General features: G+C 73.2%; 43 protein-coding genes and 1 pseudogene. 24 read left to right on the top strand and 20 right to left on the bottom strand.

The window, feature by feature from the left end; all coding sequences use genetic code 11:
* Positions 1 to 35 precede the first annotated feature (35 nt).
* Positions 36 to 1838: a sulfatase gene (locus tag RZ50_RS20125; protein WP_254802885.1), complete on the top strand. Its 1803-nt coding sequence runs from the start codon at positions 36 to 38 to the stop codon at positions 1836 to 1838.
* Positions 1839 to 1883: 45 nt separating this feature from the next.
* Here RZ50_RS20125 and aroC read toward each other — a convergent pair whose 3' ends face one another.
* Together aroC and aroA are read right to left on the bottom strand one after the other, a co-directional pair.
* Positions 1884 to 3068, bottom strand: coding sequence for a chorismate synthase (aroC, locus tag RZ50_RS20120; RefSeq protein ID WP_196950688.1), 1185 nt, complete (start codon positions 3066 to 3068; stop codon positions 1884 to 1886).
* The gene (gene aroA, locus RZ50_RS20115) at positions 3065 to 4324 is read right to left on the bottom strand and encodes a 3-phosphoshikimate 1-carboxyvinyltransferase (protein WP_196950687.1); all 1260 of its coding nucleotides are present in this window, start codon (positions 4322 to 4324) and stop codon (positions 3065 to 3067) included. Before aroA ends, aroC begins: the two co-directional genes overlap by 4 nt.
* Before the next feature lie 235 nt (positions 4325 to 4559).
* Between aroA and RZ50_RS20110 the strand changes: the two genes are divergently transcribed.
* From RZ50_RS20110 to RZ50_RS20085, 6 genes are all read left to right on the top strand, one after another.
* Positions 4560 to 4811 carry a hypothetical protein gene (locus RZ50_RS20110; protein WP_196950686.1) on the top strand — a complete coding sequence of 84 codons (252 nt, stop codon included), beginning with the start codon at positions 4560 to 4562 and terminating at the stop codon, positions 4809 to 4811.
* A gap of 113 nt (positions 4812 to 4924) precedes the next feature.
* A complete protein-coding gene (locus tag RZ50_RS20105) occupies positions 4925 to 6424 on the top strand; it encodes a multicopper oxidase family protein (RefSeq protein WP_196950685.1) in 1500 nt (499 codons plus the stop codon).
* 146 nt (positions 6425 to 6570) lie between these two features.
* Positions 6571 to 7185, top strand: a complete 615-nt coding sequence (gene wrbA, locus RZ50_RS20100) for an NAD(P)H:quinone oxidoreductase (RefSeq protein ID WP_196950684.1) — start codon at positions 6571 to 6573, stop codon at positions 7183 to 7185.
* 7 nt (positions 7186 to 7192) lie between these two features.
* Positions 7193 to 8200 (top strand): DUF6081 family protein, encoded by a 1008-nt coding sequence (locus RZ50_RS20095; protein WP_196950683.1) that lies wholly within the window; start codon positions 7193 to 7195, stop codon positions 8198 to 8200.
* A gap of 254 nt (positions 8201 to 8454) precedes the next feature.
* Positions 8455 to 9672, top strand: coding sequence for a 3-hydroxybenzoate 6-monooxygenase (locus RZ50_RS20090; RefSeq protein WP_196950682.1), 1218 nt, complete (start codon positions 8455 to 8457; stop codon positions 9670 to 9672).
* 89 nt (positions 9673 to 9761) lie between these two features.
* Positions 9762 to 10817: a ketoacyl-ACP synthase III family protein gene (locus RZ50_RS20085; protein WP_196950681.1), complete on the top strand. Its 1056-nt coding sequence runs from the start codon at positions 9762 to 9764 to the stop codon at positions 10815 to 10817.
* 67 nt (positions 10818 to 10884) lie between these two features.
* On the opposite strand, the gene RZ50_RS20080 is transcribed toward RZ50_RS20085, so the two are convergent.
* Complete coding sequence (locus tag RZ50_RS20080) at positions 10885 to 11829, bottom strand: oxidoreductase (protein ID WP_196950680.1); 945 nt, start codon at positions 11827 to 11829, stop codon at positions 10885 to 10887.
* 49 nt (positions 11830 to 11878) lie between these two features.
* Positions 11879 to 13273: an MFS transporter gene (locus RZ50_RS20075; RefSeq protein WP_254802884.1), complete on the bottom strand. Its 1395-nt coding sequence runs from the start codon at positions 13271 to 13273 to the stop codon at positions 11879 to 11881.
* Between the two features lie 266 nt (positions 13274 to 13539).
* On the opposite strand from RZ50_RS20075, the gene RZ50_RS20070 reads away from it, so the two are divergent.
* The 5 genes from RZ50_RS20070 to RZ50_RS20050 all read left to right on the top strand — a co-directional run bounded on the left by RZ50_RS20070 (position 13540) and on the right by RZ50_RS20050 (position 18246).
* The gene (locus RZ50_RS20070; protein ID WP_196950678.1) at positions 13540 to 14271 is read left to right on the top strand and encodes a DsbA family protein; all 732 of its coding nucleotides are present in this window, start codon (positions 13540 to 13542) and stop codon (positions 14269 to 14271) included.
* A gap of 75 nt (positions 14272 to 14346) precedes the next feature.
* The gene (locus RZ50_RS20065) at positions 14347 to 15444 is read left to right on the top strand and encodes a phenazine antibiotic biosynthesis protein (protein WP_196950677.1); all 1098 of its coding nucleotides are present in this window, start codon (positions 14347 to 14349) and stop codon (positions 15442 to 15444) included.
* A complete protein-coding gene (locus tag RZ50_RS20060) occupies positions 15444 to 16829 on the top strand; it encodes an aldehyde dehydrogenase family protein (protein ID WP_196950676.1) in 1386 nt (461 codons plus the stop codon). The genes RZ50_RS20065 and RZ50_RS20060 overlap by 1 nt, the downstream gene beginning before the upstream one ends.
* 20 nt (positions 16830 to 16849) lie before the next feature.
* Positions 16850 to 17881, top strand: a complete 1032-nt coding sequence (locus RZ50_RS20055) for a beta-ketoacyl-ACP synthase III (RefSeq protein WP_196950675.1) — start codon at positions 16850 to 16852, stop codon at positions 17879 to 17881.
* 107 nt (positions 17882 to 17988) lie between these two features.
* Entirely contained in the window at positions 17989 to 18246 is a 258-nt protein-coding gene (locus RZ50_RS20050) for an acyl carrier protein (protein ID WP_196950674.1), read from the top strand.
* 217 nt (positions 18247 to 18463) lie between these two features.
* Here RZ50_RS20050 and RZ50_RS20045 read toward each other — a convergent pair whose 3' ends face one another.
* On the bottom strand, positions 18464 to 19156 hold the full coding sequence (locus RZ50_RS20045; protein ID WP_196950673.1) for an SDR family NAD(P)-dependent oxidoreductase: 693 nt from the start codon (positions 19154 to 19156) through the stop codon (positions 18464 to 18466).
* A 246-nt stretch (positions 19157 to 19402) separates the two neighbouring features.
* Here RZ50_RS20045 and RZ50_RS20040 point away from each other — a divergent pair, with 246 nt between their 5' ends.
* A complete protein-coding gene (locus RZ50_RS20040; protein WP_196950672.1) occupies positions 19403 to 19849 on the top strand; it encodes an AtaL-like protein in 447 nt (148 codons plus the stop codon).
* Between the two features lie 89 nt (positions 19850 to 19938).
* On the opposite strand, the gene RZ50_RS20035 is transcribed toward RZ50_RS20040, so the two are convergent.
* The 5 genes from RZ50_RS20035 to RZ50_RS20015 form a co-directional block, all read right to left on the bottom strand.
* A complete protein-coding gene (locus RZ50_RS20035; RefSeq protein ID WP_196950692.1) occupies positions 19939 to 20298 on the bottom strand; it encodes a hypothetical protein in 360 nt (119 codons plus the stop codon).
* A 14-nt stretch (positions 20299 to 20312) separates the two neighbouring features.
* Complete coding sequence (locus RZ50_RS20030; RefSeq protein WP_196950671.1) at positions 20313 to 22211, bottom strand: anthranilate synthase family protein; 1899 nt, start codon at positions 22209 to 22211, stop codon at positions 20313 to 20315.
* A complete protein-coding gene (locus tag RZ50_RS20025; RefSeq protein WP_196950670.1) occupies positions 22211 to 22891 on the bottom strand; it encodes an isochorismatase family protein in 681 nt (226 codons plus the stop codon). The genes RZ50_RS20030 and RZ50_RS20025 overlap by 1 nt, the downstream gene beginning before the upstream one ends.
* Before the next feature lie 64 nt (positions 22892 to 22955).
* Entirely contained in the window at positions 22956 to 23726 is a 771-nt protein-coding gene (locus RZ50_RS20020) for a 2,3-dihydro-2,3-dihydroxybenzoate dehydrogenase (RefSeq protein ID WP_196950669.1), read from the bottom strand.
* Between the two features lie 41 nt (positions 23727 to 23767).
* Positions 23768 to 24937, bottom strand: a complete 1170-nt coding sequence (locus RZ50_RS20015) for a 3-deoxy-7-phosphoheptulonate synthase (RefSeq protein WP_308271926.1) — start codon at positions 24935 to 24937, stop codon at positions 23768 to 23770.
* Between the two features lie 335 nt (positions 24938 to 25272).
* Between RZ50_RS20015 and RZ50_RS20010 the strand changes: the two genes are divergently transcribed.
* Positions 25273 to 26178 carry a transaldolase family protein gene (locus RZ50_RS20010; RefSeq protein WP_196950667.1) on the top strand — a complete coding sequence of 302 codons (906 nt, stop codon included), beginning with the start codon at positions 25273 to 25275 and terminating at the stop codon, positions 26176 to 26178.
* Positions 26179 to 26218: 40 nt separating this feature from the next.
* On the opposite strand, the gene pabB is transcribed toward RZ50_RS20010, so the two are convergent.
* Both pabB and RZ50_RS20000 read right to left on the bottom strand, forming a co-directional pair.
* Positions 26219 to 28342: an aminodeoxychorismate synthase component I gene (pabB, locus tag RZ50_RS20005; protein WP_196950666.1), complete on the bottom strand. Its 2124-nt coding sequence runs from the start codon at positions 28340 to 28342 to the stop codon at positions 26219 to 26221.
* 50 nt (positions 28343 to 28392) lie between these two features.
* Positions 28393 to 29172 (bottom strand): methyltransferase domain-containing protein, encoded by a 780-nt coding sequence (locus RZ50_RS20000; RefSeq protein WP_254802883.1) that lies wholly within the window; start codon positions 29170 to 29172, stop codon positions 28393 to 28395.
* Between the two features lie 311 nt (positions 29173 to 29483).
* Here RZ50_RS20000 and RZ50_RS19995 point away from each other — a divergent pair, with 311 nt between their 5' ends.
* Positions 29484 to 31391, top strand: coding sequence for a helix-turn-helix domain-containing protein (locus RZ50_RS19995; protein ID WP_196950664.1), 1908 nt, complete (start codon positions 29484 to 29486; stop codon positions 31389 to 31391).
* Between the two features lie 397 nt (positions 31392 to 31788).
* On the opposite strand, the pseudogene RZ50_RS19990 reads toward RZ50_RS19995, so the two are convergent.
* Positions 31789 to 32616: pseudogene (locus tag RZ50_RS19990) on the bottom strand (transposase); the annotation flags it as partial.
* A gap of 549 nt (positions 32617 to 33165) precedes the next feature.
* Between RZ50_RS19990 and RZ50_RS19985 the strand changes: the two are divergent.
* Positions 33166 to 33921 (top strand): SDR family NAD(P)-dependent oxidoreductase, encoded by a 756-nt coding sequence (locus tag RZ50_RS19985; protein ID WP_196950663.1) that lies wholly within the window; start codon positions 33166 to 33168, stop codon positions 33919 to 33921.
* A 99-nt stretch (positions 33922 to 34020) separates the two neighbouring features.
* Positions 34021 to 34899 (top strand): ABC transporter substrate-binding protein, encoded by an 879-nt coding sequence (locus RZ50_RS19980; protein ID WP_196950662.1) that lies wholly within the window; start codon positions 34021 to 34023, stop codon positions 34897 to 34899.
* A gap of 7 nt (positions 34900 to 34906) precedes the next feature.
* Here RZ50_RS19980 and RZ50_RS19975 read toward each other — a convergent pair whose 3' ends face one another.
* The gene (locus RZ50_RS19975) at positions 34907 to 35311 is read right to left on the bottom strand and encodes a nuclear transport factor 2 family protein (RefSeq protein WP_196950661.1); all 405 of its coding nucleotides are present in this window, start codon (positions 35309 to 35311) and stop codon (positions 34907 to 34909) included.
* 453 nt (positions 35312 to 35764) lie between these two features.
* Between RZ50_RS19975 and RZ50_RS19970 the strand changes: the two genes are divergently transcribed.
* A complete protein-coding gene (locus RZ50_RS19970) occupies positions 35765 to 36346 on the top strand; it encodes a hypothetical protein (RefSeq protein WP_196948358.1) in 582 nt (193 codons plus the stop codon).
* Positions 36347 to 36368: 22 nt separating this feature from the next.
* Here the strand turns inward: RZ50_RS19970 and RZ50_RS19965 are convergent, their stop codons facing one another.
* The gene (locus tag RZ50_RS19965; protein ID WP_196948357.1) at positions 36369 to 37430 is read right to left on the bottom strand and encodes an alpha/beta fold hydrolase; all 1062 of its coding nucleotides are present in this window, start codon (positions 37428 to 37430) and stop codon (positions 36369 to 36371) included.
* A gap of 338 nt (positions 37431 to 37768) precedes the next feature.
* On the opposite strand from RZ50_RS19965, the gene RZ50_RS19960 reads away from it, so the two are divergent.
* On the top strand, positions 37769 to 38851 hold the full coding sequence (locus RZ50_RS19960) for an alpha/beta fold hydrolase (protein WP_305853055.1): 1083 nt from the start codon (positions 37769 to 37771) through the stop codon (positions 38849 to 38851).
* A 3-nt stretch (positions 38852 to 38854) separates the two neighbouring features.
* On the opposite strand, the gene RZ50_RS19955 is transcribed toward RZ50_RS19960, so the two are convergent.
* Genes RZ50_RS19955 through RZ50_RS19935 form a run of 5 tightly spaced genes read right to left on the bottom strand, consistent with a single transcriptional unit; the run spans position 38855 to position 45395 of the window.
* Positions 38855 to 40159: an FAD-binding oxidoreductase gene (locus tag RZ50_RS19955; protein ID WP_196948356.1), complete on the bottom strand. Its 1305-nt coding sequence runs from the start codon at positions 40157 to 40159 to the stop codon at positions 38855 to 38857.
* Positions 40159 to 40935, bottom strand: a complete 777-nt coding sequence (locus tag RZ50_RS19950) for an ABC transporter ATP-binding protein (protein WP_196948355.1) — start codon at positions 40933 to 40935, stop codon at positions 40159 to 40161. The genes RZ50_RS19955 and RZ50_RS19950 overlap by 1 nt, the downstream gene beginning before the upstream one ends.
* On the bottom strand, positions 40932 to 42779 hold the full coding sequence (locus RZ50_RS19945) for a dipeptide/oligopeptide/nickel ABC transporter permease/ATP-binding protein (RefSeq protein ID WP_196948354.1): 1848 nt from the start codon (positions 42777 to 42779) through the stop codon (positions 40932 to 40934). The genes RZ50_RS19950 and RZ50_RS19945 overlap by 4 nt, the downstream gene beginning before the upstream one ends.
* 49 nt (positions 42780 to 42828) lie before the next feature.
* Positions 42829 to 43797, bottom strand: coding sequence for an ABC transporter permease (locus RZ50_RS19940; RefSeq protein ID WP_196948353.1), 969 nt, complete (start codon positions 43795 to 43797; stop codon positions 42829 to 42831).
* Between the two features lie 14 nt (positions 43798 to 43811).
* Positions 43812 to 45395: an ABC transporter substrate-binding protein gene (locus RZ50_RS19935; RefSeq protein ID WP_196948352.1), complete on the bottom strand. Its 1584-nt coding sequence runs from the start codon at positions 45393 to 45395 to the stop codon at positions 43812 to 43814.
* A 210-nt stretch (positions 45396 to 45605) separates the two neighbouring features.
* On the opposite strand from RZ50_RS19935, the gene RZ50_RS19930 reads away from it, so the two are divergent.
* The 5 genes from RZ50_RS19930 to RZ50_RS19910 form a co-directional block, all read left to right on the top strand.
* Positions 45606 to 47315 carry a DUF885 family protein gene (locus RZ50_RS19930; RefSeq protein ID WP_196948351.1) on the top strand — a complete coding sequence of 570 codons (1710 nt, stop codon included), beginning with the start codon at positions 45606 to 45608 and terminating at the stop codon, positions 47313 to 47315.
* 292 nt (positions 47316 to 47607) lie between these two features.
* Positions 47608 to 47955, top strand: a complete 348-nt coding sequence (locus tag RZ50_RS19925) for a DUF5132 domain-containing protein (protein ID WP_196948350.1) — start codon at positions 47608 to 47610, stop codon at positions 47953 to 47955.
* Between the two features lie 230 nt (positions 47956 to 48185).
* Positions 48186 to 50444, top strand: coding sequence for an ATP-binding cassette domain-containing protein (locus RZ50_RS19920; protein ID WP_308271922.1), 2259 nt, complete (start codon positions 48186 to 48188; stop codon positions 50442 to 50444).
* A 447-nt stretch (positions 50445 to 50891) separates the two neighbouring features.
* Positions 50892 to 51236 carry a DUF5132 domain-containing protein gene (locus RZ50_RS19915; protein WP_217680673.1) on the top strand — a complete coding sequence of 115 codons (345 nt, stop codon included), beginning with the start codon at positions 50892 to 50894 and terminating at the stop codon, positions 51234 to 51236.
* A 466-nt stretch (positions 51237 to 51702) separates the two neighbouring features.
* The coding region (locus tag RZ50_RS19910; protein WP_217680672.1) for a non-ribosomal peptide synthetase at positions 51703 to 57671 on the top strand (5969 nt) is incomplete at its 3' end.

Genomic DNA, 57671 nt, shown 5'->3' with positions numbered 1-57671 from the left:
CGGCACGAGCACGGAGGCACCCCATCAAAGCGATCATGGTGATGTTCGACAGCCTGAACCGACGGTTCCTGCCGCCCTACGGCGGTCCGGAGTGGGTGCACGCGCCGAACTTCTCCCGGCTGGCGGAGCGGACCGCGACCTTCGACACCTGCTACGCCGGGTCGATGCCCTGCATGCCCGCCCGCCGCGAACTGCACACCGGGCGCTACAACTTCCTGCACCGCAGCTGGGGGCCGCTGGAGCCGTTCGACGACTCCGTACCGCAGATGCTCGGGGAGGCCGGGGTGTACACCCACCTCTCCACCGATCACCAGCACTACTGGGAGGACGGCGGTGCCACCTACCACCACCGCTTCCGCACCTTCGAGTTCTTCCGCGGCCAGGAGGGCGACCCCTGGAAGGGCCAGGTCGCCGACCCGGAGATCCCCGAGAACCTCAAGCTGCTGCGCACCGAACTCTTCCGCCAGGACCGGGTGAACCGGCAGCACCTCACCGACGAGGCCGACCACCCCCAGACCCGCACCTTCGACGCGGGACTGGAGTTCATCGCCACCAACCACGCCGAGGACAACTGGTTCCTCCAGATCGAGACCTTCGACCCGCACGAGCCGTTCTACAGCTACGCGCGCCACAAGGAGCACTACCCGCACGACTACGACGGCCCGCACTTCGACTGGCCGGACTACAAGAAGGTCCAGGAGACCGAGGAGCAGGTCGAGCACGGCCGCCTGGAGTACGCGGCCCTGCTGTCCATGTGCGACGCCTCGCTCGGGCGCGTCCTGGACGCCATGGACGAGCACCGGTTGTGGGACGACACCATGCTGATCGTCTGCACCGACCACGGCCTGCTGCTCGGCGAGCGCGGCTGGTGGGGCAAGAACGTCCAGCCCTGGTACGACGAGACGATCCACACCCCGCTGTTCGTCTGGGACCCGCGCAGCCGGGTGCGCGGCGAGCGGCGCGGCTCCCTCGTCCAGACCATCGACTTCGGCCCCACCCTGCTGGAGTACTTCGGAGTCGACCGCACGCCCGACATGCTGGGCCGGCCGCTGCGCGAGGCCGTCGCCACCGACGCGCCCGTGCGCGAGGCAGGCCTGTTCGGCTCCTTCGGCGGCCACGTCAGCGTCACCGACGGGCGCCACGTCTACATGCGGGCCTCTGCGGAGCCCGCCAACCGGCCGCTGTCCGAGCACACCCTGATGCCCACCCACATGCGCGGCCGCTTCCGGCCCGAGGAACTGCGCGGGGCCGAACTCGCCTCGCCGTTCACCTTCACCAAGGGCGTCCCGGTGCTCAAGGTGCCGGGCTTCACGTTCTACAGCCCGTACGCCTTCGGCACCCTCCTCTTCGACCTGGAGACCGACCCGGACCAGCGGAACCCCCTCGTCGACGACGAACTGGAGCTGCGCATGGCGCAGTTGCTGGTCGACCAGCTGCGCGCGGCCGACGCCCCGGAGGAGCAGTACGTCCGCCTCGGCCTGCCCCTGGACGGGAAGGTGACCGAGGAGCACCTGCTCGCCCGCCGCCAGCAGCCCCAGGCCCTGGCCGCCCTGGAGCCGCCCGCCCTGCCCGCCGACTACGCGGACCACCCGCTCGGAGCGAACACCCCTCTGCGTGAGCTGTTCGCCGACCCGCAGGCCGGTCAGGTCCTGCGGCGCCACCTGGGCGACCAGTTGATGACCGGGGCCATCGGTGCCATCCTCGGCGCTCTCTCACCGGTTCAGATGTCCGCCGTCGCCCTCGGACTGATGCCCCGGCACCGGCTCGACGCCATCGCCGCCGAACTCGGCGCGCTGCACGCGGCCGGCACGGCGGGACCTGCCGGAGCCGACGCCTAGAGGCTGGCGAGCCCGGGCCGTCGTCCGGCCCGGGCTCGCCGTCGCTCAGCGGATCGCCAGGGCGGCGAGGTAGGACCGCACGTTGCGGCGGGTCTCGGCCACGCTGTCGCCGCCGAACTTCTCCGCCACCGCGTCGGCCAGTACCAGGGCGACCATCGCCTCCGCGACGATGCCGGCCGCCGGTACGGCGCACACGTCGGAGCGCTGGTGGTGGGCCTGTGCCGACTCGCCCGTGGTGACGTCCACGGTCCGCAGCGCCCGGGGCACCGTGGCGATCGGCTTCATCGCCGCCCGCACGCGCAGCGGTTCGCCCGTGGACAGGCCGCCCTCGGTGCCGCCGGCGCGGCCGGTGGTGCGCCGGATGCCCCCGGGGGTGGTGACGATCTCGTCGTGGGCCTGCGAGCCGGGCACCCGGGCCAGTTCGAAGCCGTCGCCGACCTCGACGCCCTTGATCGCCTGGATGCCCATCAGCGCGGCGGCCAGCCGGGCGTCGAGCCGGCGGTCCCAGTGGACGTGGGAGCCGAGCCCCACCGGCACGCCGTAGGCGAGGACCTCGACCACGCCGCCGAGGGTGTCGCCGTCCTGGTGGGCCCGGTCGATCTCGGCGACCATCGCCTTCGAGGCGTCCGCGTCCAGGCAGCGCACCGGGTCGGCGTCCAGCCGCTCGACGTCCCCGGGGGTCGGGTACACCCCGTACGGGGCCCTGGCCGCGGCGAGTTCGACCACGTGGGAGACGATCTCGATCCCGGCCGTCTCCTTCAGGTAGGAACGCGCCACCGCGCCCAGTGCGACCCGCGCGGCCGTCTCCCGGGCCGAGGCACGCTCCAGCACCGGCCGGGCCTCGTCGAAGCCGTACTTCTGCATGCCGGCGAGGTCGGCGTGGCCGGGCCGGGGGCGGGTCAGGGGCGCGTTGCGGGCGAGCCCGGCCAGCACCTCCCCGTCCACCGGGTCGGCGGCCATCACCTGCTCCCACTTGGGCCACTCGGTGTTGCCGACCAGCACGGCCACCGGCGAACCCAGCGTCAGGCCGTGCCGGACCCCGCCGAGGAAGGTGACCTCGTCCTGTTCGAACTTCATCCGCGCCCCGCGGCCGTGGCCGAGACGGCGCCGTGCCAGCGCCTCGGCCACGACCTCGGTGGTGATCGGCACGCCGGCGGGCAGGCCCTCCAGCGTCGCGACGAGTGCGGGGCCGTGGGACTCTCCCGCGGTCAGCCAGCGCAACCTGCTCAACGGTGCTCCTCAAGGCCAGTGGGGTTGTACGGGGTCGGAAAGAGCCTGGTCAGCTCGGTGTGGAAGCCGGGGAAGGTCTTGGAGACGCAGCCGGGGTCGTCGAGGTCGATGCCGGGGGCGCGCAGGCCGAGGACGGAGAAGGCCATGGCGATGCGGTGGTCGCGGCGGCAGGCGATCCGGGCCGGCCGGGTGGGGCCGGGGACGACGGTGATGCGGTCGTGGCCGACCTCCGTGGTGACGCCCAGCGCCCGCAGGTTCTCGTCGACCGCGGCGATGCGGTCGGACTCCTTCAGCCGCGCGTGGGCGATGCCCCGGATCGTGATGGGCGCGTCGGCGAGCGGGGCGATCGCGGCGAGGGTCATGAAGGTGTCCGAGATGTCGCCCATGTCGACGTCGAAGCCGCCGCGCAGCGTCGGGCCGCCGATGACGGTCGTCCCCTCGGTGGTCGTGCGGACCGTCGCGCCGGCCTCGCGCAGGACGTCGACGAAGCGGAGGTCGCCCTGGAGGCTGCCGAGGCCCAGGCCGGGGACGGTGATCTCGCGGCCGGTGACCGCGGCGGCCGCGAAGAAGTAGGAGGCGGTGGAGGCGTCCGGTTCCACGGCGAGGTCGGTCGCCGTGCAGGGCGCCGGGTCCACCGAGATGTGGCCGCCGGACTCGTCGGTGCGGGCCCCGAAGCGGGTCATCAGGGCGAGCGTCATGTCGATGTACGGGCGGCTGACCAGTTCCTCGGCCCGGACCCGCAGCGGGGCCCGCATCAGGGGCGCGGACATCAGCAGGCCGGACAGGAACTGGCTGGACAGCCCGGAGGGGAGGGGGAGTTCACCGCCCGCGAGGCCCTCGGCGTCGACCGTCAGGGGGAGCGCGGCGCCGGAGTCGGTGGTGATCCGGGCGCCGAGCCGGGTGAGCGCCGCCGTGAGCGGCGACAGCGGCCGGGCGCGGAGCTGGTCGGTGCCGTCGAAGACGTACCGCCCGGTGCCGGCGGCGGCGAACGGGGGGAGGAAGCGGGCGGCCGTGCCGGCGTCCGCGCACCAGACCCGGCCGCCGCCGTGCGGCCCCCGCCCGAGGCCGGTCACCGTCCAGCTCGCGTCGTCGGGCGCGGTCGTGACCCGGACGCCGAGCGCGGTGAGCGCGTCGCGGAAGGCGACGGTGTCGTCGCTGACCAGCGGCGCGGACAGCCGGCTGGTGCCGCGCGCGGCGGCGGCGAGGACGAGGGCCCGGTTGGTGATGCTCTTCGATCCCGGGATGCGTGCCTTCATCGGAGTCCTCTCGTACGGCGCCGCGGACGGCGAGCCGGGGCCGGCCCGGGTTCCGCCAGGCTCGCCACCGGGAGGCGGCGGCGACAACGAGATCCCGGCCACTGTGTCAGTTCGGCCCGACGGCGGTGCGGGCCGGTGACGGAGTGCTGGTGACCTGACACAGACGGGCCCGGTCCGCCGACCCGGCCCCCGTGTGCTGCCTAGCGTCGTCGGATCCCGACGGAAGGAGTCGATCGTGCCGCCCCATGCGTCCTTCAGCCACGCCCATCACGACCTCGTCGAGCCCTCGCCGGACCACCGTGGAATCCGGCGGGCCGACAGCACGGTGCTCGCCCACGTCCCCCGCTCCAGCCCGGAGGTGATGGAGAGCATCGCCGTCGCCCTGCTGTCGCTGACCGTGCCCGGAGTGTGCCTGCGGGCCGGCAGCGAAATCCGGCCGGAGCTCTGGGACGGACCGTACGGATCCAGCGAGCCGGGCGGGAGCTGACAGAGTAGGCCGGTTGATCGGCCGGATTTCCCCGGCTGCGTCTTTGATGTGCCACACGCAGCCAGATGTGAATCTCCTGGGGGGAAATCGTGATAGCACGACGTTCTTTTCTCGTGTCCGGTGTCGCCGTCTCCGGCGGTCTCGGGCTGGCGGGGCTCGGGATCTCGGCCCTGGAGCCCGCGGCCGCCGGCGCGGTCGAGGGCGGTCCGGACTCCATGGGCGCCATGGGCTCCGGGGCGCCCATGACCGGTGCGACGGCGGCGCCGGACCTCGACCCGGGCGGCATCGCCAAGTTCGCGGTCCCGATGCCGCTCGCGCCGGTGCTGGCCCCGTACGCGGTCTCGGGCACGACCAGCTACTACCGGATGACCATGAAGGAGGTCGCCGCGGCGGTCCTGCCCGGCATGCCGGCGACCACCGTGCGGACCTACAACGGCCAGTTCCCCGGCCCGCTCATCAGAGCCAGATCAGGCCAGAGGGTGGTCGTCGAACAGACCAACGCCCTCGGCCAGCCCGTCTCCGTGCACCTGCACGGGGCGCACGTCCCCGAGTCCAGCGACGGCGGGCCGATGGACCTGATCATGCCGGGCGGGAAGAAGACGTACACCTACCCGAACCAGCAGTCGCACGCCAACCTGTGGTTCCACGACCACGCCCACCACCAGGAGTCCGAGCACGTCTACCGCGGACTGTCCGGCTACTACCTCCTCACCGACGACACCGAGCAGCAACTGCCGCTGCCGTCGGGGCAGTACGACGTGTCGATCGCGCTGCGCGAGGCGCGCTTCGACCAGGCGGGGCAGTTCGTGTACGCCATGGACGACTGGGCCAACCGCAACGTCGTCCTGGCCAACGGCAAGCCCTGGCCGTACTTCCAGGTCGCGGCCCGCAAGTACCGGCTGCGGATCTTCAACCAGAGCAACGGGCGCTTCTTCGACCTGAAGCTGTCCGACGGCTCGGAGTTCACGATCATCGGCGGCGACGGCGGCCTGCTCGCCGCGCCCTGTCAGGCGACGGTGGTGCGGCTGTCGCCCGGCGAACGGGCCGACATCGTCGTCGACTTCTCGCGCTACCCGGTGGGCAGCCAGGTGGTGCTGGAGAACGGCATGCCGCCCGGCCCGGTCGAGCACGTCGGCAAGGTCATGCGCTTCGACGTCACCCGCACCGCCACCGACGGCAGTTCGGTGCCGAGCACCCTGCGCACCCTGCCGGCCCTGCCACCCGCCACCGTGAGCCGCAGCTTCACGCTGAGCATGGACGAGGACGGCCGGCCCGACGCGGGGGCCTACATCAACGGCCTGACGTACGACCACGACCGCATCGACACCGACATCGCCTACGGCGACACCGAGGTGTGGACGGTCACCAACACCAACAAGCTCGCCCCGCACAACTTCCACATCCACCTGGTGATGTTCCGCGTCCTGGAGCGCAACGGGCAGCCGGTCACCGAGGGCTTCGAGACGGGGCTCAAGGACACCGTGAGCATCCTGGCCGGCGAGACGGTGAAGATCCAGGCCACCTTCACCGGGTACCGCGGCACCTACCTCTACCACTGCCATCTCTTCGACCACGCGTCGATGGGGATGATGGCCAATTTCCGGGTCTCCTGAGGGCCCGGCGCGGGCCCACGGGCCCGCATCTGACGAAGTCACGGCCCATCTGACGAAGTATTCCGGCCGCGATTGCCGCCATTCCGGTGACTGCGGAAATCTTTTCCCCGGTCACCGGTTCCAAAAACACGAAAGGGACGCTCGAAATGACGAACGTCGCAGTCATCTACTACTCCTCCACCGGCCACGTCCACACCCTGGCCGCGGCCGCCGCCGAGGCGGCGCAGAAGGCCGGTGCCGAGGTGCGTCTGCGCAAGGTGGCCGAGCTGGCTCCGCAGGCCGCCATCGACTCCAACCCGGCCTGGGCCGCCCACCACGCGGAGGTCAAGGACAACGAGGCCGCCTCGCTGGACGACCTGGACTGGGCCGACGTGATCCTCTTCGGCACGCCGACCCGCTTCGGCCTGCCGGCCGCGCAGCTCAAGCAGTTCATCGACACCGCCGGCGGCCTGTGGGCGCAGGGCAAGCTGGCGAACAAGGTGGTCTCCTCGTTCACCTCCACCTCGCAGACCCACGGCGGCCAGGAGAGCACCCTGCTCGCGCTGAACAACACCTTCTACCACTGGGGCGCGATCATCGTCGCTCCCGGCTACACCGACCCGGTCCAGTTCCACGTCAAGACCGGCAACCCGTACGGCACCGGCCACGTCTCCTACGACAACGCGACCGCCGACGAGGCCACCCTGGCCTCGATCGAGCACCAGACCCGCCGCGCCGTGGAGATCGCCGGGGCGCTCAAGCGCGGGCTCGCGACGGCCTGATCCCGACATGCCGCGTTCCGCAACGCGCAGCGACCCGGCCGCCGTCGAGGGCGGCGGCCGGGTCGTCTGGGACGACTTCCGAGACGGTTTCGACCACGGCGGGGAAGGCTCCCGGTGGACCCTCACCCCGGGCGGCGACACCCTGCCGGACGGCGACGGCATCGTCACCACGTCGGAGGCCGGACTGCGGGTGGTGCCCACCGGCGTCAACCTGCGCACCGGTGAGCCGGCCTTCGCCGCCACCACCGGCCGGGAGAGCGAGGGCGGCGGCGGTGCGGCCGACCACCTGAAGTTCTTCGCACTGGCCCGGCACACCTCGAAGGCCGGGATCCTCGGCTTCGACGCCGAGCCGGGCCGGGTCCTCACGATCGACGTGACGATGTCCGTCCGCACCTTCGGTGTCGAGCGGCACCCGTTCGGCGCCGCGGTGGCCGACCCGCGCGGGGACCTCCGGCTCGCGGCGGGCACCATGAACACGGTCGACCCGGAGACGCTGATGGTCTTCGACTTCTTCGTCACCGACGACCGGGTGTACGCCTTCTACGAGCGGCTGCCCCGGCCCGGCGCCGACTACGCCGCCTTCTCCTACGCCCTGCCGGTGGCCCGCCGGAGCACGGTCGACCAGGTGCACAACCTGGCGGTCGGGTACGACAGGTCGGCGGGCACGGTGGAGTGGCAGGTGGACGGCCGCACCGTCCTGACCGTCGACCGGATCGGCCTCCGGCCTGCGGACCGGAAGCACCTGATCCTGGATCTGGGCGGCCGCGAGGAACTCGTCGAGCCGCGCCAACTCGCGGGCGGCTTCGGCACGTTCACCCTGCTGGACGCCGGGATGCCGGGCACCGGGGGCGGTCTGGTCCAGGTCAGCGACGACCTCCGCTACTACGACCCAGCCCAGGGCGAACCCGTCCCGCAGCGGTTCGCCGACCCGGCGAGCCTCCCGCGGCACCGCCTGTGGGGCCAGGGCGCGCAGCTCGACGTCCGCGAGCTGGGCGTGACCTCGGCCCGGCGCTGAGAGCCGGGCGCCGAGAGCGCCGACAACCGCCCCGGGGCCCCACACCCGAGGCGACGACCAGCGGCTCCGGCTGGACGATCCATCCCCGTGTCGTCCGGCCGGAGCCGCTTCACCCCCTTCAAGAGCCCCCCTCCCGAGGGGGGCTCTTTCCCTTTTCCGGTCAGCTGACGAAGTCACCACCCTTTCATTGCCGCCGACCACGGCACGGCGACACATTTGTTGAATCTCCCGACAACAGGAAAGGGAAATCGGAAATGCCGAAGACAGCAATCGCCGGCGGCGGAATAGGCGGCCTGGCGACCGCGCTGAGCCTCGCCAAGCGCGGGCACGACGTGGTGGTGCTGGAGCGCCGCGACTGCTTCACCGAGATCGGTGCCGGCATCCAGCTCGGGCCGAACGCCTTCCAGGCGCTGGACCAGCTCGGCGTCGGCGACGCGGTCCGGGAGCGCGCCGTGCACATCGACGAACTCCGCTTCATGGACGGCACGACCGACGAGAAGGTCGTCTCGATGCCGCTCACCGGCGCCTACCGGGCCCGCTTCGGCAACCCGTACGCCGTGGTGCACCGCATCGACCTGTACGAGCCGCTGCTGGCCGCCTGCCGCGCCGAGCCCTCCGTGGAACTGCGCGTGGACTGCTCCGTGGAGGGCTACGAGCAGGACGCCGACGGCGTGACCGTCCAGCTGGCCAACGGCGAACGCGTCCGCGCCGACGCGCTGATCGGCGCCGACGGCATCAACTCCTTCGTCCGCAAGCAGCTCGTGGGCGACGGCTACCCGAAGGTGTCCGGGCACACCATCTACCGCTCGGTCATCCCCATGGAGGAGGTGCCCGAGGAGCTGCGCTGGAACACCGTGACGCTGTGGGCGGGGCCCAAGTGGCACTTCGTCCACTACCCGATCGGCAGCGGGGAGTTCCTCAACCTGGCCGCCACCCGCGACGACGGCGCCACCGAGGCGGTGCTCGGCCTGCCGGTGGAGCGCGCGCACGTCCTGAACGAGTTCCCGGGCCTCGGCAGCACCGCCCGGCGCCTGCTGGAGCTGGGCCGGGACTGGAAGTCCTGGGTGCTGTGCGACCGTGACCCGGTGGAGGGCTGGACGGACGGCCGGGTCGTCCTGGTCGGCGACGCCGCCCACCCCATGCTCCAGTACGCCGCCCAGGGCGCCTGCCAGGCCGTGGAGGACGCCGTGGTGCTCGGCGAGCTGATCGGCACCGAGCCGGCCGACTTCGCCCAGCGCTTCGAGAAGTTCAACGCCGAGCGACGCGAGCGTACCGCCGCCATCCAGCTGCTGGCGCGCGAGATGGGGCGCCGGCTGTACCACCCCGCGGGCGAGGCGGCCGAGGCCCGCAACGCCATGCTGCGGGCGCTGTCCGAGGAGGACCTCTACGAGAAGGTCCAGTGGCTGCACGGCGGCGAGGTCGGCACCGACCGCGCCCCCTGGCCCGTCCCGGTGATCCGGCCCACGGCCTGACCCGCGGTTCCCCCGGTCCCATCCGCCATCGAGGCATTCCGGCACGCCTCCGTGAGAGGCGTGCCCCCTGTGAGAGGAGTACGTCCACCATGCGCCACGACAACCTGTACATCGCCGGGGTGGGGGCCTGGTACCCCAAGCCGGTGTCCGTCGACGAGGCCATCGAGGCCGGCCTGTACGACGAGGCCACCCAGCGGCGCTCCGGCCAGCTCGCCGCGACCGTCGCCGGCGACGACGACACCCAGCCGGAGATGGCGGTGCGCGCCGGCGCCCTGGCGCTTCGCCACTCCGGCCTGGACGCCGGGGAGTTCGGGCTGCTGCTGCACGCCACGGGCGCCTTCTGCGGCCTGGACGGCTGGAACGTCGCCTCGTACCTCCAGCACCACGTGCTGGCCGGCAACGGGCTGTCCCTGGAGGTCAAGCAGCACTCCAACGGCGCGATGGCGGCGATCGAGCTGGCCGCCGCCTTCCTCGCCGCGCGCCCCGAGCGGCAGGCCGCGATGATCACCGCCTCGGACCGCTTCGTGATGCCGGTGTGGAACCGCTGGCGCACCTACCCGGGCCTGGTGTTCGGCGACGGCGCGAGCGCCGCGGTGCTCTCCCGCACCGGCGGCTTCGCCCGGATCGCCTCCGTCGTCACGGAGAGCCGGCCCGACCTGGAGCGCGCCCAGCGCGCCGGGCTGTCGTTCATGGCGTTCCCCGACACCACCGACACCGAGGCGTACCCGATCAACCTCATCCAGCGGATGCAGACCTTCGCCGACGAGGAGCACGGCGGTCGGATCTCCGAGGTCTTCAAGCTGATGAACCAGGCGCTGATCCGCTCGGTGGAGACCGCCGCCGAGGAGGCCGGGGTGCGGCCCGCCGACATCGACCACCTGGTCTTCCCGAACTTCGGCCGCACGATGCTGCGCCAGGAGGTGCTCACGCCGCTCCAGCTGGACGCCGCGAGGACGCCGTACGAGTTCGCCCGGGAGACCGGCCACGTCGGCGCCACCGACCAGTTCGGCGGCCTGGAGCACCTGATGCGCGCGGGCCGGCTGGAGGCGGGCCAGCGGGTGCTGCTGTGCGGCATCGGGCTCGGCTTCAACTGGACCAGCGCGGTCCTGGAGATCGACGAGCGCCCCGTCCCGCTCCCGGACTGACGGCGCGGCACAACGGCGAGGGCCCGGACACCGAGGAGGTGTCCGGGCCCTCGCCGTTGGGCGGCCGTCAGGCGGCGCGCATGGTCTCCAGCTCCGCGAGGTCCTCGTCGGTCAGCCGCAGCGCGGCCGCGGCGATGTTCTCCTCCAGGTGCGCCACCGAGGACGTGCCCGGGATGCAGACCAGGTTGGGGGAGCGGTGCAGCAGCCAGGCCAGCGCCACCTGGTAGGCGGTGACGCCGTGGCGCCCGGCCACCACGTCGACGGCCTTGGCGGCCAGCGGCACGTTCAGCGGGACCTTGGCGTCCTTGCCCGGGGTCTTCTCGGCGCCCAGCAGGGTGTACGTGCCGAGCGGGAAGAAGGACATGTACGCGATGCCGGCCTCCTCGCAGGCCCGCAGGGTGGCCTCGTCGTCCCGGCGCACCACGTTGTACTCGTTCTGCACGCACACCACGGGGGCGATGGAGCGCGCCTCGGCGAACTGCGCCGGGGTGACGTTGCTGACGCCCAGGTGCCGGACGAGGCCCTGCTCGCGCAACTCGGCGAGCGCGCCGAAGGGTTCGGCGATCGACTCGTCCGGGCCGATGCCGCCGGCCTCGGCGACGATGCGGAGGTTGACGACGTCGAGGTGGTCGCGGCCGAGGTGGCGCAGGTTGGAGTGGACCGCCTCGCGCAGCTCCTGCGGGGACAGCGCGGCCGGCCACTCCATGTCCGGGGTGCGCTTGGCGCCGATCTTGGTGACGATCACCAGGTCGTCGTCGTAGGGGTGCAGGGCCTCGCGGATGAGCTCGTTCACCACGTACGGGCCGTAGTAGTCGCTGGTGTCGATGTGGTTGACCCCGAGCTCGCGCGCCCGGCGCAGCACGGCGAGGGCGGTCTCGCGGTCCTTCGGGGGGCCGTAGACGCCGGGGCCCGCCAGCTGCATCGCGCCGTAGCCCATGCGGTTGATGGTGAGGTCGCCGCCGAGGGTGATGGTGCCGGCGGCGGAGGCGTGCACGGCGGATTGCGTGGTCATGGGGTAACTCTCCTCAGGGCAAAGGGGGTTGATGGTGATCGGAGGGGAATCAGCGGGTGTGGCGCAGGGCGCGGCCGAGGCAGAACCAGAGGAGCACGGCGGCCGCCGCCACGACGAGGGTGTCCACGCCGAGGGCGAGCCGGACGCCGGACAGGACGGCGTCGGCGTGCGAGCCGTTCCCCTCCAGCGCGTGGATCCGGCTGCTGGCGACGGCGCTGAGCACGGGGGTGCCCATGGCGAGGGCCACCTGCTGGGTCATCGTGGCCAGGCCGGTGGCCAGGCCCTGCTCGTCGTTGGGCAGGCCGGTGGTCCCGGTGACCATGTACGCCACCACGCCCATGACGTGGCCGAAGGCGCCCACGGTCATCGCCGCCAGGACGAGGGCGATGCCGCCGCCGCTGCCGGTGACCAGGAACACGCCCAGCGGGCCGACGACCTGGAACACCAGGCCGGCGACGAGGGTGGCGCGGTTGCCGTACCGGCCGATGATGCGGGGGGCGAAGGCGCCGCCGAGGAAGGCGGAGACGCCCAGCGCCGAGAAGGCGATCCCGGTGGCGAGGGCCGAGTAGCCGTGCACCTCCTGGAGGTAGAGGGTGACCAGGAAGATCGCCGCGGTCTGCATGGTGATCAGGGCGAGGCCGCCGAAGTTGCCCCAGCGGACCGTCGGCCGGCGCAGGATCCCGACCGAGGCCAGCGGCGTCTCGGCGCGCAGCTCGATGCGGTAGAAGGCGACGAGCAGCGCGGCACCGGCGAGGACGCAGCCGAGCACCAGCGGGCTGCCCCAGCCCAGGTCGGGGCTGCGGGACACACCGTAGACCAGGGCGACCAGGCCCGCGCTCACCGTGACGGCGCCGGGGACGTCCATCCGGGGGCGCTCGGCGGAGCGGCTCTCCTTCAGCAGCACCGGCGCGAAGCCGACGATGGCCAGGCCGATCGGCACGTTGAGCAGGAACGACCAGCGCCAGCTGAGCAGCCCGGTGAGCAGGCCGCCGGCCACCGCGCCGACGGTGAAGCCGAGCGAGATCATGGTGCCGTTGACGCCCAGCGCCTTGGCGCGCAGCGGGCCGTCGGGGAACGAGGTGGTGATCAGCGCGAGCGCGGCCGGGGTCGCCATCGCGGTGGCGACGCCCTGGAGGACGCGGGCGGCGATCAGCACCGACGGGCTCTGCGCGACCGCGCCCAGCACGGACGAGGCCACCAGGAGCCCGATGCCGCCGACGAACACCAGGCGCCGCCCGTAGAGGTCGGCGATGCGCCCGAACAGCAGCGTGAAGCCGGCGGAGGTGAGCGCGAACGCGGTGGTGATCCAGTGCAGGTTCCCGACCGAGAAGCCGAGGCCCGAACCGATCACCGGGATGGCGACATTGAGCAGCGGAAGATCCGCCGCCAAAAGGAAGGTCGAGCTGAGCAGCAGGACGAGCACGGCCCGCTGGTGGGAGGTCATTCTGGGCGGGGCCGCGGAAACGGCGACGTTTTCCGCATCCAGCACGGACATCTTGGAATCCCTTTCGTGCGAGTGCGAGTCATGCTCCGGCAGGGCGCGCGGGACCGTCGATCGGCGGCCGTTCACTTCGTCAGGTAGCCGAAATCCGTCTGACGAAGTCACCGGTGCCTGACAGAGTCCTGCGCGCGCACTGCGGACGATCACGCGGCCGTGGCCAGAATTCGGCCAGATCCGTCCCGTTCGCGCAGCCCGGAGGAAACGCCCTCATGACCCAGCAGGCCGACACGGAGCCCCTGTACTCGTCCGACCCGGCCGTCGTGACCGTCTGGTCGGACATCGGCTGCCCCTGGGCGACCCTGGCCCTGCACACCCTGCACGCCGCCGCCCGGGAGCGCGGCGCGCACCTCCTGGTCGACCACCGGGCCTTCCCGCTGGAGCTGTTCAACTCCGAGCCCACGCCCAAGCCGATCATCGACGCCGAGGTGGTGGCGATCGGCGCCAAGGTGCCCGAGCTGGGCTGGCGCCAGTGGCCCGGGCCCGACTGGCGCTACCCGGTCACCACCCTGCCGGCCATGGAGGCGGTGCAGGCCGCGAAGGCGGAGGCGGTCGGCGGGCTGCCCGCGAGCGACCAGCTGGACACCGCGCTGCGGCACGCCTTCTACGGCCGCGGCCGGTGCATCGGCATCACCGCGGAGATCCTCGCCGTCGCCGCCGAGTGCCCGCTGGTCGACGGCGCGGCGCTGGCCGAGGCCCTGGAACGCGGCACCGCACGCGCGGCGATCCACCGGGACCTCGCCGTCGCCCGCGGCCCCAGGGTGCAGGGCAGCCCGCACCTGTTCACCGCCGCCGGCACCGACGTGCACAACCCGGGAGCCGTCTTCCGGTGGACGGGCAATCCCTACGAGGGCGGATTCCCGAACTTCGTCTCCCATTCACGGGACTGGGCCGAGGAACTCCTCGACGAGGTGGCACCCGGCGCCACGACCCAGGCCGGCTGATCCGTTTCGCGCCGATCCGCTCCGCGCTGATCCGCTCCGCGCCGATCCGTTCCGCACTTTCCGAAGGAGCCCCAGTTGTCCGCCGCAGACCCCATTCTCGAACTCCCCTACGGTGTCACTCCCGACCCCGAGGAATTCCTCCGTGCCGCGATCCGCTGGCACTTCTCCGAGGAGACCGGCGCGCCGTTCTGGCTGGAGCGCGCCGACCGGCTGGAGTTCGACCCGCTCACCGACATCCGCAGCTTCGACGACCTGAAGCTCTTCCCGAACCTCGCCAACGAGCTGCGGGACGTGCGCGCCGAGGACCTGATCCCGCGCGGCTACGGGCCCCGGCCGAAGGTCGTCGGCGTCTTCGACAGCGGCGGCACCACCGGTGCGCCCAAGCGCGTCGTCATGCTCCAGGAGTGGCTCGACCTGCTGCTGGCCCACAGCAACGCCCAGCTGGACGCGCACGGCGTGCCGCGCGACGTGAACTGGCTGATGGCCATCCCGTCCGGGCCGCACATGGTCGGCGCCTCCTTCCAGCAGCTGGTGGCCGGGCGCGGCGGGCTCTCCTTCAGCGTCGACGTCGACCCGCGCTGGGTGAAGAAGATCATCGCCCGGGGCGAGCAGACCGAGGCCGAGCTGTACACCGAGCACCTGATCGACCAGCTCCAGCACCCGCTGCGCTCCCAGGACATCGGCGTCCTGATGCTCACCCCGCCCGTCCTGGAGCGGCTGTGCCGCCGCGACGAACTGGTCGACCTGGTGCGGAAGAAGGTGCGGGCCATCATGTGGGTGGGCACCCAGCTCGACCCGGACACCCGCAACCTGTACCGCACCGAGCTGTTCCCGGACGCCGTGCTGTGCAGCGGCTTCGGCAACACCATGACGCTCGGCCACGTCACCGAGCGCCCCGGCCTCACCGACGACGAGCCCTGCGTCTACGACCCCTTCTCGCCGTACATGACGTACAACGTCATCGACCTCCAGGAGCGCCGGCCGGTCGAGTACGGCGAGCGCGGCCGGGTCGTCATGCACTACGTCGGCAAGAGCCTGTTCCTGCCGAACAACCTGGAGCGGGACTTCGGCACCCGGATCCGCCCGCTGCCCGGCCAGGTCGGCGACTCCGTCGCGGACATCGCGCCCGTGCCGGAGTTCGACGACGAGAAGGTCATCGAGGGGGTCTACTGATGACCGACCCCCGCCTCCTGGACGCCCTGGGCCCCTCGGGCCCGTACCGCGCCCGCAAGCGCGAGACCGTCACCGACGGCGCCGGCACACCCGTCGCCGAACTCAGCCTCACCCCGAGGCTGTTCGTCACCCGCGCGCTCGCGGCCCTGCACCGGGCGACCCCGCTGCCGCTGGAGCGGCGACTGGCCGCGCTCGCCGAGGCCGGACGGGTGTTCCGCGACGACACCGTGGAAGGGCTGACGTACGCGGAGTACGAGCGGACCGTGGCCAGGGTCTCCGGCATCCCGCTGCCCGCCGTGCGCTCCGCCGCCGACGAGATCGCCGACTCCGCCCAGCGCGCCCTGGCCGGCGCGTACGGCGCCCTGCCCGGCGGCGCGGTGCTCGACTGGCGGGACCCGCGCACCCGGACCGGCGCCGCGGTGTGGACCCGGCGCGGCGAGGTCCTCGCGGTGAACGCGGCCGGCAACCACCCCGCCCCGCACGCCCTGTGGCTGGAGGCCCTCGCCCTCGGCTACCGGGTCGCGATCCGGCCCTCGCGCCGGGAGCCGTTCACCCCGCACCGCCTGGTGTCGGCGCTGCGCGCGGCCGGGTTCGGCGACGACCACGTGGTGCTGCTGCCGACCGACCACGCGACGGCCGACGAGGTGCTGCAGGGCGCCGACCTGGCCCTCGTCTACGGCGGTGACGACGTCGTGCGCAAGTACGCCGCCGACCCCACCGTCCTGGTCCAGGGCCCCGGCCGGACCAAGATCCTGGTCACGGAGGGCGCCGACTGGCAGACCCACCTCGACATGATCGTCGACTCGATCGCCCACCACGGCGGCGTCAAGTGCGTCGACGCCACCGCCGTCCTCGTCGAGGGCGACCCGGCGCCGCTGGCCCGCGCCCTCGCCGAACGGCTCGGCGCGCTGCCGAGCCTGCCCGCCGAGCACGAGGAGGCCGCGCTGCCCGTCCAACCGGTCGAGCGGGCACGGGCGTTGGAGCGCCACCTGCTGGAGCGCGCCCAGGGCACCGTGGCCCACCTCGGCGGCGACGGCGTCGTCGAGGAACTCCCGGGCGGGGGAGCGGTGCTGCGCCCGGCCGTCTTCGAGGCGCCCGACCTGAAGGGCGGCTGGCACACCGTCGAACTGCCCTTCCCCTGCGTGTGGGTGGCGCCCTGGAACCGGGCCGACGGCACGGCCGCGCTGCGCGACACGCTCGTCCTCGGCGTCCTCAGCGGCGACCAGGACCGGGACGCCGACCTGGTCGACGCGCTGGTCACCGAACCCACCGTCGCCAACGTGTACCTCGGCGACCACCCCACGCACTGGATGGACCGCGGTGTGCCGCACGACGGCTACCTCGGCGAGTTCCTGATGCGGACCAAGACCGTCATCCGCGGCTGAGCGAAAGGCCAGGCATCGACATGACCGACCCACGGACACCCGAAGCCGGCGCGCGGCCCGCCGCCGTCCTCAAGGGCCTCGGCACCTACCTGCCGCCCAGAGCGGTCAGCAACGAGGAGCTGTCCCAGCGGCTCGACACCAGCGACGAGTGGATCCGCACCCGTACCGGCATCCGTCAGCGGTACTGGGTGGAGCCCGGTACGGCCACCGGCGACCTCGCCGTCGAGGCCGGGGCCAGGGCCCTGAAGTCGGCGGGCGTGGACGGCGTGGACGCGGTCGTCCTCGCCACCACCACGCCGGACCACCCCTGCCCGGCGACCGCGCCCTGGGTCGCAGCCCGGCTCGGCCTCGGCCACGTGCCCGCCTACGACGTGGCCGCCGTGTGCGCCGGCTTCGTGTACGCCCTCGCCAACGCGGCGGGGCTGATCCTCACCGGAGTCGCCCGGCGGGTGCTGGTGATCGGCGCCGAGACCTACTCCGGCATCCTCGACCCGACCGACCGCAACACCGCGGTGATCTTCGGGGACGGCGCCGGCGCCGTGGTCCTGGAGGCCGGCCGCGCCGACGAGCCCGGCGCGCTGCTCGGCTTCGACCTGGGCAGCGACGGCGAGCAGCACGACCTGATCACCATCCCGGGCGGCGGCTCCCGGCAGCGGGCGGGCGGCAACCCGTTCGACTCCGAGGACTGCTACTTCACCATGCAGGGCAAGCGGGTGTTCGCCCAGGCGGTGACCCGCATGGGCGACTCCTCCGGCGCGCTGCTGGAGCGGCTCGGCTGGCCCAGCGCCACCGTCGACCGCCTGGTCGGCCACCAGGCCAACGTGCGCATCCTGCACGCGGTGGCCGACCACCTGGAGATCGCCCGCGAGCGCGCCGTGGTGAACCTGGACCGCGTCGGCAACACCTCCGCCGCGTCCATCCCGCTGGCCCTCGCCGACGCGGCCGCCGCCGGGGACCTGAACCCGGGCGAGCGCGTGCTGCTCACCGCCTTCGGCGGCGGGCTGGCCTGGGGCTCGACGGCCCTGGTGTGGCCGGACATCGCGCCGAACTGACGCCGGCCCGAACCGACGCCGCCCCGAACGGCCACGGCCCCGAACCGCCACCGCCACCGCCCCGAACCGACCGCAACCGAGCCGAACCGAACCGAAAGGTGGACCCCATGACCGCCCTCGCCGAGAGCACGATCGCCGACCACATCGCCACGATCATGGCCGAGAAGTTCGAGATCCCCGCGGGCGACATCGACATCACCGCCTCCTTCGAGACGATGGAGCTCGACTCCCTCGACCTCGTCGAACTCGCCGTGATCCTCACCCGGCAGTACGGAATCGCCCTGGAGGACCACGAGATCGTCGAGGCCGGATCCATCGAGAAGACGGTCGCGCTGCTTCGGGACAAGGGCGTCCCGATCGCCTGAGCCGGCGCGATTCCACCAGGGCCTGTCCTCGAACTCCCGCTCTCCCGCTGGCGGGAGTTCGAGGACAGGCCCTCCAACAAGGCCCGGGACGGCGCACCCGGGCCTTTCGCATGCCTCCGCACGGCACGGGCCGCCCGGGCCGGCGCGGAGGGACCCCGACATGCCGGTGCCCCGGCCTCCACCAGGCCGGGGCACCAGCGTGCGGGCGAGCGGGCGCTCACAGCGTCGTCTTGCGGTCCAGTACGAGGTCGTGGCCCACGATGTACGACGCCTCGTCGGACGCCAGCCAGAGCACCGTGTCGGCGATCTGCTCGACGCTCGCCCCCCGGCCCAGCGGGCAGGGGCTGATGGCGTTGATGCGGATGCCGCGGTCGGCGTACTCGCGGGCCGCGGTCTGGGTGAGCGCGCTGACCGCGGCCTTCGACGCGGCGTACGCGCCGAGCCCGGGCAGCATTCCCTGGACACCGATGTTGCTCGCGGTGTTGACGATGACGCCGCCGCCCGACTTCTCCATGTGCGCTATCTCGTGCTTCATCGCCAGCCAGACACCGGTGAGATTGGCGGTCAGCGTCTCCGACCAGACCTTTTCGCAGATTTCCCCGACGGGCTGGTTGGGGCCGAGTTCCGTCACGTTGTTGAAGGCCACGTCCAGGGTGCCGTGACGGCGCACCGTCTCGGCGACGATGTGTTCCGCCCCGTCCTCGCCCAGGCCCGACGGGTCGGCCACGATGCGGTCGGCCTTCCCACCCCGGCGGGTGATCAGGTCGCAGGTCTCGTCCAGGGTTTCCGGGTGCCGCCCGGCCACCACCACGGTGGCGCCCTCGCCGGCGAAGGCGATGGACGCGGCCCGCCCGATCCCCTCGCCACCGCCCGTGACGAGGACGATCCGGCCGTCGAATCGTGTCGACATCGAAGTTCCCCTCTCTCTCATCGCTTCACTTCTCGCGTCGCCATACACGATCGAGGCTGCCGCCAACCAGCCCGGGCGGCAATGGGCGGCCGTGTTTCCTGTCAGGTCGTCCCGCGTATCTGACGGAGTTTTCCCGGTGCGATTGCCGGGCCCCGGAAAACCCTTCGACACTTTCCATCGATATGACCGCGCAGACCGAAGGGAATTCCATTGCTGACGATTTCATGGACCCGGGTCATCGACGGGATGGACCAGGAGACGCGCCGGGCGCCCACCCGGGACGGGCTGTGGCAGGCCATGCTGGACAAGGCGGAGAACCCCGTCCTGTACGTGCCCGCCATCACGTCCTCCCGGATCGTGGAGCGGTACCCCGACGGGTTCCTGCGCGAGTCGCGCCGCGGCGAGCGCTTCCTCGTCCAGCGGGTCACCCCGGACGAGGCGGCCGGCGTCATCACGTTCCGGCACCGCGACTCGACGGACCTCTCGGTGATCCGCAACGAGATCGGCACGGACGAGGAGGGCCGGCTCACCCTCACCCTCAGCATCACGCTGGACGAGGGCCCGACGGAGACGGCCCTGTCGCAGAGCGAGTACCTGCGGGACCTGGACAGCGACTTCTGCGGCACCCTCATGGCGATGACGGTGGTGCTGCGCCGCACGGCGCTGCACGGGCGGCCGGGCACCCGACCGTAGCGGGCACCCGGGACCGACGGACGCCCGGAAACGCCGACCGCCCGGCAGGCCCACGACGGTGGGGCCTGCCGGGCGGTTCGCGCCGGGCGTCACGGCGCCGGCGCCTCCAGGGGAACCGGCGACTCCAGGGCCAGCCCGTGCCCGGCCAGGCCGGCCAGGGCGTGCACGCCCTCGACGGTCGCCTCGACGTCGAACAGCGTCCGCTGCACCGGCGGCCGTCCGATCAGCTCGGCGGCGAGCGCGGGCAGCGGTGCGGCGGCGGCCTCGGCCGACTCCCACAGCAGCACCGCGCCCCACCGGTCGGTGGCGGGGTCGGAGATCCAGAACTTCAGCCGGAGCCCCTCCACCCGGGCGAAGCGGTCGACGGCCTCCTCACGCAGGAACCCCCGCAGCGACTCGATCGTCCGCCCCGTCCCGGCCAGGTCCCACCAGACCACGGACGCCTTCAGCCCCGTACCGTCGGTCATGCGACCTGCTCCGCCCGCTCCGCGACGAGGGCGCCCAGCGCTTCGCCGAGGATGCGCATGCCGTCCTCCGTGAGCACCGACTCCGCGTGGAACTGCATCGAGCGGAAGCCGGGCCCGCGCAGGGCGTGCACCTCGCCGGTGACCGGGTCGCGGCTGACCTCGACGGTGCCGATGCCGGCCGCCTCGAAGCGGGCACCGGCGCTGCGGGCGGCGAAGGTGTTGTAGAAGCCGACCCGCTCCCGGCGCCCGAACAGGTCGATCTCCCGCTGCACGCCCTGGTTCGGCTGGTCGCGCCGCACCAGCGGCAGTCCGAGCCGCAGGCTGAGCACCTGGTGGCTCAGGCACACGGCCGCGAACGGGCGCCGCTCGGCGAGCAGGGTGTCCACCGCCTCCCGCAGGTGCGCGATCTTCGGGTGGTCGATCTCCCGGGGGTCGCCCGGCCCCGGCCCCATCACCACCAGGTCGTGGGCGTCGAAGGCGTACGGCTGGTCGAACCGGCTGACCGTCACCTCGGCGCCCAGTGCCCGCAGCTGGTGCCCGATCATCGCGGTGAAGGTGTCCTCGGCGTCGACCACCAGCACCCGCCGCCCGTCGAGCGGCCCCGTGCCGTGCTGCCGTTCGCCGTCCGGCGCCAGCCAGAAGCCGGCCAGGCCCGAGTTGCGCCCGTCCAGCGCCGCCCGCACCGAGGGGTGGGAGCCGAACCTGCGGGGGCCCGTCTCGCCGAGCACGGCCAGCAGGCCGGAGGCCTTGGCGCGGGTCTCGGCGACCTCGGACAGCGGGTCGGAGTGGCGCACCAGGGTGGCCCCGACGCCGATCCGCATCCGGCCGTCCGCGTCGATGTCGGCGGTGCGGATGAGGATCGCCGAGTCGAGGGTGCGCTCGCCCCGCCCGTCCCGGCCGATGAGCGCCAGGACACCGCTGTAGTAGCCGCGGCCCTCCGGCTCGTACCGCTCGATCACCTTGCAGGCGCTCTCCAGCGGGGAGCCGGTGACGGTCGGCGCGAAGAGGGTCTCGTGCAGCACCTCGCGCGGGTCGCGGGTGGTGTGGCCCTCGATGAAGTACTCGGTGTGCGCGAGCCGCGCCATCTCCTTGAGGTACGGCCCGACGACGCTGCCGCCGTTCTCGCAGATCCGGGCCATCATCTTCAGTTCCTCGTCGACGACCATGTACAGCTCGTCGGCCTCCTTGCGGTCGGCGAGGAAGTCCATGACGCCGGGCAGCGTGGGCCCCGAGTCGGGGTAGCGGTAGGTGCCGCTGATCGGGTTCATCACGGCCCGGCTGCCGACGACGCTCACATGGCGCTCGGGCGAGGCCCCGACGAGCGTGCGCTCGCCGGTGTGCACGATGAACGTCCAGTACGCGCCCGACTCCCGCTCCAGCAGCCGCCGGAACAGCCGCAGCGCGGCGCCGACCGAGTAGTCGGCGAGGTCGGCGACGAAGGTCCGCTTCACGACGAAGTTGGCGCCCTCGCCGGTGCCGATCTCGTCCCTGACGATCCGTCGCACGATCTCGGCGTAGGCGTCGTCGTCGACGTCGAAGGCGCCGGCGGCGGCGAGCCGCACCGGCGCGTCGGGGATGCGGCGGCGCACCTCGTCGACGTCGACGACGGCCTGCGCCTCGACGGTCATCGCGAGCAGCGGCGTCCCGTCGTCGCGCACCGCGTAGCCGCGCTCGGAGATCTGCCGGTAGGGGATGAGGGCCAGCACGTCCTGGTGCGGACCGTCCTCGGACGGGGAGATGTCGCCGTCGAGCGGGATGCCGGCCAGGCAGCCGACCTCGCCGACGGTGCCGAGCAGGACGTCGAGGCGGTCCGGGCCGGTGCTGTCGGGGCGGTGCAGCAGGGCGAAGGGGCCCGGCTGCGGCCCGAGGACGCGGGCGAGCAGGTCTTCCGTCATCACACCTCAGCTCCGGAGTGGGCCAGTTCGCGGGCGGCGGGCAGGGGCAGTGCGGCCAGCAGGTCGTCGGTGACGGCGACCGAGGCGCAGCGCGCGGTGGCGTACTCCAGGGTCATCCGGTGGTGGCGCCGGCCGAAGTCGGCGATCGCGTCGGCGACCACGAAGGGCTGGATGTCGTGGCTGAACGCGTCGAGGGCGGTCATCAGGACGCCGACGTGCGCGTACACGCCGCAGATGACCAGCTGGTCGCGGCCGGCGTCGCGCATCCGCTGGAGCAGCTCGGTGTTGTGGAAGGCGCTGTAGCGCCACTTGGTGAACACCCAGTCGCCGTCCGCGGGCGCCACCGGCTCGACGACCTGGCGGTCCTCGGGGCTGGTCGTCATGCCGGGGCCCCAGACGTCCTTGAGCAGGCCGCGCTGCTGCTCGGTCATCCCGCCGGGCTGCGCGGTGTAGGCGACGGGCGCGCCGAGGGCGGCGAGGCGCTCGCGCAGCCGGGCGGTGTTGCGCACCAGCGACTCGACGGGCTCCTGCCCAGGCGGGAAGGGGGCGAGGAAGTACTTCTGGAGGTCGTGCACCAGCAGCACGGCGCGCTCGGGGTCGAGCGTCCAGTCCACCGTGTTCGGGGGCAGGTCGGCCGCGGTGGGCAGGGGATAGGGGCGGATGGGTGGTATGCCTGGCACGGGTGTGCTCCTCACTGGGACTGGGGGGTTCGGGCGTGCGGGCCGCAGGGCGGGCCGGAGGGCCTCAGACACCGAGGGCCGCACCGCCGTCCACCGTCAGGTCGTGCATGGTGATGTGGGACGCCTTGTCGGACAGCAGGAACGCCACCGCGTTGGCGACGTCCGTGGGCCGGGCGAGCTTGCCCAGCGGAATGCCCACCCGGTACGCCTCCGGGACGCCCTCGATGGAGGCCCGCGCGCTGCCCTGGTCGGTCCACATCGCCGTGAGCATCGGGGTGTCGGTGGAGCCGGGGGCGACGATGTTGGCGCGGATCCCGTACTTGGCCACCTCCAGCCCGAGGCACTTGGTGAACATGGTCGCGGCGGCCTTGGAGGCGGCGTACGCCGACATCTCGGTGCGGGCGGTGCCCGACGAGTTGGAGGCGATGGTGACGATCGCGCCCCGGCGCCGGGGGACCATGCGGTTCACCACGGCGCGGGAGACGAAGAAGACGCCGGTGGTGTTGACCGCGAAGGTGACGCTCCACTCCTCGTCGGTCAGGGCGCGGGCCTCGGCGAGCCGGAGCACGCCGGCGGCGTTGACCAGGTGGTCGATCGGCCCCAACCGCTCCTCGACGTCGTCCACGAGCGCCTCGACCCGCGCGCTGGAGGTGACGTCCCCGACGAAGGCCACGACGTCCTGGCCCCGCCCGGCGGCCTCCTTGACGAGGACGTCGAGCTGGCCGCCGTCGCGGTCGACGGCGGCCACCGTCATTCCGTGGGCCGCGAGCGTCTCCACCACCGCCGCTCCGATGCCGCCGGCCGCGCCGGTGACCAGAGCTATTTCCTTGTGCATGACGGTTGGCTCCTTATTCGGCTGCTGCCGCGGCTGATCGGTCACGCGTACCAGGCGGAGACGACGTCGAATGCCTGGGCGGGATTCAGCCGCGGGTCGCAGTAACTGGTGTACCTGTCCCCGATCTCACAGGCCCTGGAGGCGTCCTGAACACATTCGTAGACGTCGTCCGGGGTGGTCTCCAAATGGATCCCGCCGGCCACGCCGCCGTTGTCCAGAACCGCCGCCTGGAATTCCCGGACCTCCTGCACGACGGTTTCGACGTAACGCGTCTTGAAGCCGTGCGGGGTGGACACGGTGTTGCCGTGCATCGGGTCGACCAGCCAGATCACCGGGTGTCCCGCCGCCCGCACCGCGCGCACCAGGGCGGGCAGCCGCTCGGCGGCCTTGCCGGCGCCCATGCGGGAGATGAGGGTGAGCCGGCCGGCCTCGTGCTCCGGGTCCAGCCTTTCGCAGAGCTCCAGGAGGGCCTCGGGCGTCATGGTGGGCCCGACCTTGACGGCGACGGGGTTGGCGAGCGCGGCGAAGAACGCGACGTGCGCGCCGTCGAGCCGCCGGGTGCGCTCGCCGATCCACGGCCAGTGCGTCGAGGTCAGCAGCTGCGAGCCGTCCGGCTCGGTGCGGAGCATGGCCGCCTCGTAGTCGAGCAGCAGCGCCTCGTGGCTCGTCCACACGGGCGCGTCGACGGGCGACTGGCCGCCGTCGTCGAACCAGCCGAGCAGCGCCGCCACGTCGGCGGCGGCCCGGTAGCCGCTGAGCAGCCGCTTCGGGTCGGGCCGGCGCAGCTCCGGGTCGGGCTCCGGGGAGTTGACCATGTGCCCCCGGTAGACCGGGAGTTCGACCCCGTCGATGACCTCGGTGGGGTTGGAACGGGGCTTGCCGAACTGCCCGGCGAGCCGGCCCACCCGGATCACGGGCTTGTGCGAGCGGGCCTTCATGACCCCCGCGAGGACGTCGAGGAGCGCGGTCTTGCGGGCGACGTGGCCGGGCGTCGCCTCGGCCGGGTCCTCCGCGCAGTCGCCGGTCTGGATCACCTGGAGTTCACCCGCCGCGACGCGGGCGAGCAGCGTGCGCAGGGTGCGCACGTCGGACCCGCGCACCAGCGCGGGGGATTCCCTCAATTCATCGTGGACCTGCCACAGAACTCCGGTGTCCGGCCAGGTCGGCTGTTGGTCGGCAGGGCAGGATTTCCATTGCGCGACTTTCTGCACGTGGCACCTCCAGTGCTCTCGTGTTCGCCGGGGGCATGGCTGTGGCGACGAGTCTGCGAAATTGCGGGCCCGGGCCTCCATCGGGATATCGCAACTTCGTCAGGTGGCGGTTTTTCAGTCACGTTTTCGGGGGGGATCCCGCGAGTCCGCGGCGAAGTTCCGTACAGGGAAAGGAAGGGAATGTCGGGATCGGGCGGCGGCGGCGCGGTCCGGTCGTCCGGTCCGGGCCGGGCGGCGACCTGACAGATTCGATTCCGGGATATGCACGGCGTCGCCGGGCCGTCCTAGGCTTCACACTTATGATCAGCCGGTCAGCCAGTGCCATGCTTCAACAGTTGGCAGCCGAGGGAGTCCCCCCATGGCTGTCGGCGGACACCACCGCGGACTTCGACGTCGACGTCCTGAGCCATCTGGCTCGCCGCGAGCTCATCGCGGGCGCGCTTCTCACCGAGGGCCCGCCCGCGGTGCTGCACCGGGTCTGCGACGCCCTGGCACCGGTGTTCCTGGCGACCGACGGGCGGGCCGGGCACGTGTCGGTGGCCCCCGCCGTCGGCCCCGGGGCGGGTGCCGAGGAGCTGTTCGAGGCGGCCCGCGCCCTGTACGAGCGGGTGGGCCGCGGCAATCTGATGGTGCGGCTGCCGGTGGACGCGGGCGGCCTGATGGCCCTGCGCGACTGCCTCGCCGAGGGCATCGGGGTGCAGGCCGGTCCGGTGTACTCGGAGGAGCGCTACGAGCGGCTCCTCGACGCCTTCTTCGCCGGCATGGAGCGGGCGCTGGTGTCCGGGCTGCAACTGCACGAGATCACCCTGGTCGCCGAGGTCCCGGTCGGCCGGCTGGACGGCGCGGTCGACGCGCGGCTGGCGGCGGTGCCCGATCCGCGCGCCGCCGGGGCCCGGGGCGGCGCGGCCGTCGCCCTGGCCCGGTGCATGTACGGGATCCGCGAGGAACGGCTCAGCAGTGACTGGTGGCGGGTCATCAGGACCGGCGGGGCCCAACTCCCGCTGCTGCTCTGGACGGACCCGAGCCCGCGCCAGGTGGAGGCCCTGGTCGGCGCGAACACCGCGCACGTGCTGACCGTGGAGCGGCTCGAAAGGGCCGCGGCGGAGGCCGAGTTGGCGGGCGAGGCGCTGATGGGTTCGGCCTCCGAGGGCCGGCGCGCCCTGAAGGAGCTGGCCGAGCTGGGCGTCGACGTGGAGGCCGTGGCCCGCGAGCTGGAGCGGGCGGGGCGGGGGAGTGGATGACGGCGTACGGCGGCGCCCCGGGGCGCCGCCGTACGGATGGTCAGAGCGTTGCGCCGTCCTGCTCCCGCTCGGGGAACGCAGCCCCCGTCAGGTGGAGCAGCGGTGCGGCCTTCACCGCCGTCTCCTCGAACTCGGCGGCCGGGTCGGAGAGGGCGATCACGGCGCCGCCGACGCCGTAGCGCACCCGGTCCTCGGTGACCAGCGCCGTGCGGATGACCATGCTCAGGTCGGCGGCGCCGGTCAGCGACAGGTAGCCGATGGTGCCGGAGTAGACCCCGCGGGCCCCGCCTTCGAGACGGTCGATGATCTTCATGGTGCGCACCTTGGGCGCGCCCGTCATCGACCCTCCGGGGAAGGCCGCGCGCACGCAGTCCACCGCGTCCAGTCCGGGCCGCAGCCGGGCCCGTACGGTGCTCACCAGCTGGTGGACCGTCGCGTAGGACTCCACCCGGAAGATGGACTCGGCCTCCACCGAGCCGGGCACGGCGCAGCGCCCCAGGTCGTTGCGGGCCAGGTCGACGATCATCAGGTTCTCGGCGCGGTCCTTCTCGTCGGTGCGCAGCGAGGCGACGAGTGCCGAGTCCTCCTCCGCGTCCGCGCCCCGCGGCCTGGTGCCCTTGATCGGCTCGGACTCGATCACGCCGTCCGCGCCGACCCGCAGGAACCGCTCCGGAGAGGTGCTCAGCACGTTCAGCCCGCCGAACTGGAGCAGCGCGGCGAACGGTGCCGGGTGGTCGCGCCGCAGCCGCAGGTAGCTGCGCCAGGGGTCGTAACGGCCCCGCACCTCGGCCATGTTGGTGATGCACACCTCGTACGTCTCCCCGGCGGCGATCTCCTCCTGGCAGGCCTCGATCAGCGCCAGGTACGCGGCCCGGTCGTGCCGCAGGACGACCTCCGCCTCCGGTGCGTCCGCCTCCGGTGCGTCCGTCTCCGGCGCGGCCGCCTCGGGCGGCCGGCCCGCCGCCTCGCGCTCCAGCCGTTCCCGGGCCCGGCCGAGCCACGCGTGCGCCGCCTCGGCGGAGCCTTCCGCGCCGTCCTCGGCCGCCGCCAGCAGGTACGTCGTCCCGGTGGCGTGGTCGAGGACCACGGCCCGGTCCGCGAACACCATGGTGGCGTCCGGGTCCGGCGAGCGGTGCACCGCGTCGCCGCCGCACTCCGCCTTGAGTTCGTAGCCGAGGTAGCCGACCCAGCCGAGCGCGAAGTCGAAGGGCAGCGGCGGCACCTGGGTGCGGATGCCGTCGAGGTCCCGTTGCAGCCAGTCGAGGAAGGGGCCCGCGGACATCCCGGTCCCGGCGGCCGACCGCACGTTCACCGTCCCGCTGGACACGTCGGCCGTGGCCACCCGGCCCAGCGGCCCGGAGGCGTCGCCCATCACGGAGAACCGCCCGCGCCTCTCGTCGGGCCGGCTGCTGTCCAGCCAGAAGGCGTGGTCGCCGCCGTTGAACAGCACGGCGTACGCGGCCTCGTCGGTCCAGCCGGTCGGCACCTGCTCCACCAGGACGCGCAGCCGTCGCGCCGGCGGCCCGGCGGCGGGCCGGGCCGGTCGCGCGGCCCCGGGCCGGCGCCCGCGCAGCGGGTGGTGCACGCGCCGCTGGAGGCTCAACTCGGCGAAGTTCCGCAGGAGTTGGGTGCCGTCCCGGGTGCAGATCGACTCCGGGTGGAACTGGATCCCCCACATCGGGCGCATCCGGTGGCGCAGCCCCATCAGAACGCCGTCCGGCGTCCAGGCGGTGGCCTCCAGGTCCGGCGGCAGCTCGCTCACCGCGAGCGAGTGGTAGCGGACCGCCTCCATCGGGGAGGGCACGCCGCGGAACAGGCCGGTGCCGGAGTGCAGCACGGGGGAGGTCCGCCCGTGCCGCGGCTCGGGCGCCCGGTGGACCTCGGCGCCGTGCAGCAGCCCGATCGCCTGGTGCCCGAGGCAGACGCCGAGCAGCGGCAGCCGGGCCCGCGCCACGACCTCGCGGGAGATGCCCAGGTCGGCCGCGCGGTGCGGGGTGCCGGGCCCGGGCGATATCACCACGTTGTCGAAGCCGGCGAGCAGGTCCGGGCGCCAGGCCGGGTCGTCGTTGCGGACGACCTCCGGCTCCCGGCCGTTCACCTCGGTCAGCTGGTGGAAGAGGTTGTACGTGAACGAGTCGTAGTTGTCGATGAGAAGCGTGCGCACCTGTGTCCTCGGCTTCCTGGGTTCCTCGTCGGTGGTCGCTCCGGCACGTCTCAGGCGGTCCTCGGCAGGATCTCGAACAGCAGGTGGTCGACCACGTCGTCACCGTACTCGCTCTCGCGGACCTGACGGGTGGCGAGCAGCCGCAGCTCGGCCCCGCACTCGTCGGCCATCCCGTACAGCGCCGGCACGTCCCCGCGGTCGCTGAAGTGCAGCAGGGCGCGGCCGGTCGAGGTGGTCCGCAGCGGCGCCTCGGCGAGGTACCGGCGGTGTGCGTGGTAGCCCGGGTCGACGTAGGCCCGCTCGTGCGCGGAGCGGTAGCTGTACTCGGCGGGGGCCAGCACGTAGTTGGAGCTCCAGAAGACGACGTCGAACCGCTCCTCCGGCTCCAGACCGAGGAAGAGGTCACCGTGCACGGTGCGCAGCCGGTCGCCGACGCCGTGGCGTTCGGCGTTGGCCGCGGCGTTCGCCACCGCCATCCGGTTGATGTCCGAGGCCACCACCCGGTCGTACCCGGCGAACAGGGCCATCGTGGCCGTCAGACCGGTGCCGCAGCCCATTTCGAGGAACGAGCCGCCGTCGCGGGTACGCGGCCGTGCGAGGTTCAGGAACTCGATCCCGACCCGGGTCGACGGAGAGTAGACCGGTGCGAAGACCTCCGGGAAGAGGTCCCACTCACGGTCGTACATCGTGAAGACGTCCGGCCGGTCCGCGCGCGTCAGCGACTCACGGCTGCGCCCGAGCGACCGCTCGTAGCTGCCGAGCGGGCCGTGTCCGGGGCCGGTTCCGACGCGGGGCCCGGGAATGACGACCGGTGTCAGCTGTGCCTGCAACAACTTTCTCCCCCATCTCGTTCAGCAGCTGCCGCCTCGGGCTGCTGGCCGCGCCACCACCGTGGCGCCGGGGATCAGCCTTGCGGCGGAGCGCGCCCACCAGAAGGTGGTCCGGCGACACTGTCGGTGACGGGGGGTGGTGACCGACCCACCGCGCATCGCGTTCACCTGCGCGAAGGCTCGGGTTCCGGTTGACCACTGACAGACAGCCAACCTAGATTTTGTGCACGGTTGTGCTTGTATCTATCGGGGGAGCGAACAGGGTGCGGGATGGCACGAGAGCCGGTGGATCGCGTCCGAGTGCGGTCGACATGCTCGAACTGCTGGTGGCGGAAGCCCCGGTGGACGAGTACGAGAGGGTCGTCACCGAGGCCCGCGCCGACGGCGCGGCCCCGGAGCGCCTGGCCGAGCTGGAGCGGGCCCGGGACCTGTCGCTGCGCATCCGGGAGCTCTTCGACCGCCGTCGGCAGCGTGAGGTGGGACTCGCGGCGCTGGTCGACACCGTCCGCGATCTGACGCTGCCGTACACGCTCGACAGCCTGCTGAAGGTGATCGTCCGCCGCACCCGGCTGCTGTTCGGCGTCGACATGTCCTGGGTGTCGCTGTACGACGGCGAGCAGGGCTGCTCGGTGGTGCGCGCCGCGGACGGCCAGGCCTCGGCCATCACCGTCGGATTCCGGGTGCCGATGGGCGGCGGGCTCGGGCTGCGCGCGATGAGGGAGTCCGGTCCCTTCTCGACGCCCTCCTACCTGACCGATCGATCGTTCGCCCACTCCGAGGAGATCGACGGGGTCGTCCGTGCCGAGGGCCTGCGCGGCATGATGGCGGTTCCGCTCCTGTTGGACAACGAGTTCTTCGGCGTCCTGTACGCGGCCGGGCGCTCCGTCCGGCACTTCGGCCCCGACGAGATCTCGCTGATGGTCTCCCTCGCCGACCTGGTCTCCGTCGCCATCGAGAAGGCCCGGCTGCTCGACCGCACCCGCGAGCAGATCGCCGAAGTGGCCGAGGACACCCTGCGCGAGCGGGACTCCTCACAGCTGGCCCAGCAGTTGCACAGCACCCACAGCCGGCTGGTCGACCTGGTGCTGGCGGGCAGCGACCTCCAGTCGCTCACCGCCGAGGCGGCCGGGCTCCTCGGCGGCCCGCTGAGCGTACGGGACTCGGCCGGGCGGGAGTTGGCGGCCGCCGGCACCCTGCCGGAACCGGCGGTCGCCGACGACGTCGTCACCGCCTCGCTCGACGCCCACGCCGAACGGCGCCCGGTGCGCACGCCCGGCGGCCTGTGGGTGGCCCCGGCGGCCGCCGGTGAGGAGATGCTCGGCACCCTGGTGCTGCATCCGCCCGCGGCCGCCGACGAGCACCAGGTCCAACTGCTCGGCATGGCCGCGCAGTGCATCGCCATCCTGCTGCTGATGCAGCGCAGCGCCGCCGTCGCCGACGGCCAGGCCCGCGACGAACTGCTGCGGGACCTGATCACCGGCTCGCCGGCGGTGCTGGAACAGGTCGCCGAGCGCGCCCGCCGGCTCTCCCTCGACCTGGACGAACCCCACGTCGTGGTCGCCGTCCGCCCCGAGGGGGGCATCCAGGGCCGGGCCATGGTGTGGGCGTCGGCGTACGCGCACCGGCACGGCGGCCTGCGGGCCATGGTCGGCGACCGCCTGGTCTTCCTGCTGCCGGGCGGCGACCCGGACGCCGCCTCGACCACCCTGTCGAAGGAGCTGTCCTCGGTGCTGGGCCGCCGGGTGACGGCGGGCAGCTCCGGCCCGGCCGAGAACCCGGCGGCCGTCGCCACCGCCTACCAGGAGGCCAGGCGCTGCCTGGACGCCGTCGTCGCCCTCGGCGGGATCGGCAGCACCGCCTCGCCGCGGGAACTCGGCTTCCTCGGGCTGCTGTTGTCGGAGAACCCCGACACCTGCGACTTCATCAGCCACACCATCGGCGCGGTGCTCGACTACGACAACCTCCAGCGCACCGAACTGGCCAGGACCCTGGAGGAGTACTTCGCCTCGGGCGGCAGCCCCACCTACGCGGCGGAGCGGCTCCACGTCCACCCCAACACCGTGTCCCGGCGGCTGGAGCGCATCACCGAACTGCTCGGTGAGAAGTGGCAGGAACCGGCTCAGGCACTGGAGGTCCAGCTGGCGCTCCAACTGCACCGTACCCGCCGCGTCTTGCAACGGAAGCAGGACCGCCCCCGCGCCGACCGCGCGAGCGGCTGACGACCGTGGCGTCCTCGGACCGGTGCGGCTCGCCCCGGTCCGTGGCCCACGGCTCGCCGTCCTCGCGCGGCGGCTCGTTCAGCCGGGGGGCCACCGTGAGGGCGCGCACGGCGTGGGCGGCGGACGCCAGGGTGATGTGCCGGTGCCAGCCGTTGAAGGAGCGGCCCTCGAAGTCGACCAGCCCGACCGGCACCGAGATCCGGGTGAAGTCGGTCTCGGTGCGCAGCGCCAGCTTCGTCAGCCGCAGCAGCGGCCCCGCGGGGGCCCCGGTCAGGTTGCTGATCCAGTACCGCTGCGGCCAGCCGTGCGGATCGCCCCACTCGCCGAGCAGCAGCACCCTCTCGGAGGACGGCGCCAGCGTCACCTGGACGGTCGCCACCAGGCTGGTACGGGTCCCGCCGTGCTCCGGATCCCGCCAGACGACCGGCCGGCGCATGGCCCGGATCATCTTCAGCAGCTGCTGAGCGGAGACCTCCCGGTCGGTGTCGCCGGGCAGCCGGTCGCGATCGGCGATCGTCACCCGGGTGGCACCGCTGACGGCGGCCAGCAGCGGCATCCGCTCGGCGCTGAACAGGCGGACGAGCGCGCGCGGATCGCAGTCCGGAAGGTCCACGACGACCGGGCGGGGGGTGCCCCGGCCCCACTCGCGCACCTCCAGGGCGGTGGCCGCGACACACTCCGCGTCGGTGACCGCGGGGTGTTCGGCACCGGGGCGCAGCCGACCGTGGTCGGCCTCCGCGTTCCGGCGCTCCTCCTGGCACATCAGCCGCCAGTGCACCGGCGCGCTCGCCTCCTCGTCGACGGCCCAGATCCCCAGCGCCTCCTGGCTGTTGACGACCTGCCCGAGGCTGGGCACGAACCGCCGGGCCACGCCGACCGAGTGGCGCCCGGCCTTCGGGATGACGAGCGGCCGTGCCACCCAGGCGCGAGGCCGCAGCACCCGCTCCAGGTACCGGCACAGCACGGCCCGCACGGGCATCCAGTCCCAGGTGGACGAGGACACGAAGTGGTGCAGGCTCTGCTCGGCCGCGCCGCCCCCGACGTGGGCGGCGATGTTGCGCGCGGTCTTGCGCCCGTCGGCCGTCAACAGGCCGTACAGGTACTGGGCCCCCTTCTCCCGTTGGTCCGCCCGTGGCAGCTGGGCGAACAGTTCGGCACACAGCTCGGCGACGGCGGCGTCAGGCACCTCCGGCCGAAGGCGCGGCGCGGTGTTCACGGCGGTCATTCCAGGCTCCCCTTACTCGGCACCCCCGCTATCTCGCAGAGCGGAGGGGGTGCTTTCACGGTGCGCCGGGGAGGCCCTCCGGGAACAGGTGAGCCGATCACACACATCGGACCCGCCGCGTTGGTCCGGCCACCGCGCCCGGGCGGGGGCGGCAAGGGCGCCGGTCAGGGGCGCGTGGAAGGGGGTGGGGCCGCCGAAGGCCACAGCGGTGGCGGTGACGGAGGTGGCAGGGGTGACGGGAGTTCGGGGCAGGCCCCCAGGGCCTGCCCTCGAACTCCCGGCGGACGGTGTGCCCGGGCGGATCGGTGCGGCTCGGCTGGCGACGGCGCGGGGCGGTGCGATGCTGAAGGGGATCACCCACGGCGCGCCGGAGCGGCCACCGACCTCGCGGCCGCCGCGTGAACCCGACCGGATCGGGGCCGATCCGCTGCGGGCGACCGTCGACACCGTGCCCTCCGGGGCGATCCGCTCAGCGAACCCGGGCATCGACGGCGAACGACTCCGGGCGGCCCCAGCGGCAGTCCGCGATGACGAGCAGGAGGTGAGCCCATGACCGGGGCAACCGGCAGGGTGGCACTGGTGACGGGGGCCGGCAGCGGGATCGGTGCGGCCACCGCGCGCCTTCTGGCCGCGCGGGGGATGCGGGTGGTGGTCAACTACCTCCGCAACGTCCGGGCGGCCGAGGAGGTCGTGGCCGGCATCGAGGCGGCAGGGGGCCGGGCCATGGCGGTGCAGGCCGACGTGCGCGAGCCGGCGGTGGTCGAGCGCATGGTCGAGCAGGTCCGGGCGACGTGGGGCGGCGTCGACGTGCTCGTGCACAACGCGCTCATCCCGTACGCGGTCAAGTCGTTCCAGGACATGACGTGGGAGGAACTGGGCGGCAAGATCGACGCCGAGATGCATGCGGCGTTCGCGGTCACCAAGGCCGTCCTGCCCGCCATGAGCGAACAGGGCTGGGGGCGCGTCGTCTTCATCAGCACCGGCCTCAGCCGCCAGCCCCGGGCGGGCATGATCGCGCTGGGCGCGGCCAAGGCCGCTCTGGAGCAGTTCGCCCGCTACCTCGCCCAGGAGCTGGGCCCGCAGGGCATCACGGTCAACATCGTCGCGGCCGGCCCGGTGGAGGACACCCGCATGGGGTCCGTGCTCGACGAGGAGGTCAAGCGGCGCCAGGTGGCCCTCACCCCCGTGGGCCGCCTGGCGCGCCCGGCCGATGTCGCCCAGGCGGTCGCCTTCTACACCGGCGAGGACAACGCCTTCATGACCGGCACCACGGCCGTGGTCAACGGTGGAATGTCGATGTACTGACAGCCGGGCCGGTGTCCGCGGCACCGTCACCTCGGCACCACACGCCGCGCCGCACCCTCGCGGGACGGCGCGGAGACGACACGATCGAGGAAGAGCGTCATGCGCACGATCGATCTCGCCTTTGTCGGGCGGGGCCTGCACGAGGAATTGGCCGCCTACATCGCCGACCAGGAGGACTTCTACGCCGACGAGGGCGTCCACGTCGCGCTGCGCGACGGCTGCTCCTGGGACGTCGAGCGCCTGCGCGACTGCGCCACCATCGGGCTCGGCCGGGCCCTGCTGTCCCGGCTGACCGACGGAACCCCGTGGGTCGCTCTCAGTGTCAACACCGATCGCCCGCTTTTCTGGTTCCTCGCCCGCCCCGGCCTGACCTCCCTGGCCGACCTGGCCGGCCGACGGCTCGCGGTACACGCCCCCCACACCCCACCCGGGTGCTTCGCCCGGATCGTGCTGCGACGGGCCGGCCTCGACCCGGACCGCGACGTCCACACCGTCGTCCGCAACCCCGGCGACTACGGCATGGACCTGCGCCACCTGCGCGACGGCAGCATCGACGCCGCCTACGTCGGCAGCACCATGGCGCCGGAGGCGGTGGCCGCCGAGCACGGCTGGCAGGTGCCGGCCTGGGTCGGCGACCACTTCCGGATCCCCACCGTGGGCGTGGCCGTCGACCCCACCCGCATCCGCCCGGACGACCCCGCGGTCCAGGCCGTCGTACGAGCCCACCGGCGGGCCCTGCACGTGATCCACCGCGACCCCGGTACCACCGTGCGGCACATGCGGACGTTCCTCGGCGGACAGACCGAGGCCGAGGTCCGAGCCCACTACGAGAGGTTCATCGCACCGCACTTCACCACTGACGGCCAGGCCGACCTCGCCGTCGGCGACAGCGCGATCACCGCGGTCGCCGCCGAACTCGGTGTCCCCGCCACCGTCACGGCGGCCGAGTTCTACCGCACCGCGACCGTCTTGTCCTAGCCGCGGGTCAGGCCTCGGCGATGTTCCTGCCCGGCATCGGCTCCGCGAGTGCCGCCCGCCATCCGGGCGCACCGAAGGCGTCCGCGAAGTACTGGGTCTCGTGCACCACGTGCCCCTGGGAGAACTCCATGATGCTCACCGAGTAGGTGGGCACCCCGTCGTAGGTGATGACGCACTCGCTCACCCACAGGTCCCCGCTGCCGACGATCCGGTGGAGGGTGAAGTGCCGACTGGCGGGGTGGCCGCCGCGCTGCGCCGAGATCGTCGCACGGCCCCGGAAGCGTTCACCCGACTGGGGGTAGTCCAGGACCGCGTCCGCGGCGTAGATGGCGTGCTCGGCTTCGGTGTCCCCGCGCTCCGACGCCCGCCAGTGTTCCTCCAGTGCGGCCCTGGTCCGGATGTCAGCATTCATCGCACTGTCCCCTCTGCGGATGGCGGGAGCGGTCCGGGGGCCGGGGAACGTTCCGAGTCCCCCGGGGTGCCGGGCCGTTGAACGTGATGGGCAACGGTGACAGCGTAGATCGCCAGGGCGGCGACTCGGCCTCAGGACACCGCGAATCAGGATCGGACGGCTCGTGGTGCGTGGAAGTCCATCGGTCCGCGGGGCAAGTCGCCTTCGGTGCAAGGCCGTTGCCGTTCCTTGACGCATTCGGGCCGCCGTGGCGGGAACCCTACGGGGGAGGGACGACGCGGGGGAGGCGTGGTGGGGCGGACGGCGCGGGTGGCGGGGTGCGCGGCGGCGGTGGTGCTGGCGCTGGGGGCTGCGGCCTGTACGGGGCCGGGCGGTGCCGGCGGCATCGGCTGGGGTGGCGGCGGGGCGCCGGCGCCGACCGTCGTCGCACGGCCGGCGCCGACGGGGAACGGGATGGTGCTGTCACAGGCGGCCCCTGCGTCGGCGCGGTGGATCGTGGACGGCCTGTCCAGACCGGACGAGATCCCGGACAGCTGCCCGGTGCCCGCCCTGACGGGACTGATCGTGCTCGACGACGCGATCGCCCACAGCCGGGCGGCCGTGGCGTGGCTGGGGGACGGCGAAATGGTGTGCCTGGCCGTGGTCAGGAACAATGCCGGCAGCCCCGAGGGGATCACCGCCGGCGCTTCCCTCGGCTCCCTGTCGGACCAGCGGGATCCGGTGTGGTTCGACGGGTGGGCGATCTTCACCGTCTTCCCCGGCGATGCGGGGAAGGTCGTGATCAAGGACGACGACGACCACCTTTTCGGCCCGGTGCACCAGCGGGTGGTGGACCTCGGCGGCGGCCGGGAGTTCACGATCGTCGAGTACGCCGACGACCACCCGGACCCCTACGCGCCGGACCCGTCCACGATCCCCTCCGCCCGGGCCCAGGTGTGTCCGTCGGCCGGCGGTGAGTGCCGCCCGGCCCGCTGGATCTCACCGCCGGCCGCACCGGCGCCGACCGCGGACCGCGCATCGGCCGGTTCACCGTGAGGCTCCCGCGGTGGCCTGCGGGTCAGAGGTGGTCCACGTCGACGACGGCCTGGGCGAAGGCGGTGGGCGCCTCCTGGGGCACGTTGTGGCCGACGTCGGCCAGCGTCCGGTGCTCGTACTTCCCGGTGAACATGGCGCGGTAGCCGGAGCCGTCACCAGGAGCGGTGAACGGGTCCAGGGCGGGGTCGAGGGCGATGGTCGGCACGCCGATGACGGGCTTGCGGGCCAGCAGGTGTTCGTCGTGGTCGTAGCGGCGCTCGCCGTCGGCGACGCTGAGCCGCCAGCGGTAGTTGTGGACCACGACCGCGGCGTAGTCGGGGTTGTCGAAGGCGGCCGCGGTGCGCTCGAAGGTGGCGTCGTCGAAGTGCCAGGTGGGGGAGACGGACTGCCAGACGAACCGGGTGAGGTCGTGCCGGAGCCGCTTGTCCTGCATGGCCCTCCTGCCCCGCTCGGTGGCGAAGTAGTACTGGTACCACCAGTCGTGCTCGGCGGCCGGCGCGATCGGCTTGAGCTGCTCCTCGCGGTCGGTGATGAGATAGCCGCTCACCGACACCAGGGCCTTGACGCGCTCGGGCCGCAGGGCCGCCAGGATGTCGCCGGTCCGCGAGCCCCAGTCGAAGCCGGCCATGACCGCGCGGTCGATCCTGAGGGCGTCCATCAGGGCGATGATGTCCACCGCTACGGCCACCTGTTGACCGTTGCGGAAGGTCCGGTTCGACAGGAAGCGCGTGGTGCCGTGGCCCCGGAGGTAGGGGACGATCACGCGGTAGCCGAGGTCCGCGAGGAGCGGGGCCACGTCCACGTAGCTGTGGATGTCGTACGGCCAGCCGTGCAGGCACAGGACCACCGGCCCGCCGGCGGGGCCGAGTTCGGCGTAGCCGACGTTGAGCAGCCCGGCGTCGACCTGTTTCAGCACCGGGAAGGAGGTGTGGGTGCCGGGCGTGATCCCGGGGACCACGGGGGCCTCTGTGGAGCGGCCCGGGTCGGGTGCGGCGCTCGAAACGCCCCGCAGGCCGGCCAGTGGGAAGGCGGTCGCGCCGGTGCCCAGTCCCAGAGCCTTGGTGAAGCCACGCCTGTCGATCATGTGAAGCCTTCCGAGAGAGGTGACCGTGTCTCCCGCGTCTCCTGCCGGGGAGGTGTCCTCTCCGGCGGTACCCGGGGTCGTGCTCGGGGTGGTGCTCGGGCGGCCGCCGTTCCAGGAGCCAGCTAACCGCACCGTGCGGGCCACGGCCCCTCCCCCGGGGGATCGGCCGGTCACCGGGCGCACGGGCGTCCGCCTTGTCCCGCCCCGCCTCGGGAACCCCCGGAACCTCGACGTCTCCCGGGATCGCGCCGTAGGCCGATCGTGTGTTCGCGGGTGGCGTCAGGGCGTACGGACGGGGGAAGGAGACGAGGAGAGCTTGCCGATGCCGCGGAGGTCCGATGCGCGGAGACGGACGGGTGACGAACGCCCTGCTGGCGCTGCTGAGCCGGGACTGGCTGGGGGTGCCGGTCGCGCTGCTGGTGGCGGGGGCGGGGGCCGGGCTGATCGGGTCGGGCGCGGCCTGGGCGGTGGCGCCGGGTGGTCTCCTGGTGGCCGCCGGTGCGGCGCTGGCGGTGGGAGCGGTGCGGCACCTGGTGCTGGTGGGCCGGGGGCCGGGGGCGGGGCCACCGCCGGGCCGGCTGGTCGGGGTGGGCGGGCACCGGATGCACGTCCTCGCCGAGGGGCCCGCCGGGGGCGGGCCGACGGTGGTCTGGATGCCGGGCGGGCACGCGCCGGGTGAGGAGTTCCGACGGCTGCACACGATGACGGCGGCCCGGACGCGCTCGGTGCTGGTCGACCGGTTCGGTTCGGGGTGGAGCGATGTCGGGCCCTTCCCGAGGACGACGGCGGTCGAGGCCGAGGAACTGCCGGCGGCGCTGCTGGCGGCGGGGGAGCGGGCCCCCTTCGTGTTCGTCGGCCACTCCTTCGGCGGACTGCTGGTCGCGAACGTGGCGAGGAGGCGCCCCGATCTGGTGGCCGGACTCGTCCTGCTGGATCCCACGCCGGCGGAGGTGATCGCCTTCGGGCCGCCCAACCGGCTGATCACGGGCATGCGCCGGGCGTTCCTGCTGACGGCGGTGCGGCACCTGTTCGGCGTGCACCGCGGCCGTGGCGGCCGGACCGGCCAGTACTGCGCCGCCGCGTCGATCTTCGCGGAGCTCTCGCCCGCCGGTCTGGCGGAGGTGGGCTGGGAGACGGTGGTCTACGACGGGGACCTCGGCCACCTGCCGGTGCTGCTGGTCATACCCCGGGACCTCACGGGCGGCGAGAACGTACTGGCCGCCGCGAGGGACGAGGCCGAGGCCGGGCGGATCGCCAGGTTCTACCTCCGCGCCCGGACCCGCTACCTGGCGGCGTCGACCGAGGCCCGGTTGGTCCACTCGCCGGACGGCACCGGCCACGACTTCCCGACCGAGGCGCCCGGCTTCGTCGTCGACCTGGTCGACGGCCTGGTGCGGGAGCTGCGCACGGTCAGCCCGTGATCGTCAGCCCATGACCGTACGGGCGGAGCCGGGCCCGACCGGGCGCCGGCGGGAGAAGGCGCCCAGGTCCACGACGTTGCCGGTGTGCTCGCCGCGGTGGTGTACCGGGTCGTGGTCGTGGTCGTGGCCGGCCTCGACCAGGTCGACGAGGGTCGCGAGGAAACGGCCCACCAGCGGGGCGTTCTTGAACTGGTTGCCGCTGGTGCCCATGGCGACGTAGTAGCCGTCGAGGGCGGTGCGGTCGTAGATCGGGGTCCAGTCGTCGGCGACGTCGTACACGCCCGCTACGCCGACGGGCCGGTTGGGGATCCCGATCTCCGGGAAGCGGCGGGCCGCCCGGGTCACCTGGGCCCGGAAGCGGTGGGCGGTGGGGCGTGGATCGGCCTCGTCCGGGTCGTCGACCCACTCCGGCGGGTCGCAGGCGGGCTGGGTCCCGCCGACGAGGAGGCGGCCCGCGGTGGCCGGCCGCAGGTAGGTGCCGAGGTCGACGTCGGCGACGACCGGGCCGAAGCCGGCGGTGCGGCCGCCCGGCGCGGCGATCTGGTGGACCTCCTCGCGCAGCGGGCGGACGCCGACGGTGAAGTCGTCCCCGACGCCTGCCAGCCGGTTGAGGCCCCCGGACCACGGACCGGCGGCGTTGACCACGACCGGCGCGGAGATCCGCGTGCCGTCGGCCAGCCGGACGCCCGTCACCCGGTCCGCGTGCCGTTCGACGGCCACCACGGTCCGGTGGAACAGGAACTCCGCACGCAGCTCGCCCGCCGCGTCGGCGAGGTTGCGGGCCGCGAGCTGCGGGTCGTCGACGAAGCCCGCGTCCGGGGTGAAGAGGGCGCCGAGCTCGCCGGCCGCGGGGGAGAAGAAGCCGTCGTCGTCCACCGGCTTCGGCGGCCAGTACCGTCCGGTGTCGATCCCGGGCAGGCGCCGGCGCAGCGTCGGGGCGTCCCACCGCTCGTACGGGACGCCGGCGCGCTCGAACAGGGCGGTGACGTCGGCCGGCGCGGCGGCGGGGGAGTCGAGCAGTACGGCGCCGGTGCGGTGGAAGGCCGCCAGCAGCCGGCGCGTACCGAGCCGCAGGTGGTCGGGCCAGGAGGCCCAGAGGTGGTGGGCCTCCCAGGCCGTGGCGACGCCGTCGAAGGTGGAGTAGTTGAACCGGATGATCGCACTGGAGGCGCTGGTCGACCCGTGGCCGGCCGCGCCCGCCTTGTCCACGACGACCACCTGCCGTCCGGTGCGCGCGAGTTCGAGGGCGACGGCGGCGCCGATCACCCCGGCGCCGACCACCACCGCGTCCGGCTGGCCACCGGTCATCAGGACCTCCGAGGGGACAGGCGGGGCACGGAGGCGAGCAGTTCCCGGGTGTACGGGTGCCGCGGGTCGCGCAGGAGGGCCTCGGTGGGGCCGGTCTCGACGATCCGGCCGTGCCGCATGACCGCCACCACGTCGGAGACGTGGCAGACGGCGGGCAGGTTGTGGCCGATGAACAGCATGGACAGGCCCAGCCGTCGCCGGAGTTCGCGGATCGTGTTGAGGACGGAGGCCTGCACCGAGACGTCGAGCGCCGAGGTGATCTCGTCGGCGATCAGGAGGCCGGGTTCGACGGCCAGGGCGCGGGCGACGGCGACCCGCTGGCGCTGGCCGCCCGAGAGCTGCCGCGGCAGCCGGTCGGCGAGCCGGGGATCCAGCCCGACGAGTTCGAGCAGGCCGGTGACGCGCTCGGCCCGGGCCGGCCGGTCGAGCCGCTGGAAGACGGTGGCCGCCTCGACGAGGGTCTGGCGGACCGTCATCCGGGGGTCGAGCGCGGTGTCCGGGTCCTGGAGGACGATCTGGACCAGGCGGCCGAGCTCGCGCCGGGCCCGGACGGTACGGACGCGGACCTCCCGGCCGTCCAGCAGGACGCTGCCGCCGTGCACGGGGACCAGCCCGACGACCGCCCGGGCCAGGGTCGACTTGCCCGAGCCGGACTCGCCGACGAGCCCGAGCGTGGCGCCGGACGGGACCTCCAGCGAGACGCCGTCCACCGCGGTGACCGGGCCGCGCGGGCCGTGATGGCGGACGGTGAGCTCGCGGAGCCGCAGCTCGGTCATGACGGGCCCGCCTCCATCCGATCGGCCGCAGGATCGTCGGTCGTCACCGGCAGCGGGTACCAGCACGCGACGCGCTGGACCGCGTCGAGGTCCTCCAGCGGCGGGGCCTCCCGCGCGCAGCGCTCCCGCCGGTGCGGGCAGCGGGGCTCGAACGGGCAGCCCGGGGCGGGCGCCAGCGGGTCGGGCGGCGCACCCGCCACCGTCGGCAGCGGCCGGTCGCGGTCCGCGGTGAGGTCCGGCACCGACGCGACGAGGGCCCGGGTGTAGGGGTGCCGGGCGGCGGTGGCGAGCCGGTCGGCGGGCAGGGCCTCGACGATCGCTCCCGCGTACATCACCAGGACGCGTTCGCAGAACCCGCTCACGAGCGCGATGTCGTGGCTGATGAACAGCACGGCGGCGGAGGTGTCCCGCCGCAGCCCGGAGAGCAGTTCGGTGATCTGCCGCTGCACGGTGACGTCGAGGGCGGTGGTCGGCTCGTCGGCGATGATCAGGTCGGGCCGCACCATCAGGCCGGAGGCGATCATCACCCGCTGGCGCTGGCCGCCGGAGAGCTGGTGGGGGCGGGCCCGCAGCAGTGAAGGGGGCAGGGCGACCCGGCGCAGGGCCTCCGAGGCCTCCCGCAGGGCCTCCGCGTGCCTCATGCCGAGGTGGACCCGGGCGGCCTCGGTGAGCTGGGTGGAGATCCGGAGCGACGGGTTGAGTGCCGAGGCCGGGTTCTGGAAGACCATTGCCAGGCCGGTCGCGAGGTGGTGGTCGCGCTGCCTGGGCGTCATGGCGGCCAGGTCGGCTCCCAGCAGCCGGAGCGTCCGGTGGGAGACCCTGGCCCGCTCCGGGAGCAGGCCGGCGATCGCGAGCGCGGTGAGCGACTTGCCGGAGCCGGACTCGCCGACCAGCCCGACGATCTCCCCCGGCCGCAGCGACAGGCTCACGCCGCGGACCGGCCGGATCACGCCCTCCGGGGTGGGGAGTTCGACGCCGAGGTCCTCCACCTGGAGCACCAGGCCCTCCTCGGCGGGCCCGCTCGACACGACCGGCGGCCGGGGCGGCCGGGAGGCCGGACCGCGCCGGGCGACGCCTCCGGCCAGGACCTCGCCGAGCAGCTGGAACGTCACCGCCGCGTAGAGGATGGCCAGGCCCGGGGCCAGCGCGGGCAGCGGCTGGGCGTAGATGCGGTCGAGCCCCTGGTTGAGCAGGCGCCCCCAGTCGTAGCCGGGCGGCTGGACGCCCAGGCCGAGGAAGCTCAGCCCGGAGAGCGCGACCAGGGAGGTGCCCGCCGCCGTGGTGACGCTGAGCAGCAGCGGCTCGGCGATGTTCGGCAGGACGTGCCGCCACAGCAGCCGGTGCCGGCGCAGGCCGAGGACCCGGGCGGAGGCCAGGTGGTCGGTGCCCGCGACGGCGGCGGCGAGCGTCTGGGCGAGGCGGGCGAAGCCGGGCACTCCCGCGACGGCGATGGCGAGCACCGCCCCGCCGGCGCCCGCGCCGAACACGACCGCGAGGAAGAGCGCGACCAGGAGCGCGGGGAAGGCGAGCAGCAGGTTGATCAGCGCGGCGAGCAGGCGGCGGGCGCGGGGGCCGACGACGGCGGTGGACGCCCCGAGGAGGACACCCGCGCCCGCGCCGATCGCGGTCGCGGCCAGTGCGAGGAGCAGGGAGGGCCGGGTGGCGGCCAGCACCCGGGCGAGGAGGTCGCGCCCCAGGTTGTCGGTGCCGAACGGGTGCGCCCCGGACGGGCCTTGCAGCACCACCGAGGGGTCCGGCCGGTCGGCCGCCGCGCCCCAGACGAGCGGGCCCGCCAGCGCGAGCACGACCAGCGAGGCCAGCATGGCCGTGGCGGCCCAGGCCATGGGTGAGCGGAGGTACCTGGTGGGACCGGCGGGAAGGGGCATCGGATCCTCAGCTCTCCCGGATCGTCGAACGCGGGTCGAGCACGGCCAGCAGCAGGTCGACCAGGAGGCTCGCGAGCAGCACGGTGGTGCCCAGGATCAGCACCATCGCCTGGACCACGGGGTAGTCCTGGGAGACCACGGACTGCGCCATCGCCGAACCGATGCCGGGCCAGGCGAACACCTTCTCGACCAGGACGGTGCCGGCGATCATGGCGGGCAGCAGGCCTCCGGCGACGGTGAGCGCGGCGGTGGCCGTGTTCGGCGCCGCGTGCCGCAGGTAGCGCCGTGCCGGCGGCAGCCGCTTCGCCCGGGCGGTGCGCATGTAGTCCTCGGCGAGCACCTTCAGCGCCTCGACCCGGACGATGCGCACCAGGACGGCGGTGGGCGCCACGGAGAGCGCGAGGACCGGCAGGACGAAGGCTCCGGCGCCCCCCGTACCGGCCACCGGGAGCAGCTGGAGGCCGACGGCCAGCAGCGCGGTGAGCCCGGCCGCGAGGACGAAGTCGGGCACCCCGGCCAGGCCGGCGGTCACCGTCGTGAACACCAGCTCGCTGCGCGGGTGCCGGCCGTCGCGGGTGCGGACGGCGGCGAGCAGGCCGCAGGGCAGGGCGACGGCGAGTGTGAGGAGGAAGGCCAGGCCGGCGATCTCCAGGGTGGCCGGCAGCCGGGTGCGGACGAGTTCCGCGACCGGCGTGCCGGTGACCAGCGAGGTGCCGAGGTCGCCGTGCACGAGGCCGTCGAGGTAGTGCCGGTACTGGGACGGGAAGGGCGCGTCGAGCCCGAGCTGGTGCCGGCGGGCGGCCACCAGGGCGGGGGAGGCGTCGACGCCGAGCGCCGCGCGGACCGGGTCCCCGGGTACCAGGCGGATCATCGCGAACGACGCGGTGAGCACGACGCCGAGGGACAGGACCAGCCGGGCCGTGCGTCGGCCGAGGAAGACCGTCCAGGGGTGCCGCAGCAGGCGGGCAACGGACATGGCGGGTCCCCCGGTCACTGGTGGAGGCGGATGCTGGTGGGGACGAGCTGGCCGCCGAAGGTCGTGGCGAAGGCGGTGCTCCGGCCGTACACGGTGATGTGGCCGTCGGCGATCGGCAGGGCGTCGGCCGCGCGGAGGAGTGCGGCGGCGGCCCGGTTCCAGGTGCCGCAGCCCTCGGTGTCCGGCTCCCGGAGGGCCTGGGCGACGAGGGCGTCGTACGCGGGGTTGGCGACGCCCGCGAAGTTGAGGCCCTGGGCGGGCGTCGGACCGGAGAAGAACGGGACGAAGCCGACCGGCAGGGCGAAGCCCGGTGAGGTTCCGACCACGACGTCGAAGTCCCCGGTCTGGTACATGGCGTTGACGAGGGCGGGCAGGCTCTCGCTGACCGGTGTGACGTCCGCGCCGAGCGCCGTCCAGGAGCGGGCCATCAGCTCGGCGACGGCCGGCAGGGTCGGGCCGGCGTCCGGGGTGATCAGGCGCAGCCGGAGCGGCCGGCCGTCCTTGGTCAACCGGCCGTCGGCGGAACGGGTCCAGCCCGCCGCGCGCAGCGCCTCGGCGTCGTCGTCCCGTGCGGGCAGGTTGGCGGCGGCGAGGTCGGCGTGGCAGACGCCGCCCTCGGCACCGAAGTCGGTGGCGGGCCGGCCGGTGCCGCCGACGGCGACGTTGGCGAGCCCCTGGCGGTCGAGGGCGGACACCAGGGCCCGCCGCAGTGCCGGGTCGGCCAGGGGGCGGCCGGGGCGCTGGTTGAAGAAGGTCAGCCCGACGACGGTCGCCACGTCGGCGGCGGCCAGGCCGTGGCCGGTGAGCCGGGCGCGGTCGGGTCCGTCGACGCCCGCGATGTCGACGCCTCCGGTGAGCAGCAGGTTCGCGGCGGTGGAGGCCTGGGGCACCACCGAGACGACGATGCGGGCGGGGAGGCCGGGCTCCGCCGTGGTCGCCCCGGCCGGTCCCCAGGCGTAGCCCTCCCGCACGGTGAACTCGTACGGTCCGCCCGGGGTGTAGCGGGACAGCACGTACGGCCCGGTGCCCCGGGTGGAGCGGTCCAGCGACTGCGGCCGGTCGAGGCCGGCGGGGCAGACGATCGGCAGCAGCCCGAGGGTGCGGGTGAGGAACGGGAAGGGCGTGCTGGTGGTCGCCGACACGGTGCCGGCCGCGTCGTCGGCGCTCGCGGTGTACGGGACGCTCGGGAGGACGGTCTGCGCGCCGGCGAGCTGGTTGGCAGGGTCTCCGGCGTAGTTCAGTGCCCGGGCCACCGCCGTGGCGGTGAGGGGGGTGCCGTCGGAACAGGTGATCCCGGGGCGGAGGGTGAAGGTGGCCGCGGTGGTGGTGGCCTGCCACGAGGAGGCCAGACCGGAGACCACCGTGCCGTCGGCCGAGACGTTGACCAGCGAGTCGTAGGCGTAGCGGGCCTGGGCAAGGCCGAGGGCCGTGTACGGGTTGAAGCTCGGGGTCTCGCCGGCCTCCGCGATCCGGACGGTCCCCCGGTCCACGAGAGGCGTGCTCGTCGAGGAGCGCGCGAGGTGTCCGCAGCCGGCCAGTGCGACGGCCGCGGCGGTCACGGCGGCCGCCAGGGAGACCGGCAGGGGGCGACGGGGCATGGCGCCATGGTGTCACCGAGTCCCGGCCTCGGCGAGTCAACTCGCCTGTGCAGCAAGCATGTTCGAGAGCTCGGCGAGGCCTGTCGGCATGGTCGGCGGGCGTGGAGGCAGGCGGCACGGGTTGATGCGATTCACCCGTTCGGGGGAGGTCTCGGACGGTCGGACGCCGATCCGGGGACCCGACCGGTCCGTCGTCGCCAGGATGGCGACATGACGACGAACGAACCGGGCCGGGGGATCGGCCATCTGGCGGACCGCTACTGGGAGTTCCTGCTGGAGCGCGACCCGCTGCTGAGGATCCGCCAGGGGCTCGCGGTCGAGACGCTGCCGGGGTTCTCGCTCGCCGAGGCCGAGGAGCGGGCGCGGTTCGCCGAGGGCGTGCTGGAGCGGCTCCGGCTGCTCGACGGCGCGGAGGCGTCCGGAGCCGACGCCGACACCGCCGCCTTCCTCGCCGGGCTGGCCGGGCAGGAACTGCGGACCCTCCGCTGCTACTGGCTGACGCCCGCCGTCACGCCGTACCGGCTGTTCCCCCTCTCGCAGTACGCCGACGCCGTGCTGCGCCCCTTCCGCTTCGCCGAACCGCCGGACGTCGAGCGGTACTTGGCGTTGGTGCGCGAGCTGTCCCGGGTGGTCGGCTCGATCGGGGACAAGGCGGCGGAGCAGGCCGCCCGGGGCTTCCGGGTGCCCGCCCCGGCCCTGCCCGGCGCGCGCGCCACCGCCGTCGGCCTGAGGGCCGCCACGGCGGAGCGGGTCGAGGTCGGCGAGGACCGGCTCGGCGGGCTGGGGCCGGCCGGGCGCGGACGGCTCCTGGACGGCGTGCGGCGGCTGGTGGACGCCGAGCTACTGCCGGCCTTCGACCGCCTGCTCGCCGTCGTCGACGACCCGGACTACCTGAGCGAGGCGCCGCGGACCGTCGGCTGGGCGGGTTACGAGGGCGGGGAGGAGGCGTACCGGGAGTTCGTCCGGACGCACACCGGCGACGACGGCACGTCTCCCGAGCGGCTGCACGAGCTCGGCCGCGAGCAGTGCCGTGAACTGGCCGAGCGGATGCGGGAGGTCCGCGCCGGCCTCGGATTCCCGGGCTCCGAGGAGGAGTTCCACGAGCGGCTGCGGAGCGAGCCGCGCCTGTACGCCCGGACGGCCGAGGAGGTCGAGGCCCGGTTCCGCCGGTACCTCGACCGGCTGGCCCCGCTGCTGCCCCGCTGGTTCGCCGTGCTGCCGGCCGCCCCGTACGGGCTGGCCCGGCTGGACCGGGCGCTGGAGGCGGGGATGACCTTCGGGTACTACGAGCAGCCCACACCGGCCGATCCGGTCGGGCGCTACCGCTACAACGGTTCGGGCCTGGACCGGCGGTCGCTGCTGGGCGCGGCCTCCCTGATCTACCACGAACTGGCGCCTGGTCACCACTTCCACCTCGCCCGGCAGGCGGAGAACCGTTCGCTGCCGCAACTGCGCCGTGAGGTGGCCGAGTTCGGCGCGTTCAACGAGGGCTGGGCCGAGTACGCGGCCGGGCTCGGCTGGGAGATGGGCCTCTACGACGACCCGTGGGACGCGTACGGGCGCCTCGCGCAGGAGCGGTTCACCGCCCAGCGCCTCGTGGTCGACACCGGCCTCAACCTCGGGACCATGAGCCTGGAGCGGGCGCGGGGCTTCATGCGGGCCAACTCCACCGAGGGGGAGGCGCAGATCGCCTCGGACCTGTTGCGCTACTCGACGGACCTGCCCGGCCAGGCGCTCTCGTACCGCGCGGGCTATCTGGAGTTCGTCCGGCTGCGGGTGCGCGCCGAGAGGGAGGCGGGCGCGGGGTTCGACGCGCGGGCCTTCCACGAGGCGGTGCTGGGCGGCGGCGGGTTGCCGTTTCCGGCGCTGTGGCGGAGGGTGGCACGGGAGCTCGGCGAGCCTCAGGGAAATCACAAATAGTAGTAGCGGTTCATTCGGTGAACGTGGGTTCGGCAATTCGCGCCACACCGGGAAGCCAAGAGCACTCGCATGAGTGAAACCCGCCGAGGATCTTTGGTAGCGATGCGCATGGTTCGACTACGGTGTCGAAGGTTGCGAACGGTGGGCCCGTGGATCAAGGAATTCCGATCCGGCGGAATGTCCGGAGAATTCCGGGAACGGGTGCGTCCGTCCGCCCAGCTATGCGCTGCTCCGGTGTTCGCAGTGCCCGGGGTCCCCGTCATATGTCTGCGTAGAGAAAGGATGGAGCATCATGCCACCCGTCATCCCGCCCTTCCTGGTCGGCCTCGTCGTCGCCCCTCTGGCCAAGCGGCTGCTCAAGCCGCTGGTGCGCGGCGTCGTCAAGACGTCCGTGGGCATCGTCCTGGAGGTGAAGCAGGCGGCCCACGAGGCCGGGGAGAACATCCACGACCTCGCGGCCGAGGTGGCCGCCGACATGGTGGCCGCGCAGTCCTCCGGCGACGGCCACCGCGCGGCCGATGGTGCCGTCCCGAGCGGATCGAGCGGAGGGAAGGACGAAGCCGCCGACCGGGGCGAGAGCGACGTGAGGACCCCGAAGATCCGCGCGACCGCCGGAGCCGGAGCCGGAAAGTCGAACTGACGGTCTGCCTGGCGGACCGGCCCGCCGCACGGGCGCGTCATTCCGAGATCCGTCGAAATGAGCGCCCGTGCGGCGGCGGCCTGAGGTTCGCCGAACGCGTGGCCCTTTCCCGCAGAATTCCCACTCCGTCGCGGCGCTCCGTCCTGCCCGTGGCGGATTCCCGTGATCTTCGTAAACAGGTGATCGTACACATGCCGTCTCCCCTGGGTGCCGCAGCCGGATATCGCTCCGTGGATGTGGACGTGCGCCCGCGCTCGGTCATTCCGGGCCGCCAGCGCTGGGACGTCAAGCCGGTGCTCGGCCGGCCCCGAACGGCCGAAGGCCTCGCCGCCGCCCTGCGGCGCGTCCCCGGGATCACCCAGGCGCAGGCCAGCCCGATCACCGGCGGGGTCCTCGTCCGGCACGACGCGCGCGTGAGCGCCGCGGACGTCGACCGGATCGTCCGCCGGGCCGTCGCCCTGGTCATGGCGGGCCCGGCCGGAGCGTCTCGCCCCGGACCGCCGCGGTCCGCCCCCGAAGCGGCGCCGCGGGTGGACCGAGGCCTCGTCGTGCGCCCCGTCCTCGCCGTCGGGGGCGGAGTGGCGGCCGGCATCGCGCTGATCCGCGGGTCGGCGCTCAGCAAACAGCTGGTCGCGCTGGGCGGCGTGGCGACGGCGACCGCGGCCGTCCTGCGGAAGGCCTGGCAGCGCACGGCCGGCGAGGCCCGGGAACTGGCAGGGCCCGGCACCGCACGGCACCCGCTGTCGGAGATCGTCGGACCGCACCGAAAGCGCCTCTACCGTGCCGCGGCGCTGTCGGTCGGCTGCCAGATCTCGGAGGTGGCGCTCGGCACCTTCCTCGGCTGGACGGGTCTCGTGCTCATCAAGGGCCAGGCCGCGCCGCTGGTCAGCTTGGGTTTGACCACCGCGTCCGCCCAACTCTGGGGTCTGGCAGGGCTGGTGGCGGCGGCCTGCGCCGCCGTGGCGGGCCTCTCGTACGCCTCGAACCTCCAGTGGCGCCGGCTCGGCCAGGACATCGAGCACGACTGGCGGGGCCGCACCTACGGGCACGTGCAGCACCTCGAACTGCGGCACCTGGAGGGCGAGCGGACGACCCGGGTGGCCGGCGCCCTCACGGACGACGTCGGACAGCTGGGCGCCTTCTTCGCCACCTCCGCCAACGACCTGCTGCAACTGGGCGCCAGCCTCGCCATTCTGGTGCCGGCGTTCCTGCTGCTGGCACCGCAGATCGCCTGGATCGCGTTCCTGCCCATTCCGGTCATCGCCTGGCTGTCCTTCCACTACCAGGACAAGGTGACGGCCGACTACTCCGTCTCCGCCGAAGACCGGGCCAGGCTGCACAGCCAGCTGGTCAACACGCTGGAGGCCGGCGCCACCGTCAAGAGCTTCTGCACCGAGGACTACGAGGCCGAGCGCATCGACCGGCTCAGCGAGACGGCCCAGGAGAGCAGGGGCCAGACCGACCGGAGCACGATCCGACACGGTGAGGTCGTCCGGGCCTTCACGACCACCTCGATGGCGGGCACGTTGCTGATGGGCGGCCGCGCGGTGCTCAACGGCAGCCTGCGGTTCGAGGTGTTCAGTCCGCTGATCGGGTTGCCCCAGACGGTGATGCTGCGGATGAGCCGGCTCGGCGGCATCGTCGACCAGTACCAGCGCACGCTGGCCTCCTACGACCGGGTCCAGCGGCTGCACGCCCTGCCCGTCGAGGCCGACGGTACCGGCGGACCGCTCGACACCGGGAAGGTGCAGGGGGAGGTCGTCCTCAAGGACGTGACCTTCGCCTACCCCGGCCGGCCCCCGGCACTGGACAACCTCTCGCTGACCATTCCCGCCGGGCAGGTCACCGCCCTCGTCGGCGCCACCGGCTCCGGCAAGACGACGATCGCCAAACTGCTGATGCGCTTCCAGGACGCCGAGTCCGGCACGGTGCTGCTCGACGGGCGGGACGTCTGCGACCTGCAGCGCCGGGACCTGCGTGACGCGATCGGGTTCGTCGCCCAGGACCCGTTCCTCTTCGACGGCACCATCGCCGACAACATCCGCTACGGCAGCTTCCAGGCCTCCGAGGCGGCCGTGGTCGAGGCGGCCACGATGGCCGAGGCGCACACCTTCGTCGCGACGCTTCCGGACGGCTACGACACGCTCATCGGCGAACGCGGCGCCGCGCTCTCCGGCGGCCAGCGGCAGCGGATCGCGCTGGCGCGGGCGATCCTCAAGGACTCGCCGGTCGTGATCCTCGACGAGGCCACCTCCGCCGTGGACAACGAGACCGAGGCCGCCATCCAGCGCACGCTCCGCACCTTCGCGGCCGACCGGACGATGCTGGTCATCGCCCACCGGCTCTCCACGGTCCGCCACGCCGACCTGATCTACGTGATGGACAAGGGGGGCGTCGTCGCCGAACAGGGCACCCACGACGAACTCCTCGCCCGGCACGGACTCTACGCGTCCCTCTGGCAGCTCCAGGCCGGCGAACTCGCCGCCTGACTGGCAGGGAACAGCGCGCCCGCGCCGTCGACCGCGTGACAGCACCGCGGTCGGCGGCGCGGGCGCGCTCTCACGCCTGCCCACACCTTCGTCCGGCACGCGTTTCGCCGGTTGACCACTGGTGGAGTCGGCATTGATATGCCAATAGGAATAGCACTTCACTCGAATGGCATATGTGCGGCACATCCGTCGCGGCCGAGAGCCTGAATAGCACTCGCACGGGTGAAACCTGCCGGGACTGTTTGGCCTCGACGGACAGGACTGGACTACGGTGACGGAGGAGCGGGCGGCGTACCCCATCGACGAGGAATTCGGCCCAGTCAAGGAATCCGGCGAGGGCATCGAGAATTCCGGGAACGGGTGCTTCCGTCCGCTCGGCTGTGCGTACTCCGGAGTTCGCAGTACGCGGGAACCCTGTCATCCGTCCGCGTGAGAGGTTGGGGCATCATGCCGCCCGTAGTTCCGCCGTTCCTCGTCGGCCTCGTCGTCGCTCCACTGGCCAAGCGGCTGCTCAAGCCGCTGGTGCGTGGCGCCGTCAAGGCGTCCGTCGGCATCGCCCTGGAGGTGAAGAAGGCGGCCCACGAGGCCGGGGAGAACATCCACGACCTCGCGGCCGAGGTCGCCGCCGACGTGGTGGCCGCGCAGGTCGCCTCCGGTGACGGCCGTCGGGCCGCCGACGGCGCCACCCTGAACGGCGGTGGGAAGGACGAAGCCGCCGACCGGTCCGAGGGCGAGGCGTGGACTCCGAAGATCCGCGCGACCGCCGGTGCGGTCGCCGGAAAGTCGCGCTGACGCCCTGATTCGCGGCCCGGCCCGCCGCCCGGGTGCGTCTTCCGACCGGCCTCGGAAGACGTGTCCACGCGGCGGTCGGGCGCGGGCCTTTCGGCCGCACCGCTTTTCCCCTCCAGACTTCTCACTCCGTCACAGAAGTCCGCCGTGCGCGGTATTCCGTCGTGCCCGTGGTGGATTCCCGTGACCTCCGCAAACAGGTGATCGTACACATGCCGTCTCTACCGGGTGCCGCAGCCGGATATCGCTCCATGGATCTGGACGTGTGCCCCGTCCTTCGTGCCGTCGGCGGCGGTGTGGCGACGGCGACCGTGGCCGTCCTCCGGAACGCCTGGCGCAGAACGGTCGACGAACTCGCCGCCTGACCCACAGCAGCCGTGCCCGCCCGCCGGCCGCGTGACGTCACCGCGGCCGGTGTGGCCCGGTGCGCCCTGCGCACCCGCCCGCCCACACTTCTGGAGGTACCCCCATGTCCCGTCGCGACGGCGACGTCCTTCCCCTGACGGCGGCGCAGCGTGAGATCTGGCTCGCCGAGCAACGGGCGCGGACAGCGCTCGACATCTACCGCATCGGCGACTACCTGGAGGTCCACGGTCCGGTCGACGCGGAGCTCTTCGCGACCGTGCTGCGCCGGGTCGTCGAGGAGATCGATTCACTGCACGTGAGTTTCGTCGACGACGGGCAGGGCGTGCGGCAGGTCGTCCGCGCGGCATGGGACTGGGAACCGGCCCTGCTCGACCTGAGCGCCGAGCCCGACCCGCGAGCGGCCGCTCTGGCGTGGATGGCCCAGGACCGGAAGCGTCCGCTGGACCTCGCCCGTGACCCGCTCTTCAGCCTGGCCTTGCTCAGCCTCTCGCCGACGTGCCACATCGTCTACCAGAACTACCACCACCTGGTGATGGACGGGTTCGGCCAGTCCCTCGTCCGGCGGCGGATGGCACGGATGTACACGGCGCTCGCCGCGGGAGGAACCGTCCCGCAGTCGCCGTTCGGCTCGCTGGACATCCTGATCCGCAGTGACGCGGACTACCGCGACTCGGCGCAGTTCACCTCCGACCGGTCGTACTGGACGGAGCGGTTCGCCGACCGGCCGGAACCGACCCACCTCACCGGCCGGGCTCCACACGGCGGGAACGGCCCGCATCCCGACCCGGAACCGGCGGTGCTCCGGGTGGACGCGCTGCGAACGGCGGCGGCGCAGACCGAAGCCCACTGGTCCCGCCCGTTGATCGCGGTGGCGGCTCTCTACGCGCACCGGCTCACCGGGGACCGGGACGTGCTGATCAGCCTTCCCGTCACCGGGCGCGAGGGAGCCGAACGTAGCCTGCTGTCCACGCCCGGCGCGGTGTCGAGCGTGGTGCCGCTGCGGCTGCCGGTGCGCCCGGACATGGGGTGGAACGACCTCGTCGCCGAGGTGGCGCGGGAGGTCGACGCGGCGCTCGCGCACCAGCGCTACCGCAGCGAGGACCTGTTCCGGGAACTCGGTGTCTCCGGTGCCATCGGCGCGGAGTTCCCGCTGGTCGTCAACATCGTGGTGCTCGACTCCGCGCAGAGCTTCGCAGGGCATCCCGCCACGCTGCGCTACCTGCTCCCGGACCCGGCCAACGGGCTGGCTCTCTGGATCACGGGCCAGCGGGGAGACGACGAACTCAGGGTCGAGCTCAAGGGCGCGCCCCAGACCTGGAACCACGACGAACTCGCCGTCCACCAACGGCGGCTGATCGCGCTGGTGGACACCGTCGCGCATGGCGACCCGCACGAGCCGGTCGGCAGGATCGGCCTGCTCGCCGCGGAAGAGGAGCGGGAGCTGCTGGCGCTCGGCGCCGGTCCGGCGGCCGAGGCCCCGGCCGGGACCTTGCCGGAGGTGTTCCGGGCGCAGGTGCGGGCGACGCCGGACGCGGTCGCGGTGGTGGGGCCGGACGCGTCGTTGACGTACGCGGAGCTGGACGCGCGGGCGAACCGGTTGGCGCACGCCCTGATCGCCCGGGGCGCGGGGCCGGAGCGGCTGGTCGCGGTGGCGCTGCCACGTTCGGCGGAGCTGGTGGTGGCGATCCTCGCGGTGCTGAAGACCGGTGCCGCGTACGTTCCGGTGGACCCGGAGTATCCGGCGGCGCGGATCGGGTACATGCTCGACGACGCGCGGCCGGTGCTGGTGGTGACGGCCTCCGGTGTCCGGGAGCGGTTGCCGGAAGCCGGCCCCACCGAGTGGCTGGTGGTCGACGATCCGGAGACGGCGGCGATGGTGGCGGGCCGCCCGGCCGTGGACCCGGAGGCGGCCGTCGAACCGGAGCATCCGGCGTACGTCATCTACACCTCCGGGTCCACCGGGCGGCCCAAGGGCGTCGTACCGACGCACGGCGGTCTGCTCAACCTGTTCGCCGACCAGCAGCGGGCCCTGTTCCCGCCCCTGCTCGCGGAACGGCGCCGGCTCCGCGTGGCGCTCACCACCTCGGTCTCGTTCGACGCCTCCTGGAACCAGCTGCTCGGCCTGTTCGCGGGCCACGAACTGCACGTCCCGGACCAGGCGACCTGGACCGACCCGGACGCCTTCGTCGAGTACGCCAGGCGCTGCCGCCTCGACTTCATCGAGGCCACCCCCTCGTACCTCCAAGTCCTGCTGAACCATGGCCTGTTGGGCGATCCGCAGTGGCGCCCGGCGATGGTCGCGGCGGGTGGCGAGGCGGTCCCGGAGCAGCTGTGGGAGCGGCTGCGTGCGGCCGACGGGGTGTCCGTCGTGAACTTCTACGGGCCGTCCGAGTGCACGGTGAACTCGGTGGTCGCTCCGCTGGCGTCGAGTTCTCGCGCGGTGATCGGCCGGCCGGTCGGCAACGCCCGGCTGTACGTGCTGGACGGCGCGCTGCGGCCGGTGCCCACGGGCGAGGCGGGCGAGCTGTACATCGCCGGCGCGGGTCTGGCGCGGGGCTACCTGAACCGGCCGGGTCTGACCGCGGGACGGTTCGTGGCGGACCCGTTCGGGCCGGCCGGCTCGCAGATGTACCGCACCGGTGACCTGGTGCGCTGGGGCCCGGAGGGGAACCTGGAGTTCCTCGGCCGCACCGACGACCAGGTGAAGGTCCGGGGATTCCGGATCGAACTCGGCGAGATCGAGTCCGTCCTCGCCGAGCACCCGCAGGTCGCGCAGGCCGCCGTTCTGGTGCGCACCGAGGAGGACGCCCGGCTGGTCGGCTACGTGGTACCGGTACCCGGCGTGACGGTGACCGCGCCCGCGCTGCGCGAGCACCTGCGTGAGCGGCTGCCGGAGTACATGGTGCCGACCGCGTTCGTGACGCTCGACGCGCTGCCGCTGACCCCGAACCGGAAGCTCGACCGGCGGGCCCTCCCGGCCCCCGAGCAGGCTGCGGCCGCCCCCGGCCGGGCCCCGCGCACCGCGACCGAGCACCTGCTCGCCGGGCTGTTCGCCGAGGTCCTCGGGGCGGTGTCGGTCGGCGTCGACGACGACTTCTTCGACCTCGGCGGGCACTCGCTGCTGGCCACCCGGCTGGTGTCCCGGGCGCGGTCGGTGCTCGGCGTGGAGCTGCGGCTGGGCGACCTGTTCGACGCGCCGACGGTGGCGGAGCTGGCGGCGGCGGTGGACGGCGCGGGCCGGGCGCGACCGGCGTTGGGGCGGCGCGAGCGGCCCGACGTGCTGCCGCTGTCCTTCGCGCAGCGCCGGCTGTGGTTCCTGCACCGCATGGAGGGCCCGAGCGCCACCTACAACATCCCGCTGACGCTGCGCCTGTCCGGAAGCCTGGACCAGCGGGCCCTGGAGGCCGCCCTCGCGGACGTGGTCGAGCGGCACGAGAGCCTGCGCACCGTCTTCCCGGTGATCGACGACGTGCCGTGCCAGCGGGTGCTGGACCCCGACGCGACACGGCCGCGACTGCGGGTGACCGAGGTCGGCGAGAGCGCCCTGCCGGACCGGCTGGCGGAGGCGGCCCGGTACGGCTTCGACCTCGCGGTGGAGCCGCCGTTGCACGCCGAACTGTTCCGGTTGGACGCCGAGGAGCACGTGCTGCTGCTCGTGGTGCACCACATCGCCGGTGACGGCTGGTCGACGGGCCCGCTCTCGCGGGACCTCACGACCGCCTACGCTGCCCGCGCCGAGGGGGCGAAGCCGGAGTGGTCGCCGCTGCCGGTCCAGTACGCCGACTACGCCCTCTGGCAGCGGGAGCTGCTCGGCGACGGCGCGGACCCGGACAGCCTGCTGAACGGCCAACTCGCCTACTGGCGGCAGCAGCTGGCCGACCTGCCCGAGCAGGTCGAGCTGCCCTTCGACCAGCCCCGGCCGGCGGCGATGTCCTACCGGGGCGCCCTCCTGCCGGTGCGGATCGACGCCGAGTTGCACCAGGGCCTGCGTGCGCTCGCCCGTGACGGCGGAGCCAGCCTCTTCATGGTGCTCCAGGCCGGGCTGGCGGCCCTGCTGGGCAAACTCGGCGCGGGCACCGATGTGCCGATCGGCACGCCGATCGCCGGACGCACCGACGAGGCCGTGGACGAGCTGGTCGGCTTCTTCGTCAACACCCTGGTGCTGCGCACCGATCTCTCCGGCGACCCGTCGTTCACCGAACTGCTGGGCCGGGTGCGGGCCGACGCGCTGGCCGCGTACGCGCACCAGGACGTGCCGTTCGAGCACCTGGTGGAGGCGCTGAACCCGACCCGGACGCTGGCGCACCACCCGCTGTTCCAGACCATGCTCGCCCTGCAGAACGCGCCGCTCGGGACCTTCGACCTGCCGGGGCTGCGGGTGACCACCGACCTGGTCCACACCGGCACGGCCAAGTGCGACCTGACCTTCATCCTGGCCGAACAGCCCGGCGAGGACGGGCTGTCGGGTGTGCTGGAGTACAGCACCGACCTGTTCGACGAGGCCACCGTGGCCGGGATCGTCGAGCGGTGGCTGCGGCTGCTGCGGGCCGTGGCCGCCGAGCCCGGCCGACGGATCGGCCAGGTGGACGTGCTGTCCGCCGAGGAGCTGCGCGCACTGCTGCCGACCGGCACCGGCCGGAGCGGGGAGGAGCCGGAGAGCAGCCTGACCGCGCTGTTCGAGCGGCAGGTCCGGGCGAACCCGGGCGCGGTCGCGCTCACGGACGGCGAAGTCTCCCTGAAGTACGGGGAGTTGAACGCGCGGGCGAACCGGTTGGCGCACGCTCTGATCGCCCGTGGGGTGGGGCCGGAGCGGTTGGTGGCGCTGGCTCTGCCGCGTTCGGTGGAGCTGGTGGTCGCCGTGCTCGCGGTGCTCAAGGCCGGCGGCGCGTACGTTCCGGTGGATCCGGAGTACCCGGCGGCCCGGATCTCCTATCTGCTCCAGGACGCCCGGCCCTCGCTGCTGGTGACGACGCGTGGGATCGGTGAGTTGCCGGGTGGGGAGTCCGTGGAGCGGCTGCTGCTGGACGCCGTCGACCTGGGCGGGCTGCCGGACACGGATCCGGGGGTCCCCGTCGATCCGGGCCACCCGGCGTATGTCATCTACACCTCGGGTTCCACGGGCAATCCCAAGGGTGTGGTGGTCCCGCACCGGAACGTGGTGCGGCTGTTCGGTACGACGGAGGGGCTGTTCGGTTTCTCCGCGGAGGACGTGTGGACGCTGTTCCACTCGTACGCGTTCGACTTCTCGGTGTGGGAGCTGTGGGGACCGCTGCTGTACGGCGGCCGGCTGGTGGTCGTGGACTACGAGACCAGCCGCTCGCCCGGCCGGTTCCTGGAGCTCCTCGCCCGCGAGCGGGTGACGGTGCTCAACCAGACGCCGTCCGCCTTCTACCAACTGGTGCAGGCGGACGCGGAGGCGCCGGAGACGAGCCGTGAACTCGCCCTGCGCACGGTGGTGTTCGGCGGTGAGGCGCTGGAGCACGCCCGGCTGGCGAGCTGGTACCAGCGGCACGCGGACGACGCGCCGCGGCTGGTCAACATGTACGGCATCACCGAGACCACCGTGCACGTCACCCACGTGGAGCTCGGCGCTTCCGGCACCACCACCGGCCAGATCGGCGAGGCCCTTCCGGACCTGCGGACGTACGTCCTCGGCGACGGCCTGCGGCCGGTGGCCCCGGGCGTCGCGGGCGAACTGTACGTCGCGGGCGCGGGGTTGGCGCGCGGCTACCTGAACCGGCCGGGCCTGACCGCCGGGCGGTTCGTCGCCGACCCGTACGGGCCGGCGGGATCCCGGATGTACCGCAGCGGCGACGTGGTGCGCCGGGCCGTGGACGGCAGCCTGCGCTACGTCGGCCGCGCCGACCAGCAGGTGAAGGTGCGCGGCTTCCGCATCGAGCTCGGCGAGATCGAGGCAGCTCTGGCCGCCCACCCCGGCATCGCCCAGGTCGCCGTGCTGGCCCGGCAGGACCGCGCCGACGACACCCGGCTGGTCGCCTACCTGGTGCCCGCCGCGGACGCCGCCCCGCGCCCGGCCGACCTGCGCGAGCACCTGGCCGCGCGGCTGCCGGA

This window comes from Kitasatospora sp. SUK 42 (assembly GCF_015776785.2).
GTDB lineage: Bacteria > Actinomycetota > Actinomycetes > Streptomycetales > Streptomycetaceae > Kitasatospora.
The sequence above is the reverse complement of the archived record's forward strand: the minus strand, read 5'-3'. Positions and strand labels throughout refer to the sequence as shown.

Coding starts and splice junctions, on each gene's coding strand:
- RZ50_RS20090 (WP_196950682.1), top strand. CDS start 8,455: ATGCCGAAGACAGCAATCGCCGGCGGCGGAATAGGCGGCCTGGCGACC.
- RZ50_RS20050 (WP_196950674.1), top strand. CDS start 17,989: ATGACCGCCCTCGCCGAGAGCACGATCGCCGACCACATCGCCACGATC.
- RZ50_RS20045 (WP_196950673.1), bottom strand. CDS start 19,156: ATGTCGACACGATTCGACGGCCGGATCGTCCTCGTCACGGGCGGTGGC.
- RZ50_RS20080 (WP_196950680.1), bottom strand. CDS start 11,829: ATGACCACGCAATCCGCCGTGCACGCCTCCGCCGCCGGCACCATCACC.
- RZ50_RS19995 (WP_196950664.1), top strand. CDS start 29,484: ATGCTCGAACTGCTGGTGGCGGAAGCCCCGGTGGACGAGTACGAGAGG.
- RZ50_RS19950 (WP_196948355.1), bottom strand. CDS start 40,935: ATGACCGAGCTGCGGCTCCGCGAGCTCACCGTCCGCCATCACGGCCCG.
- RZ50_RS20085 (WP_196950681.1), top strand. CDS start 9,762: ATGCGCCACGACAACCTGTACATCGCCGGGGTGGGGGCCTGGTACCCC.
- RZ50_RS19945 (WP_196948354.1), bottom strand. CDS start 42,779: ATGGCCTGGGCCGCCACGGCCATGCTGGCCTCGCTGGTCGTGCTCGCG.
- aroA (WP_196950687.1), bottom strand. CDS start 4,324: ATGAAGGCACGCATCCCGGGATCGAAGAGCATCACCAACCGGGCCCTC.
- RZ50_RS19940 (WP_196948353.1), bottom strand. CDS start 43,797: ATGTCCGTTGCCCGCCTGCTGCGGCACCCCTGGACGGTCTTCCTCGGC.
- RZ50_RS20020 (WP_196950669.1), bottom strand. CDS start 23,726: ATGCACAAGGAAATAGCTCTGGTCACCGGCGCGGCCGGCGGCATCGGA.
- RZ50_RS19925 (WP_196948350.1), top strand. CDS start 47,608: ATGCCACCCGTCATCCCGCCCTTCCTGGTCGGCCTCGTCGTCGCCCCT.
- RZ50_RS19930 (WP_196948351.1), top strand. CDS start 45,606: ATGACGACGAACGAACCGGGCCGGGGGATCGGCCATCTGGCGGACCGC.
- RZ50_RS20030 (WP_196950671.1), bottom strand. CDS start 22,211: ATGACGGAAGACCTGCTCGCCCGCGTCCTCGGGCCGCAGCCGGGCCCC.
- RZ50_RS20070 (WP_196950678.1), top strand. CDS start 13,540: ATGACCCAGCAGGCCGACACGGAGCCCCTGTACTCGTCCGACCCGGCC.
- RZ50_RS19935 (WP_196948352.1), bottom strand. CDS start 45,395: ATGCCCCGTCGCCCCCTGCCGGTCTCCCTGGCGGCCGCCGTGACCGCC.
- RZ50_RS19915 (WP_217680673.1), top strand. CDS start 50,892: ATGCCGCCCGTAGTTCCGCCGTTCCTCGTCGGCCTCGTCGTCGCTCCA.
- RZ50_RS20060 (WP_196950676.1), top strand. CDS start 15,444: ATGACCGACCCCCGCCTCCTGGACGCCCTGGGCCCCTCGGGCCCGTAC.
- RZ50_RS19975 (WP_196950661.1), bottom strand. CDS start 35,311: ATGAATGCTGACATCCGGACCAGGGCCGCACTGGAGGAACACTGGCGG.
- RZ50_RS20095 (WP_196950683.1), top strand. CDS start 7,193: ATGCCGCGTTCCGCAACGCGCAGCGACCCGGCCGCCGTCGAGGGCGGC.
- RZ50_RS19985 (WP_196950663.1), top strand. CDS start 33,166: ATGACCGGGGCAACCGGCAGGGTGGCACTGGTGACGGGGGCCGGCAGC.
- RZ50_RS19965 (WP_196948357.1), bottom strand. CDS start 37,430: ATGATCGACAGGCGTGGCTTCACCAAGGCTCTGGGACTGGGCACCGGC.
- RZ50_RS20125 (WP_254802885.1), top strand. CDS start 36: ATGGTGATGTTCGACAGCCTGAACCGACGGTTCCTGCCGCCCTACGGC.
- RZ50_RS19980 (WP_196950662.1), top strand. CDS start 34,021: ATGCGCACGATCGATCTCGCCTTTGTCGGGCGGGGCCTGCACGAGGAA.
- RZ50_RS19970 (WP_196948358.1), top strand. CDS start 35,765: ATGGTGCTGTCACAGGCGGCCCCTGCGTCGGCGCGGTGGATCGTGGAC.
- wrbA (WP_196950684.1), top strand. CDS start 6,571: ATGACGAACGTCGCAGTCATCTACTACTCCTCCACCGGCCACGTCCAC.
- RZ50_RS20040 (WP_196950672.1), top strand. CDS start 19,403: ATGGACCAGGAGACGCGCCGGGCGCCCACCCGGGACGGGCTGTGGCAG.
- RZ50_RS20075 (WP_254802884.1), bottom strand. CDS start 13,273: ATGACCTCCCACCAGCGGGCCGTGCTCGTCCTGCTGCTCAGCTCGACC.
- RZ50_RS20055 (WP_196950675.1), top strand. CDS start 16,850: ATGACCGACCCACGGACACCCGAAGCCGGCGCGCGGCCCGCCGCCGTC.
- RZ50_RS19960 (WP_305853055.1), top strand. CDS start 37,769: ATGCGCGGAGACGGACGGGTGACGAACGCCCTGCTGGCGCTGCTGAGC.
- RZ50_RS19955 (WP_196948356.1), bottom strand. CDS start 40,159: ATGACCGGTGGCCAGCCGGACGCGGTGGTGGTCGGCGCCGGGGTGATC.